Below are 57,671 nucleotides of genomic sequence, written 5' to 3'. Positions count from 1 at the left end.
TAGCGCTTTCTATAATTGAATATTAGCTCACGCGATTAAATAAAATAAGAGGCTTTCCTGCTTACTATTAGGGCATATCCTGACCTTTGGGTACTCAGCGAAAGAATTTTGCCGTCTGATTATAATGTTTTTTTAGTGTTTTATTTAAAGACTTTGTACTAGCAAACCCTGTTTCTAAAGCAATTTCTTCAATCGTTCGATCTGTTTCGCGGATCAACTGTATAGCCTGATAGCTTCTAATCAATTCTAAATAGCTAATGATTGAAACACCAACTTTACTGTTAAAGTAGCGAGAAAGGTACCCTTCTGATAAATAAAATTCATCAGCAATCATTGAAATTTTCAAGCGTTGATCAGAATTTTTGTGTATATAGTCTAATATTTTGTAGATTTTCTCATCCAACAGATGGCTTGAATTTTCTGCTTGTTCAATAGCAAATTCTTTGACATACATTCCCAAGAGTTTCAATAAACTGGCAGTAATCATGACATTGTTTATTCTATCAACTGGTTTCTTGACTAACTCAAACAGCGAGTCAAGCTCTGAAATAAACATGGCATACTGTTTCTTGGTAACACTCTCTTGAGAAATTTTTGATTGATTTATCCTAAATTTTGCTATATCTGGAAAATATTTTTCAATCCACGGTGTTGGAAAAATAATTGTAAGTACACTATCCGGATAAGAAGTTTCCTTGATATTTCGTATACCATGTATTTCAAATGGATTGACAAATACTGCTTCACCTTCATTAACTGTATAATTTTTTCCTTCGATAAAGTAACTATCAACCTTTCCTTTAGCGACATAAGTTATCTCAATCTCTTTATGCCAATGACGCAAAATTTGTGTTTCTTCGGCCTTTTGGATAATAAAGATAGCTGGAAATTCACTGTTCTCAATAAACTGCTCCAACTTATACTGCATCAACTGTAGCCTCCTCACCATTCATTTCTACAAACATAATCACTTTTCGTTTGATGTGTTGGTTTCTCTTTTTCACTAATTATAACACCCTTATTCTCTACACTTGCTAAGTAAAAAAAGGATTAGCTGGCTACCACCTAACTAATCCTCGTTTATTTTCTTATATTGTTCCTACCCATTTTCAAAGTTGGCAATCCCTAACAAAAATGAAATCCTTACTCACTTAAAAAAATATCCTGAATCACCAATAATCACTTCTCACAATCAGGATTACTGCCTTCATTTGAGTTCAACTATTTTTTTGCACGTAGCGCACTTAAAATCGAAACTGTATCAACCACTTCTTGTAACATAGCTCCTAATAGTGCGGGAATTACGCCAAAGCTTGCGATCAGCATTAGTACAATACAAATAAAAATGCCCAACATGACTGATTGACGTGCGATGTGCATCGTTTCTTTGGCAATCAGAACAGCTTCAGGAACCCGTGTCAAATCATCTTTTAAAATGACCACATCTGCACTTTCACTCGCAGCTGTTGCCCCATGTGCCCCCATCGCAATGCCAACATCTGCTGCACTTAACGCAGGTGCATCGTTCACACCGTCGCCAACCATCGTCACTGGTCTTTGCTTCTTAGGAACATCCGCTAAAATTTGCCATTTGTCTTGAGGTAAACATTGCGCATGGACTGTCATGATTCCGACTTTTTTGGCAATTGTTTGCGCCACCGTTTGGTTATCGCCAGTGAGCATCATCACCTGTTCCAAATGAAAATCTTTCAATTGATTGATAGCATTCGTTGCCTCAGGACGAATCACATCTGCAAAGTGGATCGTGCCAACAAATTTTCGATCAAAAGCAACATAAATAATGGTTTCTGCAGAGGCAATTTCTGTTACGCCCAACCATTTTGCTCTGCCCACTTGGATAAAGTGATTATCAATCATTGCTTCAATTCCTTGGCCAACAATTTCTTTTAATTCTGAAGTTGGCAGCAGTTTTTGATTTTTTGCGTAACTAACTAATGAACGGGCTAAAATATGACTTGATTCTTGTTCGGCACTAGCTGCATACACTAGTAGTTCTTCTTTTGACCATTTCCCAATTGGTCGAACTGCTGTCACTTCCAATTGTCCTTTGGTTATCGTGCCGGTTTTATCAAAAGCAATGGTTTTAGTCACTGCTAGCTTTTCAAGCGTAGTGCCATTTTTAACAACGATCCCATTTTTACTAGAACGACTCATTCCAGCAACAAGTGCGACTGGCGCTGCCAAAATCAAGGGGCAAGGCGAAGCGACAACTAAGACTTCGACAAAACGGTGTGGGTCACCTGAAAGCCACCAAGCAATTCCACCAATGAGATAAGCTACCAACGTAAATGGAACTGCGTAGCGATCTGCCATTCGGACAAACTTTGCTGGTTTTTCTTTCGATTCTTGAACCAGATTAAGAATCAATTGATATTGGCTATCTGCTGCCCGTTTTTCGACCCGCATTTCTAATGAGCGATCACCATTGATGGAACCAGACAATAACGTATCACCAATATTCTTAGTAATTGGTTGTGATTCACCTGTTAATGAAGATTCATCTATTTCCGAACTTCCTTTGGTCACCCGTCCATCCACAGGGACTGTTTCACCAGGTTTAACAACTAATCTGTCGTTGACTTCGATTTGATCGACTGGTAACTCTTCCCAGTTTCCATTGTTCCACTTATGTGCTGTTTGGGGTGTATTATCAAGCAGCGCTTGTAACTCTTTGCTTGCCTTTTGATTGGCATAATCCTCTAGGCTGTCGCCACCAGTTAACATGATCAAAATCATCAAGCTCGCCCAATATTCTTTCACTATTAGTGTTGCTACAATCGCTGTAATTGCTAAAACATCCACGCCATATTTCCCAGAACGTAACGTTTTGATCATTTCAAGAAACATCAAAAAGGCGAGAATACCACCAGTTGTTGCGATTAAAAAGAATGCTAGTTGAGACTGATGAAAAACAAACTCGCTGTTCAACGCTACTCCACCAATCAATAATGTTAAAAGAAATTTTCTAAAATGTGTCATTTTCCCAACCTTCTTTCATTTTCAAGCATAGGCGTTCTTTTCTCGTTTTTAAACTGATACGTGCTAAATGAAAACAACTATCATTCTTGTTTATTCTTCCGTTTTTTTTAAAAGTATTTTGACTAACCTATCGTCAAACTTTTTTACTAACTTTTAAAAAATACCTTTTTTCCCGTAATTGTGCTATACTTTTAGTTCGTTATTTAAGGCGGAAGGAGCAAATAAGCCATGAATGAAAGACAAATGGAACAAGCACATGTGGATGAAACCATTCAATTGATCCAGCTTGAACAAAAATTATTAAACAGTAAGCAACAAGAATTGACCCAAGAAATGAATACCTCGACAAAAGAAACAGCGAATCACCGCATCCGTGCTGGTTCTAACGAGGCATTTTACGAGTCTGCTGTTGAATACCGCCAACATGAACAAGAATTACTATTAAAATATCATACTCTCGATGCACAACAACATCGTTTGCAAACGCTAGATGTCATGCAAGGAAATCCCTATTTTGCCCGTATTGATTTTAAAGAAGAAAATGAAGCAGAAACGCTTTATTTAGGGATTGCTTCTTTACGTGATTTGACCGAAGAAACAATTGTCATCGACTGGCGTGCACCAATCGCCAATCTTTATTATGAAGGCGAAATCGGACCTGCCTACTATGAAACGGATGTCGAACGTATGACCGTTGAGTTATTACTTAAACGCCAATTCAAAATCCAAGACGGCGAGATTCTCTCAATGGTAGATACTTCTGAAGTAATCAATGATGACTTCTTACTTGAAATTTTAGATGAAGCATCAAGTACTCATATGAAAAACATCGTTTCGACGATCCAAAAGGCACAAAATGCAATCATTCGCGACACAACTAGCAAGGTAATGCTGATTGAAGGAATTGCAGGAAGCGGAAAAACCTCTGCGTTACTTCAACGAATTGCGTTTTTACTTTACCATAATCGAAAATGGTTAGATGCGGAACACGTATTGCTATTTTCACCCAACCATTTATTCTCGGACTATATTTCAACTGTCTTACCTTCTCTTGGGGAAAGCGGCGTTCCGACCAAGACATTTAGAAACTATATGCAAGAACTGTTACAAGACTATGCACTAGTTGAAGAAGACCAACAAGAACATGGATTTTTATATGGAAAGAATGACCCAATCCACGACTTAAAGAACGGCCTAACACTAGTTGATCACATCCACACCTATGTAAAAGCAATCACAAATTATGGTCCTTTATTCCGTGATATGAAAATCAATGGACGAACGATTCTTGCAAAAGATGCTATTCGAAAATGGTACCAAGAAACGAATAATTTGTTACCATTGCACCAACGTCTCTCTTTACTTCAAACAAAACTACTTAAAAAACTAGGTGGTTTGCAAAAGGACGAAACACGTCAGCAATGGGTCAAAGATTTGGCTGAGGAACAATTACAAGAATTATACGCAACTGATCCCAACCTTGAGTACACAGAACAAAAAGAGAAATCCTTACGCAAAAAACTGGCAAACCAAATCGTACGTAAAAAATTTCGCCGTGTTCATCGCGGTATTACGAACTATCAATTTGTGAATATGCCTAAACAATACCTGCACTTTTTACAAAGTGTTCCAGAAAACACACTTGTTTCTCATGGGATTTCTAATGAACAATGGACACAGCAAATTGCAGAGATTCGTCTGAATTTCCGTCAAAAACAAATGAAACAAGAAGATGCTGTTTTATTCTTCTTGCTTATGCGTCGCACATTTCCAGTAACAATCACTCAAAAAGCACGCTATGTTTTTATTGATGAAATGCAAGATTTTGCACCATCTCAGGTTGCTCTACTTCAAGCACTTTATCCAAAAGCAAACTTAACTTTCTGTGGCGATCTCAATCAAAATGTCTTTGGTAACGAGACTATTGTCGGTTCTCTCCCACAGCTCTTTGAAAGCCAAGAGGTCACACGTTTCCAATTAACAACTAGTTACCGTTCAACTAAAGAAATCACTGATTTTGCGAACCATTTCTTATCAAAAGAAGACCGTGTCGAAACAACTGCTCGAAAAGGAGATAAGCCAGTCATCATTGAAGCTTCAACCGCTGAAAAACAACTTCATTGGTTTGAAGAAACACTTGAACAAACTCAAGTCAAAGCGAAACATTGGCGGACAGCAATCATTGCTAAAACGCAAGAGGAATGTGAACAGTTATATGAGCAATTCCCTGAAAGTTTGAAACGACAAGTTCAGTTGATTCTTGATGAGGAAGACTTCATGAAACGTTCAATTATTCTATTACCTGCCTTCTTGGCAAAAGGACTTGAATTTGATCGCGTCTTCTTATGGAATATTAACGAAGAACAATTCCACACAGAACAAGACAAACTCATTTTATATACGATGTGTACACGTGCCATGCATGAATTGACACTGTTTACTTCATTCAATAAGAGTCCATTATTGAATGCGATTGAGCCGCTGACTTATAGCAATGAAGTGATATAAGTTATTTTATAAAAAAAGAGGTGTGACTAATTTGGTCACACCTCTTTTTTGGCGCTAAACGTTTTGCACCATAATCTTTTTATGCTGTACAGATTACCTATGCACATAGTATCTGCAACGAAAATTTTTGTATTTATTCAGGTATCTGCAAATCTGTTTCCGGATACTTCAAACTAACTAAAGACACGATCATACGTAATTCTTCAATGTTTTCTGGGAATTCAGGATCAAATACTTTACTATGACGTCCCACCCCACCATTGTCAATCAAACGATAAATTCGATTCCAGTCAATAAATTGTTCAATTGTTTGAAAATGACTGATTGGATATCCTCCGCTGTCCAAAATTTCGGTCAAACGAAACACGAGATAGGCACTGTCGATGATTTTCTTTTTAGATGAAGTAACAGTTGGATCTTGTTCAATCAAAATCTTTTCTGGTTGATGTTTCAAACTCCATTCTAACAGCAAAAAGAAAGCTTCCATTCGGTATGCATCGTTAAACAGCTGGAAAGATGTTTCAGCATTCTTAAACAAGAGTGGAATCAAATAATTCTTTTGATAAATGAGCATGGGTACTCGATCAATCGCACATTCCAAATAACGATTCAAATAACCTATCCCAGTATAGTTTCCTAAACGATAGCCTTCTACACCAAATCGTGCATACTTATGTGCAATAGTTGAACAATCAGCAATATTTACCGCTAATTCTTCTACTTTTTCGTAACCGCTTAATATTCTATCGAAAGGTTCCAAAATTATTTTTGCTTCCATCATTATTCCTCGCCCAAATTCCAATATACTCTGTATCATTCCAAAATAATACCTGTAACCCTATGATACCACAGGTGAAATGGAATAAAAAACAAAAATAAACTAGTAAAATCTTTCTTTTATCAAAAAAGAAGCATGGCATCACCCTGCCATACTTCTTTGATTTGAAAAGTTTAAACAGACTAGAAGAAATGCTAGTCGTCCAACTCCACATTATGGAAAATGTTTTGAACATCTTCAAGCTCATCTAATGCATCGATCATTTTTTCAAATTGTACTAAATCATCACCCGCTAAAGTGATTTCAGTTTGTGGTAACATTTGAATTTCTGCAATAGAAAACTCTGTAATGCCTTTTTCTTTCAATGCTTCTTGGATAGCGTGGAAATCAGGAACTTCACCATACACGATAATTTGTCCTTCTTCTTCGATGACATCACGAACATCGATATCTTTTTCCATTAAATATTCAAGAATTTCATCCGCATCGTCGCCAGCAAAACCAAAAATAGCTGTGTTATCAAACATATAAGAAACGGCACCAGAGACACCCATGTTTCCACCGTTCTTACCAAAGGCTGCACGAACATCTGCAGCAGTTCGGTTCACATTGTTTGTCAATGTATCAACAATCACCATTGAGCCATTTGGTCCAAATCCTTCATAGCGCAATTCAGAATATGTTTCATCTCCTGAACCTTTTGCTTTTTCAATGGCGCGGTCAATAATATGTTTAGGCACATTATAGGTTTTCGCACGATCAATAACGAAATGTAACTTTTGGTTAGCGTGTGGGTCAGGTTCACCTGATTTCGCTGCCGCATAAATTTCAATCCCGAATTTTGCATAAATTCGACTGTTGTTTGCATCTTTAGCAGTTTTCTTTGCCACAATATTAGCCCATTTACGACCCATATTTTCACTTCGCTTTCTCTTTTTCTAGTTCCGTAACGCAAAAACGTCCTGTTTCATTATACTTGTGAATCCAAGTTCTGTGAAGCTTTTTTTCATTATTCCTATTTTATCAAACAATCAACAATTTATTTTCACTTCTTCTTGATCCGAATGGGCATTCGGCCAAAATTTTGTTCAGTCAACTGACTGTTCGCTAAACAATAAATCTGATCGCTGCGAATTAATAGCTGCGCCTCCGTGGCTTCTTTTTTACCTATTCGTGAATACACATGACTAGTTTCCTGTTTTTTTTCTTTCAGAAACTGTCTTCCCACGTTAGTAAATCCCAATACGTGAAGATAGTTTTTTTCTTGCTGCGCTAAAATTTCAGACTCCGTTATGTTTAATAACACGTAGCAAGCCAATCGTTGAATTCTTGTCCAAGTATAACGCTTAGTCTTAACCAGAGATACAAAAGAATGAAAATTCGTAGCCTGCTTCGCTGCTTCTTGTAACCGAACTTCTAACCCTTCCGTCATTTGATAAATTTCCTGCAGTTGTGTTGCATTCGTCGATAATAATTTATAACGTAGATATGGCCATAGTTCATCCCAGGTTTGAGTTGGTTTCGTTAGTAAATCGTGAGCTGTTACTTCTGGGACAACGTGTTGGACTTCATCTTGCTTAGCAACAGCTTCCCGAATAGCAGTGGCACTTGCAATCGTCTCATCAGAAATTTCTTTCTCGTGATACCCAGCACTTTTCCTTTTGATTGGATGAAGGGCCATCGGTCGTTCATACTTTGCATTTTCTTTGGCATAGCTCAAGCCTAAAATATGGTTGGGCGAAGCAAAATCAAGTTGGTCATCTTGCAGTAGTGTACGAAAAACCTCTGTCATTTTTTGTGGGTAGCTGATTTTTTGATCGGCTAAATTTTGAAATGCCTGATCAATTTCACGTTGGTTGTTCCGAACAAATTTTCCAAATGACTCATAGTCAAACTGCGTCGTGTTTTCTGTTCCAAAACATAATGAATCACAGCCCAAATCTTGCAATAGTCTCACCGCACCTTTTGCAAAATAATCGGCAGATTGGACTGCCCATTCAACAGGTAATTCAATAACTAGATCCACGCCATTTTGTAATGCTTCATTTGCACGTTGCCATTTGTCAAGAATAGCTGGTTCGCCTCGTTGCAAAAAATTGCCACTCATTACAGCAATGACAACTTCCGCACCTGTCTGTTTTCTCGCCATTTCTGCATGATAGCGATGACCATTGTGAAATGGATTATATTCTACGATTAAACCACAACTTCTCATCAGATCCCTCCTTTGTCTTTTCCAAGCAAAACAAGAAAAAAGAGCAGCGACAATTTGTCACGGCTCTTTTTAAGTTCATTCTTTATAGGCTACAAAGAACCAGCGTTTCGTTTCTTCGGTTGGCGTTTCATCTGTAAAATCACCATAAGCCTCTACTTTTGAAAAACCACTATTTTCTAACATACGTAAATAGCTTTCCATTGAATACGTGCGTTCTTGATGAAGCTCGTCTTCGCGGATAAATTTTTCAGGCTGATCCAAATCCTCTACAAAAAAGGTTAAGAAATGCTCAATACTGTGTGGTTCTTTTCCTGGATAACTGTCCCATAAAAAAGCAAATTTTTCACTTTGATAGTGATAGCTATATTCTGGAAAAACCGTATCTACTTGATAAACAGAATGTACATCAAATAAAAAGCGTCCATTTTCTTCTAAAGCTTGATAGACTTCATCAAAAACTTGTTGAACTTCTTGCCCATTCTCCATGTAACATAATGAATCTGAATAACAAGTAATCGCTTCGTATTGTCCTACTTCTGAAAGATCTAACATGTTTCCCTCAACAAATTGGATCGCTGTTTCTTGCTCAAAAGCGCGCTGACTTGCCATCATCAACATATCTTCTGACAAATCAAGTCCAGTCACATTGTACCCAGCTTTTGCAAATTCCACAGCTAATGCGCCCGTACCACAAGCAAGCTCTAAAATGTTCTTTGTTTGCTCAGGTAAGTGTCTCTTTGAAAATGCTAACCATTGTTGATAGAGCGTTTCATCCATTACTTCATCATAAATAAAAGCGAATGTTTCGTAAGCCATATTAATCCAACCATTCAGAAATGTTTACAAGTGGTGCATCTGACCATAATTTTTCTAAATTATAAAATTCTCTTTCAGGTGCGTGGAAGACATGGACAATCAAATCACCAAGGTCAATCAGGATCCATTTTCCACCTTCTTTTCCTTCAATGCGTTTCACTTCGTAGTTATTTTCTTCTTCTTTGTCAATAATTTCTTCTGTAATTGCGTTCATTTGACGTTCACTGTTTGCTGAGCAAATCATAAAATAATCTGCCAATAAAGAAACTTCTCTCACGTCAAGTGCTAAAATATCTTCTGCACGCTTTGAATCTGCTGCTTTTACCGCAATTTGTAATTGTTCTTTGCTATCTATGATAATTTCCTCCTTAACATTTGATGACAAATTTATTTTTTCGCCACCCAATGATTGTATGTTTCGATTGTTTTTGGATAAATTTGTTGTTCTTGCTCAATTAAATGAGCTAGTGTGTGCTTGGTCTCAAAAGCAACTGCTTCATCTAAGTCAACTAATGCGATTTCTCGCGCATCTTCTACCCCAGGAAAATTTCTGCCTGGTTCGATATAATCAGCGACATAAATGATTTTATCCAGTAAGGTCATTTTTGCTGCCCCAGTTGTATGCACTCGAATAGCATTTAGAATCTCAGGATCTGTAATGCCCAATTCACGTTCAACAAATGAAGCACCTACAAGTCCGTGCCAAATCGCATTGCCATAATTTAGCAAATCAGGATCAAATCCATCACGTTTGATGACTAGCATAAACTCATCATCTGGACGTTCTTTTGCATAATCATGAGTCAGCGCGGCAATACTAGCTTTTTCTGGCGAACAACCATACTTTTCAGCCAATGCTATCGCCATTTTCTCTACACCTAAGACATGTTGAAAACGACGCTCACTCATTCGCATTTGGACTTTTTGCATCAATGTTTCGCGAGTATCCGCAGTATAATGACTACTATAATCCATATTGATACAAGCCTTCTTTCTGAATGTAATCAACTACTTTGTCAGGAACTAAGTAGCGAATCGAGCAACCTTGACGAACTTTTTGACGAATCTTGGTCGAACTAATGTCAATTTCAGGCACATCGACCCAGATTACCGGATACGGTGTTTCGACTCCATAACCAGCACGCTTGATACCCACAAAGTGGACAAGTTGGACTAATTCGTCGATTTTGTACCATTTCGGTAGATACTCAACCATATCTCCGCCAATGATGAAATAATAATCTGTATCTGGATTATTCTGCGTCAAGGCTTTCATTGTGTCATAAGTATAACTTTTACCACCACGACTTAATTCCACGGTTTCAATTGCCAAAAATGGATTGTCTTCGATTGCGAGCTCAAGCATATTCAAACGATGCGCTGCCGGAATCGTTTTTTTCTCATCAATATGTGGTGGTTGATAGGATGGCATTAAAAATACGCGATCCAGTCCTAAATTCTGTCCAACTTGTTCAGCCATAACTAGATGTGCCAGATGGACAGGGTTAAATGTTCCGCCCAAGATTCCAACTTGCCGTTTTTTTTCAAAAACTTGTGGCATTTCTTTTGGAAAAACTCGTGAACGAACAAATAGATTAGCCTGCGTACTCATTAACGACCACTCCTTAGATTGCTTTTACTTCTCGTGAAATGCGTTGATATTTTTCTTTACTTGATGGTTTGTATAACACCAATACACGTCCAATGATTTGAACAATCTCACATTGAACTTCTTCTTCTAAAATTCGTGCAACATCTTCAGCGATTTCATCCGTGTTTTGTAACAAAGTAACTTTGATTAGTTCACGTTTTTCTAATGCTTCATTGATTTGAACAAGCATCGCTGAGTTGATTCCGCCTTTTCCAATTTGAAAAATAGGCTGCAAGTGATGTGCTTGACTACGTAAAAAACGTTTTTGTTTTCCTCTTAATTCCATTTTTTTCCTTCTTCCTTAAATTAAAGCTTTACGCTTGATTACATCGACACCTTTAGGCGCCCATCCAGCAACAACAGCTGGCTGTGACACAGTGATCCATCCAAGTCCGGCAAAAACGATGTCCGTTTTTTCTTTCACTGAAAATTCAAAACGAACTAATTCAGGGAACTCTGCTACCTCGTCAGGACGTGGTGGCTGTAAAAGTCCACCCACATGTTTTGCGTAAAATTCATCTGCTTTTTCGAGTTTTGTTCGATGGATATTCACATCATTTGAAACATACGCAATAAATGAGCCACGTTCACCATTTACAAAATCAAAACGTGCCAATCCACCTAAAAAGAGTGTTTGACCATCATTCAATTGATAAACTTTCGGTTTGATTTCTTTTGTTGGTGCAATAATACGTAAATCTTTTTTGCCTAAATAATGCGCCATTTGATGGCGGTGAATAATTCCCGGTGTGTCAATTAGCGCTTGACCGTCATCTAGAGGAATTTCAATCTTATCTAAAGTCGTTCCGGGAAATTGTGAGGTAGTAATCACATCTTGAACACCCGCAGTATTCTTGATGATTTGATTGATCAGTGTAGATTTACCGACATTCGTCACACCAACGACATAGACATCTCTACCTTCACGATATTCTTCGATTTTAGCCAATAAATCTTCCATTTCATGTGCTTTTTTGGCACTTGTCAGTAGTACTTCGACAGGTCTGAGCCCAGCTTCATGCGCACGCTCCGTCATCCATTGGATCATTTTAGGTTTCTTCAGTGATTTTGGTAAGATATCGACTTTATTACCTACTAATAACACTGGATTATCGCCAACAAAACGATGTAATCCCGGAATCAATGAACCATTGAAATCAAAAATATCGACAACGTTAACGATCAATGCATCCTTTTGACCTAATTCATTTAACAAACGTAAAAAATCATCATCTGTTAACGAAACATCTTGGATTTCATTGTAATGTCGTAGTCTGAAGCAACGTTGACAATAAACTTCACCTGATTCCAACCCTTTTTCTAAGGCAGATTGCGGTGTATATCCTAGTTCTCCTGGTCTATCTGTTTGAATAATCGAGCCGCACCCGATACAGTGTAATTCTTCACTCATTCAATTCCACCTCGCCAGCCCATATCAGGATTATTTACTAATAAATGAGCCATGATTCTTTTTTCAAAAAAACGATTGATTTGTGTTTTCCAGCTATCCGTCTCGATAATTGGTTTGACCAAAATACTACGAATCCCTGCGCGATTTGCGCCACGGATATCCGTCATGATTTGATCACCAATCATTACGAGTTCATCATCAGCAAGGTTCAACTTTTTCTTTGCTTGATTGATTCCTACAGCAAATGGTTTCATTGCACGAGCAATATAAAGCAAATCAAACTTTTCGATAGCTCGTTCAATTCGCTTCGAGTTATTATTTGAAACAACTACAACAGGAATGTCAGCATTTTTCATCTCTAAAATCCAATTCAACAATTCTTCTGTTCCATCTGGATTATTCCAAGCAATCAATGTGTTATCCAAATCAGTTAACACGGCTTTGATACCTAAATTTTTCAACTGTGCAGGGGTAATTTGATAGATGGCTTCTACCATCCATGTTGGTTTATAGTTTGAAAACATCTTGTCTCCTCATTTGCAAAAAATGAAGGAGCACACCAGGTACTCCTCAGCCCCTAATTATACTGCATAATCTAAAAAAAAACTACCTTTACCATTCAATCCATTTCACACATTTTTGTATCCGTTCACAACTGCTTGTTTTATTTTGTATCTCACTCTTTCGAAAAAAAAACGATCACCCCATTGGCAATCGTTTTCCTTTTATAAAACTTTTTCAAGAAACTGACGTGTTCGCTCTTTCTTTGTTTCCTCGAAAAGTTCTTTTGGTGTCCCTTCTTCAATCATCCTTCCATCATCCATGAACAAAACACGATCCCCAACTTCTCGCGCGAACCCCATTTCATGGGTCACGATTACCATAGTCATACCTTCCTTTGCTAACTCCTGCATTACTGATAGAACTTCTCCCACCATTTCTGGATCTAATGCGGACGTTGGTTCATCAAACAACATTACTTTGGGTTCCATCGCAAGAGCTCTAGCAATTACGATTCTTTGCTGTTGTCCGCCTGACAATGCTTGCGGATATTCATTTGCTTTTGCTACCAAGCCGACTTTATCAAGAAGGACTAACGCTTTTTCTTCTGCCTCTGCGCGACTGATTTTTTTTACTTTCGTCGGTGCCAACAAAATATTTTCTAACACTGTTAGATTTGGAAATAAATTAAATTGTTGAAAAACCATTCCCATCTGTTCCCTCATTTGGTAAATATCTGTTTTTTTATTGGTGATTTCTTGACCATCAAATAAGATTATTCCACTGGTCGGCTCTTCTAGCAGATTCAAGCAACGTAAAAACGTACTTTTTCCAGAGCCCGACGGCCCAATCACAACCGCGACCTCTCCTTGAGAGATTTCTAATGTGATACCTTTTAAAATTTCTTTTTGTCCAAACGTTTTGGTTAAGTGATTCACTTGAATAAGTGCTTCCATTGATGCCCTTCCTTTCATCGGTATCCTTTACCTAATTTGATTTCCCAAACATGCAGCAATCTCGACATCAAAAAGGTTAGAACAAAATAAATAATTGCGGCTACATAGAGAGGTTCTAAAGGGAGATAAGAATTCGAGATAACGATTTGAGCACTATTTAATAACTCGTAGATTCCAATCGTTGAAAGTAGGGAAGAATCTTTGATCAACGTGATAAATTCATTACCCATTGGAGGTAAAATATTTCTCAAGGCTTGTGGTAAAATCACATAGCGCATCGTCTGCATTGGTCTAAGTCCCAACGAGCTAGCCGCCTCTTCTTGCCCAAAATTGACAGCCATGATACCACCACGAACGATTTCAGCGACATAAGCACCCGAATTCATTGATAAAACGATCATCCCTGGTATTAGCCGACTAAAATCAACATCTAACACACCTAGAGTAACTGTCGGTGCATGAACCACGCCTTGTAACAATCCGAAACCAATCAAAATTTGGATCAGCATTGGCGTCCCACGTAATACTTCAATATAAGCATTGGCAAACCACCGTAACGGGCGAATCTTTGAAAGTTTCAACAATGCCATAATGACACCAATTACTGTTCCAAAAACAATCGTAATAACGGAAATAATTAATGTAATTAATGCACCTGACAGGAAATAGGGATAGTATACCGATAGAAATGAAAAATTCACGTAATCAAACTCCTTTATTCTTCTGCTTTTTTAGCTAACTCTGTATTTTTTTGGATAAATTCATCCATTTTTCCTGAGCTTTGTAATTCTTGGATGACTTGATTGACTTTCTTTTGTAATTCTTCTTCCCCTTTTGGTAATGCAATTGCATAGGCTTCTTCGTCGCTCGAAACTAAATCAACATCTGCTAACATCAATTCTGGATTATTTTCAATATAGGAGTTTGCAACGGTTTCTTCTAAAACCAATCCATCAATTGATCCTTGTTTTAATTCAATAATCAGATTAGGCACTTTAGCTACAGAAACTAATTGCGCATCAGCCACTTGTTCTTTCACCACATCTTCTTGAACTGATCCTTTTTGTGCGCCCACTTTTTTCTTTGCAAAACTTTTGAGACTAGTTAATTCATTTGCGTTTTCTTTGTTAATCACCATTTTTTGAGGCGGAGCAAAATAATTATCTGAGAAATCAAATGTTTGTTGACGTTCTTCTGTTGCCGAAATACCAGAAATCGCTAAATTGACTTTTCCTTGTTGTAAGGCTGCTAATACCGCATTGAATTCCATATCCATCAACTCGACTTTGACACCCAGTTCTTTTGCGATTTCATTCGCCAAATCAATATCCACACCGACGATTTTATCCTTTCCATCAATCATCGTATGAAATTCAAACGGAGCAAAATCTGCAGAAGTTCCCACCACTAATTTTCCAGAATCTTGGATGCTTTGAATCACTTCTTTTTTTGAATCATTACTTGTTTCTTTTCCTCCTGAGCTACATGCGCCTAAAAGTACTACCATTGAAACCATCGCAAACCAAATTATTTTTTTCATCGATACTCTCCTCTAATATTTATACACTCAACATTAAGTTAATGAGTTATTATACATAATATCAGATTTTTTATTCATTTCAAGAGTAATTTTTGAAAAAACATGCGAAAATTCCATTTATTGTGAATTTTTCTTCGTTTTCGACTAAAAATATACTCCTACAACTTCATCCCAAACGATTCCAAGCCACTGAAAAGTCAGATTGAATCAAAGAAAAGCAAATTGCTTTGTCTTTTTCAATACAACAAAAAGAGGCTGGGAGAAATCCCAACCTCTTATCATCAATCGCTTAGTACTTACGGAATCTTTCATAACGCTTTTCAAGTAAAGTTGTTACATCCGTTTGCGATAATTCAGTTAATTTTTCAATCATTGATTTTTTCATCATGTATGCTACTTTAGCCCAAGGAATTGGTTCCCCATTAAAGGTTTCTGGAATCACCTTGTCCACAATCCCCAGCTCATGTAATTCAGGCGCAGTAATTTTCATCAACTCCGCCGCTTCAGCCGCTCGGCTTCCATCTTTCCATAAAATAGATGCAAAACCTTCTGGCGAAAGAATCGCATAAATCGTTTGCTCAAGCATCCAAACTTCATCAGCAACGCCTAGCGCAAGTGCCCCACCACTACCGCCTTCACCAATGATGATTGCTATAATTGGTACTTTTAAATCAGACATTTCTAAAAGATTTTTAGCGATTGCTTCTCCTTCACCACGTTCTTCTGCTCCGACCCCACAATAAGCTCCGGCAGTATTAATCAGCGTGATGACTGGTCGTTTAAATTTTTCTGCCTGTTTCATCAACCTCAAAGCTTTGCGGTACCCCTCTGGATGTGGTGAACCGAAGTTTCGTTGGATGTTTTCTTGTAGATCTCGACCCTTTTGGATGCCAATCACTGTGACTGGTTTGCCAGCTAAGCGAGCAACACCACCAACGATTGCTTCATCATCACCAAACAAACGATCACCATGAAACTCCTGAAATCCATCAAAAATTTCTTCAAAAAAATCTAAACTCGTCCAACGTTCTTTTGCTCTAGCTAGTTGAACAACCTCATGAGCCGTTTTATTCATGATCCAACCAACCTTTCTGTGTATGCAACTCAAGCAACTGATGAATGGTCTGCTTCAAGTCTGTGCGTGGAACGATCTGATCAACAAAACCATGCGCTAACAAAAATTCTGCCTTTTGAAAGTCTTCTGGTAATTCCTGTTTAATCGTTTGTTCAATTACCCGACGGCCAGCAAAACCAATCAGACTTTGTGGTTCAGCTAAAATCACGTCCCCTTCCATCGCAAAACTAGCAGTTACACCACCAGTTGTTGGATCAGTCAAAATTGTTAAATAAAAAAGTCCTGCATTGCTGTGACGTTTTACCGCGGCGGAAATTTTTGCCATTTGCATTAAAGAAAAAATACCTTCTTGCATTCTGGCACCACCAGAGGCAGTAAACAACACCACGGGTAATTTAGCTGTTAACGCTCGTTCAAATAATCTAGTTATTTTTTCGCCAACAATCGTTCCCATGCTCCCCATAATAAAGTTTGAATCCATCACGCCAATTGCCAAAGGAATGTCATTGATCGTTGCTTTACCAGTCAAAACAGCTTCATGCAAGCCAGTTTTTTCTTGCATTGTTTCAATTTTTTCTTGGTATCCAGGAAAGTTCAAAGGATCTTCTGTTGCTAATTCAGTATCCCATTCTTCAAAACTTTTTTCATCAATCGTTAACGCTAATCGCTGCCAAGCACTGATACGAAACGTGTAACCACAATTCGGACAAACGCGTTCTTCACCAATATCTTTTGTATAAATGATGTGTTTACAATTCGGACACTTTGCCCACATGTTGTCAGGAACAGTTGGTGGACTTGTAGGCTGAGCTCCTCGATTTGGGTTAATGCGAATATATTTTTTCTTCTTAAACAGAGCCATCTACTCGCCTCCAATCTCCGTTTCAGGTGTCCAATTTGGTAAAAATTCTTCTTGTAAAAATGCCGTCGTGTAATCACCAGCAATCACTGCTGGATGACTAATCAAGTCCATTTGAAATTCGGCATTTGTCACAACACCATCTGTCACGATTTCACTTAAGGCACGTTGCATTTTCATCAACGCCTCAAAGCGAGTATCGCCGTGAACAATGACTTTAGCAATCATTGAATCATAGTATGGAGGTATTTTATAGCCTGAATAAACTGCACTATCGACACGTAAACCCATTCCTCCAGCAGGAAGTAATAAGTTTTCAATGGTTCCAGGTGAAGGGGCAAAATGAAAAGCTGGATTTTCCGCATTGATTCGACATTCAATCGCATGACCTTGAAACTTGATGTCGCTTTGTTCTAACCCCAATGGTTCGCCTGCTGCGATTTCAATTTGCTTTTTCACTAAGTCAACATTCGTTACCATTTCTGTCACTGGATGTTCTACTTGAATTCGCGTATTCATTTCCATAAAGTAAAAGGCACCAGATTCATCCATCAGAAATTCAATGGTTCCAGCATTTTCGTAATCCACAGCTTTCGCTGCACGAACAGCCGCAGCGCCTAAATCTGCACGTTTTGCAGCAGAAATCACAACAGATGGGGATTCTTCAAGAACTTTTTGATTATTTCTTTGTAACGAACAATCACGCTCACCCAAATGAATGACATTCCCATAATGGTCACCCAATATCTGAACTTCAATATGTCTTGCTGGATAAATGATTTTTTCCAAATACATTTCGTCATTTCCAAACGCAGCAGCAGCTTCTTGTTGTGCTGAAGCAAAGTGTTGTGGTAGGTCTTCTTTGGTCATCACCTTCCGAATTCCTTTACCACCACCACCAGCCGCGGCCTTTAGCATAACTGGGTAACCAATCTTATCCGCAACAGACAAAGCTTCTTCTACAGTAGAAAGTACGCCTTTACTTCCCGGAATCACCGGAACTTTCGCTTCTTGCATCAAGCGACGGGCATTAATTTTATTCCCCATCGCATCAATTGTTTCACTTTTAGGCCCAATAAAAACAATATTGCACTCTTCACACATTGATGCAAAACGACTATTTTCAGATAAAAAACCAAAACCTGGATGAATCGCTTCTGCCTTAGTAACGATTGCCGCACTTAAAACCTGTTGAACGTTCAAATAGGAATCAACAGCTTTAGCTGGTCCAATGCAAATCGCTTCATCTGCTAATTGGGTATGCAGTGCGTCAGCATCTGCTTCTGAATATACAGCAACTGTTTGAATACCTAATTCACGACAGGCACGAATAATCCGCACGGCAATTTCACCGCGGTTAGCTATCAAAACTTTTGAAAACATATTTCACCTATCCAATCATAAAGGTTAATTCAGCTTCGGCAACTTTTTTGCCATCCACTTTTGCGACACCCTTCCCGATTCCTGCGGAAGATTTTACTTTGATAATTTCAACTTCCAAGTACAAAGTATCTCCTGGTGTCACTTTGCGACGGAATTTTGCTTTATCCAATCCGCCAAAATAAGCTGTCTTTCCTTTAAATTGTTCTAAAGACAATAAGGCAACTGCCCCAGCTTGTGCCATTGCTTCAACAATCAGCACACCTGGCATAACTGGTTCTTCCGGAAAATGTCCTTGAAAAAAAGGTTCATTGATTGTGACATTTTTCTTAGCGATAACTCTTTCGCCTGCAACCATTTCTTCCACTCGATCAATCAGCAACATTGGGTAACGATGTGGAATGATTTCTTTGATTTCTTGAATATTCATCTTCTACCTCTTTCTTATTTTGGCTGAATTTTAACGAGTGGTTGACCAAATTCAACAACTTCTTCATTTTCAACCAGAATTTCAACAATTTCTCCGTCAAATTCACTGGTAATCTCATTCATTAGTTTCATCGCTTCAATAATACAGATGATTTCACCTTTTGCTACTTGGTCACCAACTTTTTTGTAAGCTGGTTTATCCGGTGATGGTTGTAAATATACAACACCAACAATTGGTGATTTTACTTCGATACCCTCAATTTCTTGCTTCGTATCTGCTACGACAGACTGTTCCTTGACCGGTTCATCTGGTTTGATTTCTGGTTTAGCTGATACAGGTTGAACTGCAGGTGCTTCCATCGTTTGGGGCGCTGTTGCTGCTCCACGGCTTGTATTATTTTTATTCATATAAAGTTCAAATTGACCTTCGCGCAAATCAAATTCAGTCAAAGAAGATTGATCAAATTGCGTTACTAGTTCTTTAATTTCACTGATATTCAAACTTATTCCTCCCAGCGTTTCATACAAAGGACCGCATTGTGTCCACCGAAACCTAGTGAGTTACTCATTGCATAAGTAATTTCAGCAGGTTTACTGTCATTTTTTACGACTGTTAAATCAATTTCTGGATCTTGATTCATTACGTTGATTGTTGGTGGTACAAATTGGTGCTCTAACGCTAACAACGTTGCTAAAGCTTCGATTCCCCCAGCAGCGCCTAGTAAATGACCTGTCATTGATTTCGTACTGCTGACATAGGTTTCTCGGAAGTTTTCACCAAGTGCTAATTGAATTGCTTTTGCTTCTGCTTGATCATTTGCAGGTGTGCTTGTTCCATGCGCATTGATATAACCCACTTCTTCTGGTTGGATTCCTGCTTCGTCCATTGCCAATTTCATTGCTTTTGAAGCGCCTGATCCGTCTGGTGTTGGTGCTGTCATATGATAGGCATCACAATTTGAACCATAACCAACGATTTCACCATAGATTTTTGCACCACGTGCTTTTGCATGTTCCAAGGACTCAATCACTAAGATTCCAGCGCCTTCTCCCATAACAAAACCATTACGCTCTTCATCAAATGGAATGGAACCACGTGTTGGATCTGTAGCAGTTGATAAAGCTGTCAACGCAGCAAAACCTGCGATTCCCATTTCACAAATTGTCGCTTCTGTTCCGCCAGCTAAGATAACATCTGAATAGCCATGTTTGATGTTACGGTAAGCTTCACCAATCGAGTTCGTTCCACTAGCACAAGCTGTAACGATTGATGTACAGATTCCCTTAGCACCTACCCGCAAGGCAATATTTCCAGCAGCCATGTTAGCGATCGACATAGGAACAAACATTGGTGATACGCGCTTAGCACCTTTTTCATGCAAACGAATCACTTGATTTTCAATTGTTGGTAAACCACCAATTCCTGAGCCAACGATAACGCCGAAACGGTCTTGATCGATTTTTTCTTTTTCTAATCCACTCATTTCAATTGCTTCAAGAGCGGCATAGATTCCATAAATCGAAAACATGTCCATACGTTTGCTGTCTTTTTTAACAAAGTATTTATCATAAGGGAAATCTTTTACTTCACCAGCGAGCGTAATCCCTGTTTCAGTTGCATCAAATTTTGTAATTGGTGCAATTCCGTTCGTTCCATTTTTTAAACTATCTAAAAAGCTATCTCCATCGTTTCCGATTGGCGAAGTAACACCATAGCCTGTAATTACTACTCGATTCATCAATCATCTTCCTTTCTATTATCCGTGCATGACCAAACCGCCATCAACATTGATCACTTGACCTGTGATGTACGCATTTTCTGCTAAGAAAACTGCAGCTTTGGCAATATCTTCCACATTACCAAAGCGTTGCAATGGAATTTGTTTTGTAACTTGTTCTTTCACCTTTTCAGATAGAACATCCGTCATATCTGTTGCAATAAAGCCTGGCGCAATGGCATTACATGTGATTCCACGCGTCGCTACTTCTCGGGCAACTGATTTTGTTAAGCCAACAACTCCAGCTTTACTAGCTGCATAGTTTGCTTGTCCGACATTTCCGATTAAGCCAGAAACGCTTGCCAAATTGATGATTGCACCTTCACGTTTCTTCATCATTTGTTTTAGAACATGTTGGGTCATGTTGAATGTACCAGTCAAATTGATATCCAAACATTTTTTGAAATCTTCAGCGTCCATACGAAGTAATAATTTGTCATTCGTGATTCCAGCATTATTGACTAAAATATCAACAGAACCTAACTTCTCTTGCGCTTCCCTGATCATGTCACCTGCTTTAGTAAAATCAGAGATATCACCAGATACCCCAATACAGGTAACACCTAAAGCTGAAATTTCAGCCAATTTTTCTGAAGAAATCGCGCTGCGACCATTTAAGACAATATTGGCACCTGCTTTAGCAAACGCAATTGCGATTGCTTCCCCGATGCCTCTTGTACTTCCTGTGACAAAAACGTTTTTTCCTCTAACGTCCATAATTACCTCCCTGATAATCGTTGATAAGTTTCTTCAAATGTTTGTTGATTCTCAACACGGTAAACAGGAATCGTTTTATCGATTTTTTTCATAAAACCACTCAAGACTTTCCCTGGTCCGACTTCAATCATTTGGTCAATTCCCAATGATTTTAATTTTTCAATACTTTCATAAAAACGAACAGGCGACTTTACTTGACGCTCTAACAAGTTAGGAATTGTCTCTTTTGTCATGATCTCAGTGGTGGTATTGCTAATCACTGGAATCTTTGGTTCGTTGAATGAGATTGATTTTAATTCCTTTGCTAGTTTTTGCGCTGCTGGCGCTAGGATGCCTGTATGAAATGGGCCACTAACATTTAATGGAATCATTCGTTTGGCACCTTGTTCTTGTAACAAGGTCATCGCCGCCTCAACAGCTGCTACTTCTCCACCAATAACGATTTGTTGTGGTGTATTATAATTTGCAGGTGAAACAATGCCAAACTGACTTGCTTCTTGGCAACAAGCTTCAATCACTTCAATCGGTGTATTCATAACAGCGACCATTTTTCCGCTTCCGGTTGGCGCCGCCTCAGTCATATAAGCACCGCGTTTCGCCACTAATGCTACTGCTTCCCCAAACGATAGCGCTTCACTTGCCACCAATGCCGAATACTCTCCTAAGCTAAGCCCTAATGCTGCGTCAGGAGTGATTCCTTGTTCTTGTAATAAACGATAATAGGCAACACTTACCGTTAAAATCGCCGGCTGTGTATAAGTTGTCTGATTTAGCTGCTGATTCTCAGTAAAACATAAGTCTGCCATGTCATAACCAAGAATTTGGCTTGCTTCCTCAAATGTTTGCTTTACTACAGGTTCATGATATAAATCTTGACCCATGCCTTGATATTGAGCACCTTGCCCACTAAATAAAAATGCTGTCTTCATTATATTCTCCAATAATTTAGGATAGACGATTAAGTATCCATTTATTCAAAAAGGCCAAGACATTTCATATCGGAAATGTCCCAGCCCCCAACCTTATTACATGATTATGCAGTTTGTTTTTCAACGTAAGTAACTAAATCTTGTACAGTTTTAATGCCATCTTCTGTTTCAATTTTCACATCAAATTCATCTTCGATTTCGTTGATGATTTGGAATAAGTCCAAGCTATCAGCTTCTAAATCTTCTTGAATATCTGTTGTTAATTTAATTTCTTCTGTTTCTTTCCCTAATTCTTCTGCAATAATTTCTTGAATTTTTTCGAATACCATACGATATATTCCTCCGATATTGTTTACAATTTTATAGTTTTATTTTTATCATTTATCAGTTTATAGCTCCATGAGGATACTTCCCCATGTTAAACCTCCGCCATAACCTGTAAATACCACTTTTTGATTACTGCCTAATTGAAGCGTCCCAGCGGAAACTGCCTCGTCTAATAAAATAGGAATACTTGCAGCAGAAGTATTACCATACTTATCCATGTTTGCTAGAAACTGCTCTTGTGGAATTTTGACTTTCCGAGCGATTTTCTCAATAATTCGTTGATTTGCTTGGTGCAAAAGTAGATAATCAACTGAATTTTCTTGCGTTATTTCTTTTAGATTCTTCGCGACATCACGGACTGCAAAGTCAAAAATATCACGTCCAACCATTTGTAAGTAGTAAGAACCTTCTGACTTTTCAGAATAAAATGGACTTTGATTTTCATAATATCCTGCTGTTAATGAAGAACCTCTTGTGCCATCTGTTGCCAAATGCTCCACTAATAATTTTTGTGTCGCGCCAGCTTCTAATAACACACCACCTGCTCCATCACCGAATAATACAGCTGTCGAGCGGTCTGTCCAGTCAAGTAACTTAGACAGCGTTTCTCCACCAATCACAAGCCCTTTTTTTGAGCCGCAGCGAATCATTTTTTCAGCAATACTTAGTGCATACACAAAACCAGTACAAGCAGCACTCAAATCAAAAGCAATTGCTTTGGTTGCTCCCAATCGTCCTTGGACTTGCGCAGCCACTGAAGGCATCGCATAATCAGGAGAAATCGTAGCAACTACGATGAAATCTAGTTCTTCTGGCTGCATTTTTTGCTTTTCTAGTAATTTTTGCGCAACTAGGAAACAAAGATCTGATGTTGTTTGATTTGTTACACAACGTCTTTCTCTAATCCCAGTTCGTGAACTGATCCATTCATCGGATGTTTCCATCATCTGTGAAAGTTCATCGTTGGTCACGATTCTTTCAGGAAGTACACTTGCAGTTGCCGTAATTGTTCCAAATTGTTCCATTAGCGTTCCTCACTTATACTCTCGCAAGAAATCATGCAAGTTTTTCAGTGCATTTAACAAAGCATGTTGTTCTTGGTCGCCCATTCCGTCCAGAATATTTTTGACCATCTCTCGATGAAAATGTTGGTGTACGCGATATAATAGCTTACCCTTTTTCGTTAAGCCTAGTTTTACCACACGCCGATCATCTTCACTGCGAATACGCTCAACATACCCTTTTTTCACTAATTTGTTGATGGCAGTGGTCAAGGTCCCAACAGTGATCGATAACTCCTTTGCTACTTCTGAAGTTGTTTTTTTCTTATACATACCGATTGCCTCGATCGTATGCATCTCAGTAATTGATAGATCGTTGAATTGTGATTTTTTCAATTCAGACTCTTCGATCGTCAAAATATCATTGAACACACTTACGAGATAATCATTAACTGTTTTCAAATCTGGTTCCATGTTCCACCATCCACTAATTAGTTTGATTATCAAATCTTTTGATGTTCAAACTATATCTTAACTTTTTTCAAAAATCAACCATATTCAGTGATTTTTTTTGATTCTCAGTTTATTTTAAGAAAAAACTCATTTATAAATGTTGATAAAACAAATATTCAACAATGATAGATTAAAAATTTATTCTGAAAAAATATTTTGATTATCAAAGCTTTTTTGTTTATTTATTTTCTAAAAAACAAGTTTTCTTGTTTGTTTTTTTCAAATTTGTTATAGTCTTTTTGATTGAAAGACAAAAGGAGGAGTTATGCTTAAAGAAAAAGTCAAAAATATACCTCTTCTTCCTGGGGTTTATTTAATGAAAGATAAACACGGCTCGGTGATTTATGTTGGTAAAGCTAAACAGTTAAAAAATCGTGTAAGTAGTTACTTTCAACAAAACAAGCAACATTCAAATAAAGTACTAAGAATGATACATACAATTGTCGATTTTGATTTTGTCGTTGTAGATACCGAACTAGACGCGCTACTCTTAGAATGCGAACTAATTCAACACTATCACCCCATTTATAATCGACAAATGAACTACTTTACTAATTATAATTATCTGCAATTAACTGACAGTGGTTTTATTCTGTCGGATGATCCAACTTCTCAAAGTTTTGGTCCTTTTCGCTCTTATAAAAAAATGCCTACTATCTTACGCATTTTAGAAGAAACTTACCAAATGCCTTGGTTAAAAGAAATTAGTCTACTAGCTTTGCGAACACAGCTTCCAACAATCAGTCAATTATCCTTTCAACAAAAGAAAAAAGAAATCTACGGACTTCTACAAGGTCGAAATAAAAAAATTTTGTCTTATCTTAAACAACGACAAGAACATTTTATTGAACTTCTCAATTTTGAACGTGCAAGTAGTATCCAAAATGAGATCGAACTAATGACTTCCTTCATTCGACAAATTAGAAACCAAAACGCATTTTTGCAAACACCTTATCTTACTTTGGCTTTACCCGTTGCGGCAAATCCACAGCTAACAAAATATTATCTAGTTTGCTACGGTCAATTAGTAGCGACATCTAAACTGGCTAATGATATCCCACCTGATTTTCATTCCACCGCCGGAAGCGATACTTTAGCAAAAAAACAACAATTGACAAAGGCGGAAGTTGATCCTGTTCAAATTTTGCTCAGCTACCAGCGGAAGCTTAGTAAAGAACCACCACAAATAAATAATCAATGAGTAACTTCTAATAGCCACTCAAAAGTACAACATAAAAAGACCGAGACGAATAATCATCTCGGTCTTTTTATGTTGTGTACAAGCTTACGCTAAATTAGCCAAACTATTGGATTAAGTCGTAGATTTCCATCGCAACGATATCAATATTATCAAACTCGTATTGTTGATGTGTATCTGTTTCAGTTAATTCAAATGTAGCAGTTGCTTTATCATAAGTTACTGTACATTTTTCAACGCCTTCTTTTTCAAAGCGACGAACTTGCAACTCGTTGTCTGCTGATTCGACCATAGCCTCCAGTCGTTTAATAATTGCGACTAATTGTGAATGTGTCATAGGAGGTCCTCCTTTTCTTATTTCTGTTATATTGTAACAAAGTCATGGCTGTCTTGCATTGATTTTCGCGAAAAAAACCAGTTTTTTATGATTTTTTTTCTGGGACATTTCCATTCGGCCACCAAAGTTTAATCAACGCTTGTGTGCCATCGTTTTCAAACCCTTTACCAGCCAACTGTTCGTACAAAATAAGTGCTTGTTTAGTAGCAGGCAATTCAAGTGATTGATTTTCTGCTTCATCTAATGCAATTTTTAAATCTTTGATAAAATGTTTAACAAAAAATCCAGGAGAATAGTCTTCACGTAAAATACGTGGTGCATAATTGCTCAACGACCAGTTTGCTGCACTACCACCAGAAAGCGTTTCAATCACTTTTTTCAAATCAAGTTGATTTTTTTCTGCGTAAGCTAACATTTCGGTCATTCCTGTCATTGTCCCAGCAATCATGATTTGATTAGCCATCTTAGTATGCTGTCCCTTTCCTGCGCCACCATGTAACGTGAAAGTTGAGCCAAACTCTCTAAAAATCGGCAAAACTTTTTCATAAATATCTTCTCGTCCACCAACCATAATTGTTAATGTAGCATTTTTTGCCCCCAAATCACCACCTGATACAGGAGCATCTAATGCAGCTGCTCCTTTTTCAGAAGCTGTCTGAGCAATTTTCTCTGCCAAAGTTGGTGTACTAGTTGTTAAATCAACCACAATTTTTCCTGAAACATCTGCTGAAAAAATGCCATTTTGTCCATAATAAATTTCTTCAACATCCGTTGGATAACCGACCATTGTAAAAATCACTTGACTTTGTTCAGCCACTAATTGTGGTGTATCTGCCCAAACAGCTCCCTTAGCAACTAAAGAATCTGCTTTTGCTTTTGTCCGATTATAAACGACCACTTCATATCCTGCTCGTAATAAGTGTTCAACAATAGAACTACCCATTACACCTGTTCCAATAAATCCGAGTTTCATGTTCTAACCTCCTAAAAAAAACCTTGACTCTAGTATACGCTAGAATCAAGGTTTGTTAAGAATAAATTGCTTTATTTATCGTTTAAATGAATTTAATTTAATTTTGATTCGCTCGATGGAAGCTTCTTCTTCTTTTCGACGCGTTTCTTCTTCATGATAAACAATCATATCTTGGTAAAATTCAATCATTGCTTCACCAAAATGCGTAGACGAAATTTCATAAAGTTTTGCGGCTAGAACTGCTTCATCACCAGGAATATCATCTACTATATATTGAATAAGTGCTTGTGCAAAATCTTCGTCTGTTTCAAAAGTCTTCCCTAAGGATGCATGATCGAACAGGCGATTCAAATAAGCGTTACCTTCAACCACACACGGTGTACCAGCCGCCATAGCTTCTGTATACGTGAGCCCTTGTGTTTCAGAAGTGGACGCGCTGACAAAATAATCTGCTGCTTTATAATAAAGAGCAACTGCATTGTTATCAACTTCACCGGTAAACTGAACAACTTCTTGTAAGTCCAATTCTTCTATTAAATCCTGTAATTCTTCCATATAAGGCCCTTTTCCCACAATCACTAAGCGTGCGTTTGGATAAGACGCAATGACTTCTGGAAAGCCTTGAATAATTGCTTGAATATTTTTCTCATAAGAGAGCCGACTAAGCGAAAGCACCATCAATTGGTCATCAGTTAATCCTAATGACGACCGTAATGTACTGATTTCCTGAGTGGTAATATCTGCTCGCTTAAATTTTTCGATATCAATCCCCGTTGGAATCACTCGTAAAGGCGCAACTACACCATACCCGCGCAGTGTGTCAATCACTCGTTCACTTGGACAGACAACGCCTGTCGTATGGTTAGCAAAAATACGCGAAAAATATTTGACGTGTGACTGTCTGATCACTTTACCATTTGCAATATAATGAAGATAATCTTCATACATTGTATGGTACGTATGAATAACTGGAATTTTCAATTTTCTGGCTACCATTTTCCCCAAAATTCCCGCTCCAAACTCAGTATGCGTATGGATCAAATCCAGCTCCAACTCCTTGGCAACTAAATAAGCATACCACATGCCTCTTACAACGATTCGTCGATCTTTGAAAGAAACAAACGGGACACTTGGCATCCTAATAACATCTTTTTCTAATTTATCCGCATTCGGATCTGTTGTAGTGAAAATATAGACTTCATGACCATTTTTTTCAAGCTCATCTTTTAATGTCTTGATTGATGTAGAAACTCCGCTAACTTGCGGAAAATAGGTATCGGTAAAAAAGCCAACTTTCATGTTTTTTTGCCTCCAAACTACCTTTTCATTGATTTACTTTTTCTTACCTCTAAAGGTGTTTCTTGTTCCTCCAACACCGTTTCATAAACTTCTTGAAGTTCTTGGCCAATTCGTTCGATGCTTCGTTCCTCAGCTGTTTTATAGCCGGCGTGCACCAAACTTGGGATCTCTTTTTCAGTTATTTGTCTGATTTTCTCAATAAATTCTTGATTCGTTCGTCCCATGTAACAGTTTTTACCATCTTGTAACCAGCCTTCATAAACTGGAATATCTCTAACTAAGACATTTTGTCGGCTTGCTAACGCCTCTAAAACAACGATTCCTTCAGTTTCTTCATAGGAAGGAAAGAAAAACAAGTCCGCACCCGAATAAGCCCCTTCAATAACATCTCCACGAATATAACCAGGAAATATGACATTTTTTGGATGATCTTCTTTGACGATTTTTCGAATATTTTTAGGTATCGAGTACATCGGCACATGACCAAACCAAATAAATGTGTACTCAGGCATTTTTCTAGCAATTTCAACGAAGTCAATGATTCCCTTTCGTTCAAAAAACAAACCAACACAAATCACTACTTTTTGATTTGGAGATAAATCAAAATATTCTCTAAATTTTTGTTCTTTCGTAAGATCCGGTTGGTATTTATCTAAATCAATCCCATTGGAAATCGCACGAATGGGCACTTCGATTCCGTAGCTTTCCAGTAACCTTTTAGAATATGGCGTAGGTGTAATCAAATAGTCTGCCTTTTGATACAAACTCACTAGATATTTTTTGACGACAGGAGATAATTGGTTAGAGCCAATGAACGAATTGCGAAAGTCTTCTTCTGTCGAATGTGCATGATAAACAACCTTTTTGCCATCTCTTCGCGCTTTGTTAACCATATTATGACTATTGATACCATAAGTATTGATGTGCAAAATGTCATAGTCATCATTGGTATCTAAGGTATAGGGAATCCCTACATCTGACAAAGCACGCTTTTGATGATCAAGCGCACGTCCAATCCCAGATTTTGCAAGTATTTTTTCACTTTCAAAATATAATAATACTTTCACCTTACGTCCCCCTTCTCCTATATAGTATAACATAGCCATGAAACTGTCACTCAAACTTAAGCCCTATTTTTCAACAACTTTAAAAGTAAGCGATTCAATTGAAAGAACTAATCCGATTTTGAGGAAACAAAAAAAGTGTTAGAAATCTCACTAAGTTAGCGAAAATTCTAACACTCAATAATCAAGCTTATTTTACGTATTCATTTACAAGTTCAACGACTTCTTCCATTGTATCGCAGTCTTTCAACGCGCGATCAGCAAGTTCAGCCATTTTCGTTGTATCTAAACGTTTCATCAAGCTACGTGTTTTAAGGATAGATGTTGCACTCATTGAGAACTCATCTAAGCCCATACCAACTAATAGAGGCACAGCTGTTTGATCCCCAGCCATTTCTCCACACATTCCAGCCCACTTGCCTTCAGCATGCGCTGCGTCAATTACGTTTTTAATTAAACGTAAGATTGATGGATTGTAAGGTTGATATAGATATGAAACACGTTCGTTCATGCGGTCAGCAGCCATAGTATATTGAATCAAGTCGTTTGTACCTACTGAGAAGAAGTCAACTTCCTTAGCAAACTTGTCAGCAATGACAGCTGCGGCAGGAATTTCAATCATAATTCCGACTTGGATCGTATCAGATACTTCCACGCCTTCACTGATTAATTTTTGTTTTTCATCTTCAAAGATTCCTTTTGCTGCACGGAATTCTTTCAAAGTAGCTACCATTGGGAACATGATACGCAAGTTACCATGAACAGAGGCGCGTAACAATGCACGCATTTGTGTGCGGAACATGTCATCACCTTGTTCAGACAAGCTGATACGTAGTGCACGATAACCCAAGAATGGGTTCATTTCGTGTGGTAATTGTAAGTAAGGTAATTCTTTGTCCCCACCGATGTCCATTGTACGAACAACAACAGGTTTACCTTCCATACCTTCTAAAACAGCTTTATAAGCTTCATATTGGTCATCTTCTGTAGGGAAGTCTGGAGAATCCATGTATAAGAATTCTGTACGATAAAGACCAACAGCTTCTCCGCCGTTGTTATGAACACCAACTAAATCTTTTGGCGTTCCGATATTTGCAGCCAATTCAAAATGCTTGCCATCAGCCGTAACTGTTTCAGCATTTTTTAATTTTTCCCATTCTGCTTTTTGTGCAGCGTAAGATTCACCTGCTTTAATAAATTCAGCCTTTTGTTCGTCCGTTGGTTCGATGATAACGTCACCTTCGATACCATTAACAGCCAACATTTGACCTTCTTTTACTTTAGCAGTGATTTCTTTTGTTCCAACGATTGCTGGAATTTCTAAAGAACGAGCCATAATTGCAGAGTGAGAAGTACGTCCGCCAATATCAGTCACAAAAGCTTTAACGAATGTACGATCTAATTGAGCTGTGTCACTTGGTGTCAAATCATGGGCAACAACGACAACTTCTTCGTTGATCATTGAAGGATTTGGCAAGTTCACGCCTAATAGATGCGCTAAAATACGTTTTGCAACGTCACGAATGTCAGCAGCACGTTCTTGCATATAAGCGTTGTCATCCATAGCTTCAAACATGCCAATATACATATCAGTTACTTCTTTAAGAGCTGATTCAGCATTCACACTGTTATCTTTAATATTTTGCTTGATTTGACCAATCATCTCTGGGTCTGATAGAACCATCAAATGAGCATCAAATACTTGCGCTTCTGCTTCACCTAAGCTTTGCGCTGCTTTTTCACGAATTTGTTGCAATTCTTCAGTAGATTTTGATAATGCAGCATCTAAACGAGTTTCTTCAGCAGCTGTATCTTCTACTGTTGTCTTACTGAATGATAAATCCGGTTGAACTAGCAGGTAAGCTTTTGCAACGGCTACACCGTCACTAGCGGCAATCCCTTTTAGCATTTCAACCATTATTCAGATAAGCCTTCTTTCTTCATTGTTTCTACGATAGCTGCCATAGCGTCTGCTTCGTCAGCACCTTCAGCTGTAATTGTAACGTCAGAACCTTGACCTACACCTAAAGACATAACGCCCATGATAGATTTCAAGTTTACTGATTTACCTTTATACTCTAAGTTTACATCAGAGTTAAATTTGCTTGCTGTTTGTACTAATAATGTAGCTGGACGTGCGTGGATCCCAGTTTCTGCTACTACGTGAAATTCTTTCTTTTCCATATTGATCGGTCTCCTTTAAGTGAGTGTTGTTTTTTATGTGAGGGTTTTCTTTTTTAGCAATCCAGAAGATTTCTAATAAAGCTTTACCCTTTCATTTGTAAAGATTACCATTTTTTCTCGACAGATACAACAGTTTTCATTCAAATTCAGTGAAAAGTATTTTATTTAAACTTCTTTTCTTTTCGTTATTGGATTTACTCTTTCGCATTCTTTCATTGATTGCGTTTCCAACAATTACCCATTATTTTATCTTCTTTTTTGGACAAATCATACGAATTTTTTTCTCCCTACTTTCTTAATAAAAAGAACAAAAATTTGTTATGTAGTTTCAAACATTCTTTCTACTAGATGTGCCTTTATTGCGCTATTTTAAATGCAGAATTGATTCGAGTTAAAATAGTTGATTCTCTTCTTTTTTTTAGTATAATAAATTCAAAGGTCAGAAATGGTCAATAGACTTTTTTCACCTTCTCGCCTAACTAATAAACGGAAGAAAGATAAGGGTTTTCTTTTTACCTCTTGAAATATGCGTTGTAAAATAAAGATGCAACCCATTTTGTGAAAGGACGTGAACAACACATGCTTTGTCAAAATTGTGGCAAAAATGAAGCAACAATTCATTTATACGCAACAGTTAACGGACATCGAGCGCAATTAGATTATTGCCAGAGCTGTTATCAAAAAATCAAAAATCAAAAAAATGGAGGTCTGACAAATATGGCCCAAAACGATCCATTTGGATTTGGTAGTCTTGACGATCTATTCCGTTCAATGTCTAATCAAATGCAACAACAAGGAAATGGTTATGAACAAACACCACCTACTCAATTCGGTGGCGGAAATAATTTCAACGGTGGACAACCACCCCAAGGAAATGCTGAAGGCTTACTTGGAGAGTACGGCATTAATATTACCGAGCAAGCTCGCCAAGGTGACATCGATCCAGTCATCGGTCGGGATGAAGAAATTAAACGCGTGGTTGAGATCCTCAACCGCCGAACAAAAAATAATCCTGTTTTAATTGGTGAACCCGGTGTTGGTAAAACAGCAGTTGTTGAGGGGTTAGCACAAAAAATCGTTGATGGCGATGTTCCTCAAAAACTGATGGACAAAGAAGTCATTCGTCTGGATGTTGTTTCTTTAGTTCAAGGAACTGGAATTCGCGGTCAATTTGAAGAACGTATGCAAAAATTGATTGAAGAGATCACACAAGCAGAAAATGTCATCTTATTCATTGATGAAGTTCATGAGATCGTTGGTGCAGGTGCTGCTGGCGATGGAAACATGGACGCCGGAAACATTTTAAAACCTGCTTTGGCTCGTGGGGAGCTTCAAATGGTTGGTGCTACGACTTTGAATGAATATCGAATTATTGAAAAAGATGCTGCACTCGAACGTCGGATGCAACCTGTCCGCGTCGATGAACCAACTGTTGATGAAACAATCAGTATTTTAAAAGGTCTACAAAAACGTTATGAAGATTATCATCATGTAAAATATACTGATGAAGCAATCAAAGCTGCTGCTGTTTTATCTAATCGTTACGTGCAAGACCGCTTTTTACCTGATAAAGCAATTGATTTATTAGATGAAACTGGTTCAAAGAAAAACTTAACCATTCAAATCGTTGATCCAAAAACGATTGATAAAAAATTACAAGAAGCTGAAACACAAAAAACACAGGCTTCCAACGAAGAAGACTTTGAAAAAGCGGCTTATTACCGTGACCAAATCAATAAACTGCAAAAAATGAAAGAAAAACAAATTACTGATGAAGAAACACCAGTCATCACAGAAAAAGATATGGAACAAATTGTTGAACAACGCACAGGCATTCCCGTTGGCGAATTAAAAGAAAAAGAGCAAACACAGCTTAAAAATCTTGCAACGGATTTGAAAGCACACGTCATCGGTCAAGACAACGCTGTTGAACGCGTTGCAAAAGCCATTCGCCGTAACCGTGTCGGCTTAAGTAAAAAAGACCGTCCTATTGGTTCATTCTTATTTGTTGGACCTACTGGTGTTGGGAAAACAGAACTTGCTAAACAGTTAGCTTTCGAGTTGTTTGGTTCTGAGGATTCAATGATTCGTTTCGACATGTCTGAATACATGGAAAAACACAGCGTATCAAAATTGATTGGTTCCCCTCCTGGCTATGTTGGTTATGAAGAAGCTGGACAATTAACTGAAAAAGTCCGCCGTAATCCATACAGTCTAATCTTGCTTGATGAAGTTGAAAAGGCACATCCAGATGTCTTACACATGTTCTTGCAAATTTTGGATGATGGTCGCTTGACAGATGCACAAGGTCGGACGGTCAGCTTCAAAGATACGATTATCATTATGACAAGTAACGCTGGCACAGGTAAAGTGGAAGCCAATGTTGGTTTCGGTGCAGCGAGAGAAGGCGTTACTCGTTCCGTCTTGAATCAATTAAACAATTATTTCACACCAGAATTCTTGAACCGTTTTGACGGCATCATTGAATTCAGTGCTTTATCAAAAGAAGATTTGATGTCAATCGTTACTTTAATGTTGAACGATGTAAATGATATGTTAGCAGTACAACAACTTCATATTGAAGTACCAGAAAATGTCAAAGAAAAATTAGTTGATTTAGGATATGATCCATCCATGGGTGCACGTCCACTTCGTCGAACAATCCAAGAACAAATTGAAGACGGAATCGCGGAATTTTATCTAGATCATCCAACAATTCATGACTTGAAAGCAAAACTAGATAAAGAAAACCGAATCGTTATTACATCAAAACCTGAACGTTTGGCAAAAGAATCAAGCTCTGAAACTGCCGAATAGTTAGTAACTAAAAATTTTTGCAGTGTTCACTCGAAAGAGAAGTCGTGCTTTCTTCAATTTGTTTTACAAATTTCTTAGAAAGTTCGGCTTTTCTTCTTTGTTTATTTTCAAATATCAATGCAAATTACTTTTCATTTTATGAGAAAAAAATTATAATTAGGTAAATAATTCTGTTACTTATGTACTTATGCGTAAAGAAGAGAGGTGAGCGCCATGAAATTAGTAAACGTGACGAATAGCCATTCACGCCTTGTATTAAATCAATTAGAAAATACTGACGCACATATGGTCAAAGTTTATAGCATGGGAAATACCACAGTTGTCTATACTGAAGCACCTGAACACAATGAAATTTTGCTAGTGAATCATAAGCGAAATATCCGCCAAAATGAAATTCAAGAAGTACAAAAATACTTCTTGAATAAACTCCATGACGCAGACTATCGCAAAGAAGACATCACAGTTATCGAACTTGAAGGTATGGTTGAAATTTCTATTCCAAAACAACCATTGGGACAAGAATTAGCATATAATTAAAAAAAACCTGATTTACTTGAATTGTTCATCAATTCATGTTGATCAGGCTTTTTTTCTCTGTTTTTCTTAATATTGAGATAATCATGTTTTTTCTATATTACAATTCATGCATACATATAATACGTATAGTAGTAGCTGGTTAATTCTTTTCTCACTGATTTTCTTTTGCAACACTCGGCTTGTCTCTTAACTTTTTTGTTTCTTTGTAGCTTTGTTCCTTTTGACTTTTCATATCCTTTTTATTGCTAACTTCTGGTTTTCGAGTCACTCTGCTAACTATTTTTTTGATTTCGCTACTAATTGCCTGATTTTGATCCCAATCTTCAATATCCAATAGTCGGCACAGTCTTAACATCTCCGTTTTTTTCCTCAATTTTCGTTCTCGTTTTTGCCACTCTGTCTCCATTATTTTCCACCTCGCTTTCCTTTTTTAAGTTTATATACGCAAAAACGAAAAAAATTTTTTTCTTTTTAAATTTTTTTGAGAAATCGTGTAAAAAAACAGTCCTCCTATTTGCTAGTAAAAAAGCAAGAAATATTTTTTACTATTGTGCGAGTTCCAACTTATTTTATAGCAATTAATTCTATCTCTCCAGTTTGTTCGATTGAACCAAAATAAAAAAGGCTGGAATTTAAATTCATCCCAACCTTGTGTAGCAAAGTTTTACTGTCATTAGTCTGAATTTCTTTGTATTTCTGAAACCAACTTGACACTTAATAACCATTGTTTATTTTTTGGTAACTGCTAGCCAGATTTCACTAGTCAGATTCTCTTGATCTTTTGTCCAATTAGTAAAAGAAATTTCTGGTGCCTCTACCAATTGATACTCTGATGAAGGTAACCACTCAGAGAAAATCCGTGCCATTGTTTCTTGTAGTACTTCGGGAAACTTTCCACGGTTAGGAAAAATAGCCCATGTATGTTCTGGAACAGTTATCTGTTCCAAATCACTAAACACATTTTCTTTACTAGTTAAAAAACCAATCATATGGGTCAAGCTTCCTGTTTCTACTAATCTTCCCTCATCAAAATGATAAGAAGCATTTACTACTTGGTGGGGATATAAGTCACCTAACTGATACATTTCTTCCCGCTGTTTTTCGGTGATTGATTGTGCCAATTCAACAATTCTTTGGTTTTTTCCCTCAAACTTGATTGGTACACGCTTAGACACACCTACCAGTTGAAATGCCGCCTTTTTTTCAATTTTGAATTCCATAGAAATTCCTCCTCTTATTTCAATATAAAATGAAAGTTTAGGAAAAGATTTTTGGATTCTTATTTTTCTAATCTCTGAAGGCAAGTAACCACTCCATTCTCGAAAAGCTCTTGAAAAGCCTTCGACTGTCTGATACCCATAACGAAATGCGACTTCAGTAACTTTTTCTCCTGAAATCAAATCTTGATTTGCTAATGCCAGTCTTCGATTTTTGACATATTCCGCTAAAGTCATACCAGCAACAAATGAAAAAGTTCGTTTTAAATGATAGTCAGAAATTCCCATTTGTTGAGCAATTTCAGTCAACGAAAGTTCGCCTGTTAAGTTTTCTTCGATATAATCAATTAGTTTGTTTAAGTCTTGAATCATCTTTTCCTCCTAACTTCATTAACAGGTTAACCTTTTGTCAGTGACTATACTTGATTTTAGCTAGACATTTTTAGTCGATTTTTCATGAATGTAGTAACACAGTTTGGTCCCTTTGAATATCAATTTTATTTCTTATTTTTGATATGTTGCTTGATTTTTTTAATTGCCCACTCATAGTGACTAGAAGTCGAAGAGATACAATAACTACCCAATGTCGAATTTCCTGTCCAGCTTAACTGGTTTTTTACAAATAATTCTTCATTTGTAAAAGAATTAATTACCCTCATCACTTCATGATGACTTTGCTTCAACAGGTCTTTTGCTTGCTCCAAAGAAGTTACTTGGTGCTTTTCAACAAACGCCTCATTCATTTCGCCATACGTTCGCCAGTTATAAGGTGATGGTAGAAATGAAACTTCTTTGCCAACTTGATTTTCTTTCACCCAATGTAAGAGTAATTGATGCCATTCATATAAATGAATAAAAACGTCTCGGATATTTTTATCTCGACGCCAATGTTTTTCTTTTTTCTTGGACAAAAATGCTTCATCAAACGTAAATGGCGTCTTCTGTTCCTCTTCGGTCAACGTATTTACCAACTCCATCAATGCAACAAATTGTTCCTCTGCAAGGAACATCAGATCCGTCTTCTTTTTCGGCCTTGCCATTATTAATCACTCCTTGAAGTCTATTCTTGATAAAATCATAACAAAAAAATGTGCTATTTGTCGCTTGTCAACTAATAAATCCAACCTCTAAAGAATAGAAAAAGAGGAGGAGATTTTATTTTATCTCCTCCTCTAATACTGTTTTTTATTTCTTACACTTTTTAGACAAAAATTCTTATTGATTCATCCCAATAAAAATACCTAAAACAAAAGGAACTAACCATGCAATCCAGACAAATAAACTAAATCGATGAAATGTCTGCTTAGCTTTGTCGTCTTTTTTGATCAAAATAATTGTTGCCCAAATTGCATGGAAAGCCATTAATAGTAACGCAACTAATCCTGTTACGCTATGCAAATTAAAGGTAAAACCATGACCAGAAATTTTACTCATAATCGTTGTTCCAGCAGTATCAAAGACAAAACCACACCAGAAAACCAGTGCGTGCCAGTTCAACAATAAACCTGTTTTTCTTTCGGCAAATACTCCAATCGTATAAAACGTTAAAGCTAAAACCATACAACTAATTGCTGCAATTAATAAAGTTGACATCTACACTTCTCCTTCTTCCTACATTTCATTAAGCATTTCTTTTTTTATTGCTAATAACACCATCAACAATGCCACTGCAACTCCAATATGCGATAAACCTGCAATCCCAGAAATCATTGCATCCATACTCGTAGAAATCGCTCGTTGCTGAACTTGGATCATCCCCCTAACAACCATCATTACAATCATCAAAGGAAAAGAAATGTTATATAATAGATAGAACTTTTTATACAGTTTATTTTCTTCTAGATGTGTCAGTTTAAAAAGAACTGCCATCAATAAAAATAGTCCTGTTCCCAAAGCAAATAAATGAGTATGGACAACCGCCAAAACCGTTTGCCCCATAAAATCATTTAACTTAGTAATTTCTCGATAAAAAACACCACTACTCATTGCTAGAACAAAATAAACAATCGCTGTATTCATCACTTTTTTCATATTTTCTGCTCACTTTCTATTTGTATTAAAGTAGTTATACCCAAAAACGATACCTGCCAAAAACAACGCAATTCCCAGACCACTATAAAAAATAGCAATAAATTGCTCAGGTAATAGCTGAAACTTTCGGATACCAAGACCTCCAAGAATCATGATTGCCATGATACTAAATGATTTGCCATCAAAAAAATTTAAAAAGAACTGCATTTCTTCGTTCAGTTCACTGATTCTTTGGGTATGTTTTTTCACCAAAGGTCCAAATATCATGAACCAAAAGATCAAAAAAACCAAAATGGATAGAACTATATTCAATATTCCAAGATAACTTCGATATGCATCTATTCCAATTTTTGCGACATTAAAACCTGCAAATAGCCAAACTAAACTTGCAACTAATAATAATTGTAATTTTTTTACCATAAGTACCCCTTATGAACAATGTTCATTTTGCTTTAAATTTTTTACTAATAGATTGAGTTACGGACGAGTTGTAATAAGTTTTCGTGTTGTTTTTCGCTAATCATCGTATAAAGAAATAACTCAAATATATAATCAACATATCCCTCCATCGATAATTGATGATTAAACACATTGTCTCGAACCTGTGGATCTTTTTGTAACGCCTTGAGCATGCCTTGCTTGATATGGTTCCAATAAGTTTCCATCAATTCTGAACCCATTGCTTGATCTTCCGCAGGCATAACTAATGCATGTGCTGTAAAAAAATTAGGATACAGTTTTTTTCCTTCTTCGATACTTTTTAACAAAGCTACCAAACAGTCAAGAAAGTTATCAAAGTCGAAAGATGTTTCAGACAAATGAAAGATTTCTGTCCAAATACTTCCAATTGTTGCAGACAGCAAATGACTTTTTGAAGGAAAATAATTATAAACAGCGCCAACAGAGATGCCGCTTTTTTTTGCTAAAGAACGAATATTGACCGCCTGAATTCCTTGCTCTTTCACAATTTCTTTGCAATAGCTAACCAGTGCTTCTTTTGAGCTAACAGCATTATTCATTACCCTTCCCCCTTAACATGAACAACGTTCATATCGATGATACTAGAATTTCTTTTAGCCGTCAATTACAAAAGGTCAATTATAAGAAATACATGCTTTTCATCTACTCATTTTTATGTTCTTAGAAAAAGATTGCGTGTTGCCATTTCAATTCCACGAAAAAAGTCTCTCAAAATTGGTCTTTTTTATAAAAATTTTCTAGCTAAACATTTCTTTTGAACCATTCAGTTAGTACTTTTTCACTCACTTATATTAGCGGTGCCCCCGCTTTTTGATTTCCACTGCACCAATCGTTACGATTGTTGCTATCAACAGAGTGATCCCACCAATGACAATAAAAGAAGTATAGTCAACATAACTATGATCCAAAAACATTTCAACACTAAACATACTAAAGAAAATCAAATAGACCAAGACGAACAGTAGCCAACTTGGCAAACGGAGTTTCGAAACAAGCAACATCCCTCCATAGAGCAATAGAAACGTATATGTTGTTTGCATGTTACTAAATAAAAAGCGATGATTAATCAGGTTGAACAAAACTTCGCCTACTGCGACTAGTGTAATCACTACGATCATTCTATAAATTGGTGACTTCTTAACAAATTGATCTATTTTCCGAAACATATTTCAGCACCTCATACATTTTTATTCTATGTATCCAATCAAAATACAGTTCTTTTATGTTTTGATTATTTATTTCATTATAGCACAGGGATATTTCGGTTAGTTCAAACAAAAAAGCCCTTCTCCATCAAGTTTTGACAAAGAAGGACTTTTTATAAATATAGCATTTTTATTTTTTACAGCTGATTTACAAGCAATTTTTTTATAGTAAACTTTTTAATTCAACATCAGGATACTTGTCACTGAACCAACGCATCGCAAATTGATTTTCAAACAGGAATAACGGTTGATCAAAACGATCACGTGCTAAAATATTTCGACTGGAGCTCATCTTTTCATCCAAATCTTCAGGGTTGATCCAACGAGCAATTTTGTTCCCCATAGGTGTCATGATAACTTCTGAATTGTATTCATTCATCATTCGGTATTGGAAAACCTCAAATTGAAGTTGCCCTACAGCCCCAATAATATACTCTTCAGTCAAATAAGTTTTGTACAACTGGATTGCACCTTCTTGAACCAATTGTTGGATTCCTTTGTGGAAAGATTTTTGTTTCATCACGTTTTTCGCTGTGACTTTCATAAACAATTCTGGTGTAAATGAAGGTAGCTCTTCATAAGCAACTTTCAATTTTCCTTCATATAAAGTATCACCAATTTGGTAATTTCCGGTATCGTAGACTCCAATGATATCTCCCGCTACTGCATTTTCGACGTTTTCACGTGCATCTGCCATAAACTGGGTCACATTGCTTAGTTTCAATTTTTTACTTGTACGTTCTAAAGACACGTCCATCCCACGTTCAAATGTTCCTGAACAAATTCGTACAAAAGCAATTCTGTCACGATGTGCAGGATTCATATTTGCTTGAATTTTAAAGACAAACCCTGAAAACTCTTCTTCATAAGGACTAATAACTTGCTCGTCTCGAGTTTTATGGCCATGTGGTGATGGTGCCAAGTCTACAAATGTTTCCAAAAATGTCTGCACACCAAAGTTCGTTAACGCTGAACCAAAGAAGACAGGCGTTTGATCACCACGTGCAATTTTTTCCGCATTGAAAGCATCGCCAGCTTCTTTAACTAACTCCACTTCTTCTAATACTTGTGAATAGATTGAATTTTGAGTCAATGGATGATTGTTTGGTAATAAGCCATCTTCATCTAGTTCAACTAAACGCTCATCGTTATAGTTTTCAGGACGGTAAAATTCTACACGATTATGGTAGATATCATATAAACCTTCCAATCCCTTTCCCATCCCAATTGGCCAGTTCATTGGGTAAGACTCGATATCTAATAATTCTTCTAGTTCTTCAAGTAATTCAAGTGGTTCGCGACCATCACGATCGAGTTTGTTGATAAAAGTAAAAATCGGAATACCACGTTTTTTGACAACTTTAAATAATTTTTTTGTTTGTGCTTCAATCCCCTTCGCACTATCAATTACCATCACTGCACTATCGACAGCCATCAATGTTCGATACGTATCTTCAGAGAAGTCTTCGTGTCCTGGTGTATCCAAAATATTGACACGTTTTCCTTTGTAATCCAGTTGCATTACTGAACTGGTAACTGAGATCCCACGTTGTTTTTCGATTTCCATCCAGTCAGATTTAGCAAAGTTCCCTGTTTTTTTCCCTTTGACCGTACCGGCTTGGCGAATTGCACCGCCAAATAAAAGTAATTGTTCAGTAATCGTTGTTTTCCCAGCATCCGGATGGGAAATAATCGCAAATGTTCGGCGATTATCAACTTGTTGTTTTAATTCCTTGTTCATAGATTAACTCCGTTTCTTCATCATTTATTTACTGTTTCTGCGAATACCTAATAGTCTCGTCTTACAACTAGATTAGTATATCATGTATTTCTTCAATGAAACAGTCAGTGAGTGGATAAATTCAAAAAGAAGCCGTGACTTTCATCACAGCTTCTCTTCTTTTTATCTTCTGAGCTCGTCATCTTCGAACTCTTTTCTAAAATAACGACGTTCCTCTTCTGGCTCTACTTCGACTTCTTCTGGATCATGGAATTGCACACGAATTTTTAAAATTCTGGATCCTTCCATTTCCTCTGAAATCAACGTTACGTTATCAACATCAAATGAAAGCTTTTCGCCTTCATCAGGGATCAATCCTAATGCTGTAATCAAGTAACCAGCCATCGTGTCGACATCGCTCATATGAAGATCTGTATCAAATGCTTCATTGAATTCATCGATCAGCATCCGCCCTTGAATGATATATTCATGTTCTCCTACTTTTTCATAAAGGCTTTCGACTTCATCTGATTCATCATCGATTTCACCGACGATTTCTTCTAGCAAGTCTTCTAAAGTTGCTAAACCTACTACACCACCATACTCATCAAGTAAAATGGCCATTTGGTTTTGTGTTTTCTTCAATTCATATAACAAATCATCAATAAAAATCGTTTCAGGAACAAACAATGGTTCTTGCATGATTTTACGAATTTCTAAGTTAGCAAAGCCAAATTTATGAGCAGCTTTTAATAAGTTTTTCGTATGAAGAATCCCGATTACTTTATCCTTATCTTCATTATAGACAGGTATTCGAGAATAGTTTTCGGATAAAACTTCATTGATATTATCTTCAACGGAATCATTGATGTCGATCATAAAAGCATCCGTTCGAGGTACCATCACTTCTCGCGCAACTTTCGTATCTAAAGAAAAAACACCTTGTAGCATTTCTAGTTCTTCATTATCCAAGACACCTTCTGTTTCCAACATATAACGCATTTCGTCTCGAGTCATCTTTGAGTCTTCGTCGTCAAATGTCATCGGAGTGATTCGGGCTAACAAACTAGTTGAGGCAGACAACAACCACACAAAAGGTTTTGCTACCACACCAATTGCTCGGATAAAACCAGAAGTTAATTGTGCAACTTCTTCAGATTTATTCAAAGCGATTCGTTTTGGATAAAGTTCCCCAAAAACAATCGATACATAAGTTAAAATTGCCAAAACAATCACACTAGCAAGATTTTTTGCTGCCGCACTTCCACCTAGTACTGGCGCAAGTTTCTCAGACAACGTATTGGCCAAAGAAGCACCAGATAAAATGTTGACCAATGTGATCCCAACTTGGATCGTAGATAAAAAGTTGGTAGGGTCTTGCAATATTTTCAAAAGTTTTTGTGATTTTGTATCTCCTTCTTCAGCTTTTTGTTCAACCCGGTTTTTATTGATAGATACAACCGCAATCTCTGAAGCAGCTAAAAAAGCATTGATCAATGTCAAAACGATCAATAATAAAATCTGCGCTAACAGCGACTGACTCTCAGGGTCAGCATTCATAATCGCATTCTCTCCTTGTTAAGTTAAATTTTTTTAGTTTACGATAGAAAAAAACGTGGCTAGGTAGCCACGTTAAAATGGTATCACAAAGCAATTTTCTTTGCAATAAAAACAGCGGTGCAGGTCTTAAGGTGTCGTTGCGATTTTCTTCGTACTTTCGTTTCGCTGATCTTCCTTAACGATTTTGATAACATAAGAAATAATTGTTTTACAAATCGCATAAAAAGGTACACCTAAGAAGATTCCTAGTAGTCCAGCAATATTTCCAGCAACTAATAAGACGATAATAATTGTCAATGGATGGATCTTCAATGATTTTCCAATCACATTTGGATAAATGATATTTCCATCTAGTTGTTGAACGACGAGCACAACAATACAGCAAAGCAATGCTTTAAATGGTTCATTGAAAACCGTCACTAAGAAGGCCGGAGCTAACCCTAAATAAGGGCCCAAGTAAGGAATCAAATTGGTCAAACCTGCAATCACTCCGAATAAAAAGGCATAATCAATACCCAGAATAAAATATCCTAGGAAGGTAAACGTACCAACAAATAAACATTCAATTGCTTGACCACTAATATAGTTAGCTAATGTCTGGTTCAATTGACCTAGTAACTCGACGATTTGACTTCTTCTTTTTTCTGGGAAAAAGCGTTCAATATTGGGTACCAGTTTTTCGCCGTCTTTTAGCATATAGAACAAAATAAATGGTGCCGTCACAATCACAATCGTTGCAGAAGCGATTGTCCCGACAATCGAGCCCAAACTAGAAGAGATCCCGCTTAAAAATTGTTGAATGATTCGACCATAAGAAATATCTAACTGGTCTAAATATTTGCTGATATTCACTTCTTTAAAGATTGGTAACTCTGCCATTTCTCTTAACCAACTTTCAACTTGTTTGATGAAGTCGGGCATGTTTGAAGCCAATGAAGAAATTTGTTGTACCAGATTTGGGATCACACTCAGTAAAATCCAAATAATTGCCGTCAGTAGCATCAGCAATACAAGAACAACTGCCCAAGTTCGTTTGATTTTTGTTCGCATCAGCAGCTTAACAATAGGATTCAAAATATAATACAAGAATCCAGCAATTAAAACTGGCGCAAATAAGGTTGAAAAAAATGTCCCAATGGGTTCAAATATAAAATTGATTTTTGAAGAAACCAAAATCAATGTAGCCAAGATCAATAATTCAAAAGACCAAAACATCAATTTGGAATTTCGCAGTTTTTCAAACAATCGATTTCCTCCTTTTCTCTTTTTTATAGTATAGCGCATCTGGTTTGAAAATTCTTCTCTAACTTTTCTTTTTTCTGGAATGATTATCACGACTTTTCATTTAAGAAGCTTTCCAGTATACTAAAAAATAATGAGAGGTGATTGTAGAATGAAAATCGTACAAACAAGAGATACGTTAAGTGGGATTTATTTAGATGCTATTCGCATTCGACATCAGGTATTTGTCGTTGAGCAAGGCGTTCCGCTTGAACGAGAAATTGATAAAGATGAAGCTAGATGTATTCATTTTGTCCTTTATTCTGAAAAAAAAGAACCATGTGGGACAGTTCGTTTACTGCCATTAGACAATGGCAAAATGAAATTGCAACGAATGGCGATCCTTCAAAATTTCCGCCAACAAGGTTTAGGAAATCACTTAGTGAAGGAAGCTGAAGAATTCACCAAAAATCAAGGCTACAACACTATTCTTTTAGGTGCTCAAGAAACTGCTGTGAACTTTTATTCCAAGCTAGGCTATGAAATTTATGGCGAACCGTTTGAAGATGCGGGAATGCCTCATCTACATATGCGAAAGAAAATGTCACAGCAATAAAAAAACAGCGGGCTCAAGAAATTTTTTCTCTAGTCCGCTGTTCTTTTTTTGTTTTACTTTCGCGACAATTGCTTATAACGATCATACCAAATATCAATATAGCCTTCAGAAAAAGGTCCTTGTTCATTATTGATCCAGTCAACTAAAATCTTCACATTCTCTTTTAAAATGAAGTCGATGTCATTAGGATAATGCATGATTTTACTGTGCATTTCATATTCATCAACATCTAACAAACGTTTTTCTCCATCAGGAAATACCTTGATATCCAAATCATAGTCGATATACTTCAAGGCTTCATCGTCTAATAAAAAAGGTGAAGCTAGATTACAATAATAGGAAACCCCCTTTTCACGAATCATTGCTATTACATTAAACCAGTATTTTTTGTGGAAATACACAATCGCTGGTTCTCGCGTTACCCAACGGCGACCGTCAGACTCGGTAACTAAAGTGTGATCGTTCACGCCGATCATTGAGTGTTCGCTTGTTTTTAATACCATGGTATCACGCCACGTTCGATGCAATTTGCCGTCGTGTTTGTAACTTTGGATCGTGACAAACTCTCCTTCTTTTGGAACTCCCATAGCAACCCTTCCTTAAGCAGCATCTCGTGCTTTGTGTTTGGGTGTTCATTACACCGACATCGTAATTATTATATCAATAAACTTTCTCTTTGCCTAGGAAGGATTACTATTGTTTCTATTTTTCTCAAGTTGGTCTACCAATTTCATTTGAACTTTCGGAAAAACAAATTGAGCAAACTTTGCTTCCTCGATCCACAAAGTGGCTTCGGATTCTGGTAACAGTTGAGTAGTCCCGTTTGTTGCTCGCCCATAAAACAAAAGAACATGCCATTTTAAATGACTGAACACGTGAACCACCTCACCCAAATGACGCTTTTGCCAAATAACTGTTTCTTGGTGAGCAAATGGTAAAGCTACCTGTTCATCTGCAACTAGCAACTCATCAAATAAATTAGGCTGATTGTCAGTGACAGATACCCACTTCTGCAGAAGTTCCTGATACTGTTCAAGCGTGACTTCAACTAACGGAAACGTCCACATATCTGCCAATAACTTTTGGCTTGTCCGTTTTTCTAAATAAAAGCTGCCTGCTTGATTTTGGATAGCTGCTGCCACATAATATACGTCTTTAGGTTTTGCTTTTTTGGTTTTAACAGGAAAATCTGTTTGAATTCCGCGCTTATTTGCTAAGCAAAAAGATTGGATGGGACAACTCTCACATTTTGGAGAAGTTGGTGTACAAATAGCTGAACCTAAATCCATGAATGCCTGATTGAATTCTCCCGGATGTTCTTCATCAATAATGCTTCGAACTGCTTCATCAAAAACTTTTCTACTAGACGCCTTCGCAATATCTTCTTCAATACAAAACAAACGACTCACAACCCGCATCACATTTCCATCAATTGCGGGCTCAGGCAAATCGAAGGCAATACTAGCAATAGCTCCCGTTGTATAAGGACCAATTCCTTTTAATGAGCTGATCTCAGCAACTGTTTGAGGCATTTTCCCACCAAATTCATTCATGATTTGTTTCGCTGCTGCTTGGATATTTCGAGCACGGGAGTAATAGCCTAGTCCTTCCCAAGCTTTCAGTAATTTTTCTTCTGGTGCATTAGCTAGCGCTTCGATTGTTGGAAACCACTCCATAAACCGATAAAAATAGTCGATAACTGTATCGACGCGCGTTTGCTGTAGCATAATCTCTGAGATCCAGATACGGTAAGGGTCGCGATTATAGCGCCAAGGTAAATTTCTTTTTTCTCTTTCATACCACTCAACAAATTTTTTCTGAAATTCTTTTGTCTGTTCTGTTGACCAGTTTTTCCACTCTTTATTCACTGATTTCTGCTTCCTTTTCTGAAATAAATCGTTGAATCAAATCCAGATTAAATCCTTTTTGATAAAGACTCTGTTTGACTTTCATTCTACGTTTTGTTAAATCAAAACGTGCATTCTTTCGCCATAATTTTTCGCCTTGGTTTACCAACAATTCATACTCTGCTTCCTCATCCACTTCTTGTGGTAATTGGGCAATTGCCTGCTGGATAACTTCCGAGTTGAAGCCTTTGGTCATTAAATTTTGTTGGATTTTTCGTAAGAGTTCTTTCTGGCTTTTTCCATGATTTTTTTTGTATGCTTTTTGTGCTGCGATACTAGCAACTTCCACTTGGTCTTCAAAAAGATATTGGCTCAATGCTTGCTCGATGATTTCTGGTTTTAGCCCTTTTTGTTGTAGTTGCTGGTTCAACTTTCTGGGGCCTTTGTCACTCAGACGCATCTGCGTTCGGACGTAGCTTTCCCCATAAACAAGATCATTGATCAAATCTAATTCTTTCAATCGTGCAACGATTTTATTTCGATCTTCTTGAACGATTTCTTTTTCTTTTAAATAGGTACGAATTTCTTTTTCTGAACGTAATTGGTAACTCAAATAATTCAATGCTTGCTGAAAACCAAAGTCTTCTCCACTACTTTTTTTGATTTCTTTGATTAGTTCTTCATCTAACTCTCGTCCTTTTAGTAAACGATAACGAATTAAAACATCTTCTGACACGCGCAGTGGCTCGCCAGCAGATAAATCGACTTGGTAAAAAGGGCCCTTGCCTTTACTGATCCTCGTCACTGTTATCATGAAACTCCTCCTCGAACATATATTCTCTATCATATCATAGAAACTCCCCGCCGACAGCGATTTTGTGATAGAATAGACCCACATCAAACGAAAAAAGGAGATACCTATGGCAGAAACAATTGTCAAAACCGGACAAACAGTTCCTTTAAAAATTAAACGACTTGGTATCAATGGTGAAGGCATTGGCTACTTCAAACGATTGATTATTTTTGTTCCCTATGCTTTACCAAAAGAAGAAGTCCTTGTGAAAATCACCAAGGCGACACCTCGCTACGCAGAAGCAGAACTTGTGAAAGTAAAAAAACCAAGTAGCCAACGCGTTGTCGCTCCTTGTCCTGTTTATTACGAGTGCGGTGGTTGTCAATTACAACATTTAGCCTACCATGCACAACTCGATTTCAAAAAAGATTTGCTCTTACAAGCACTTGAAAAATTCAAACCTACTGGCTTCCGTCATTTTTCTCTATTACCAACGATTGGCATGGAAGATCCTTGGCGCTATCGTAATAAAGCCCAATTTCAGTTAAGAAAAAACAAAAAAACCAACCAAATCGAAGCTGGTTTATATCAAGCGAATTCACACAATTTAGTTCCACTGACTGATTGCTTGGTTCAAGAACCTCGAACACAAAAAGTGATGAATACAGTCGTTCGCTTGTTAAATAAATATGATCTACCTATTTATGATGAACGAACAAATAGCGGTATTTTTCGGACAATCATGGTTCGTGTTGGGATTCAAACGGGAGAACTGCAAGTCGTTTTTATTACTCGAAGTCAAAAATTCCCACAAAAAAATGCACTGATTCGTGAAATCAACGAACGGTTACCTGAAGTAGTTTCCATTATGCAAAATGTTCAACCCCAAAAAACTTCTTTGGTAATGGGTGACGAAACGATTCATCTTTGGGGAAAAGAAGCAATCGAAGAACGAATCAACGAAGTCACTTTTGATTTATCACCACGCGCCTTTTTCCAACTGAATCCAGAACAAACAAAAATTCTTTATCAAGAAGGAATCAAAGCATTAGCCATTGAAAAAGATGAAACAGTTGTAGATGCGTATTGTGGTGTTGGAACAATTGGGTTGAGTGTTGCAAAATATGCCAAAGAAGTTCGCGGAATGGATATTGTTCCTCAAGCAATTAATGATGCGAAAAAAAATGCAACACGTTTAGGCTACGATAATACTCGTTATGAAGTCGGAACGGCAGAAGAACTTTTGCCTAAGTGGCTCGAAGAAGGATTCCAACCAGATGGAATCATCGTTGATCCACCTCGAACTGGTTTGGACGCTAAATTAACTCAAGCTTTATTGAAACATCCAGCCAAAAAACTGGTTTATATTTCTTGTAACGTTTCGACCTTGGCTCGCGACTTAGTTGAATTAACCAAATGTTACCAAGTCGACTATTTGCAATCGGTCGACATGTTTCCACAAACTGCTCGCTGTGAAGTCGTTGTCAAATTAACTAAAAAATAAATAGATAAAAAGAATAGCTCATTTACGATCTATTAATAAAAATCGCCCTACTAAAAATCGACTGACGACTTTTAGTAGGGCGATTCATTTTTATTTAATAATTTCCATTATAATTGTATTGATTTGTATCTTCCGGTGTATATTGTTCATAATTTTCTTGGTTATTATTTTGATCATAGTTGTTTTCAGTACCATACCCATTGTCTTGATTGTAGTCTTGATTATAATTCCCATTACCATCTGAGTAGGTTGATGAATAATCATCTGAATAACTGTTGGAATAGTCATTACCATCGGTGACAGTGCTACCTGAAGTTAGACCCGTTCCATCTTCTGAATCATCATAAAACATTTGATACGCATTATCATTTTCCAAATTAGGCAATGTGCTACTTGTTTTCAAATCTAATTGTTTTTTCAATTTGTTTTGAACTTTCAATAACTCATTTTGACCAAGAATTTGATAATAAATTTCATTAATTGTTGTGCTTTCCCCTTGTAGTTGTCCTTGATCGATTTTATTGAATGCTGCAGTGTAATTCGTTGCAACATCTAACATATCGTCCCATTCCAAGTCTGTCTTCACATTGTTTTCAACTGCTTTTAAAATCTTTTGATAATTGCTCACACCATCTAGACTTAGAACTTTGTTGACGATTTTCGTGACAACTTCACGTTGACGACGTTGACGACCAATATCCCCTTCTGGATCCTCATGACGCATTCTGGCATAAGCTAATCCTGTTTCACCATCTAGCTTTTGTTTGCCGACAGGTACGTGGACACCATCAAGCGTAAAGTCAATTTTATTATTGACTTCAATCCCACCGACCGCATCAATCAAATCTTTCATTCCATCCAAGTTGATTGTCACATAATGATCGAGTGGTATATCCAACAATTGTTCAATTGAGTCCATTGCCATTTCAACCCCGCCAAATGCGTAGGCGTGATTTAATTTGTCAACTGTTCCATAGCCAACGATGTTCGTATAAATATCACGATCCAAGCTGACAATTGTTGAAGTTTTCTTTTCTGGATTAACTGTTACAACCATCATGGTGTCTGAACGACCTTGCTCTGTCCGTCCCAAACCACCAGTGTCTAGTCCGAGTAATAAAACGGAAAATGGTTCTCGATCGTCAATACTGACTTTGTCCGATCGTTTAGTTGAAACTCGATTTAAATTCTTTGAAATTTTGTTGACTGTTTGATTTGCTTCACCCATAAATTTGATTCCATATGCCGAAAGTCCGACAATCAAAAGAACAAAAACTCCGAGAAAAGCTAAAACTACTTTTTGCCACCGCTTCATAGTACACCTCTGTTTCACATTTTCTAAAATATTTTCTCATACAACAATTTATTCAGCAATTCCCCACTTTAATCATAATAAAACTTTAAAAAACAGTGCAGAAATTATGTAAATTTTCAAAATTCTTCATTATCATACCATAGCACTACTTTAGAGAAAAGACAGAATTGTGCATAAATGAGTGATAAATTGGCATAAAATGAAAAATTTATGCTTTTTTTTGAATAAAGATTGTGGCGCCAAGTAATCAGTTCCAACTAAAGGCGCGTTATCACACAAAACAAGCTGGAACACCACACTGTCCCAGCTTTCTGATTCAAACTCATTTATTTTGTTTGTTTTTTCGTAACTTGTTTAACAACCAGACAATTACTGCCATCAGTCCCAAAATTATCCCAATCCCTAGCCAAATCAACCATGGAAACAGCTTTTCAGGTTCTTCGATCGAAACATCTTTTCTATTATAAGAGTCAGATGTCTTCTTAGTCACCTTAAATAACGTTTCCTCACTCCACTGAAAATCTTCTTTACTAACCGTTGTCTTTAAACGGTATGTTCCCTCCTCGAACTTTTGCCCCTCTAAAAAGATCAAGTAAGCCATCCCACTATTAGGAGCAAATCCAATCGCTTGATTTCCACTTAATTGAGGAGATTCTTCTTTTTCTTTAAATAACTCATACTGAATATCAGCTGTTGATAAATACGTTGCCTTCGTATTTTGTAACCCTACTTTTACAGCATTTCTGCCATTAACTTGAGTTGGGGAAACTTCCTTCATTTCCAGAACGGGTTCCATTTTTTCTCGTTCATTTTGTAGCAAAACAGCTATTTCTCGAGAAAAGACATTTTGAATGTTACCTTCTGCTTTTTCCCGTGGCTTTTCTTGAAGATAAATTCCGCCAGCAAGCACACCTTCAAATGGTTTATTTGGCATCTTGACAGTTAACTCAAGAATTTTTTGCTCCTGTCCTTTTAAAGGAAATTCCTTTTGTGACAATTGGACCACTTGTTCAATATCAGCTGGTAACGCTTGTATTGTATCCTGATTTTTTCCAGAATACTCAACAACACCTAGTTGATTCGTTCTTGCGCGATTAAAAGAAGGAACAATCGTGACTGGCGACTCTTTTAAATTCGTCACAACTATTTTTAACTGTACTTCTTGTTCAGGTGCTAGTTGTAAATCAAAATAGGCATCATTTTGGGAAGGTATTTCTTGATTCGGTTGAATTTGCGCATCAAAACTTTGGAGTGATTCTCCCTGAACTGGCACCACAAATTCCAAACTCAATCCTACTATTCCCAATATTCCAATCAACCATTTCACAATTATCCCTCCTCTTTTCATCTACTCAACTTTTTATGGTTCTGGTGTTGAAGAAAATATCCAATTCAAGGTTGTCGTATACTCTGCTGCAACTTTATTCGTATTAGCTGGTACTGCTAAAGAAAACTGATCGATTGCCAAGGAAGTATCTCCAGAATTCTCTCCAGCCGTTGCACTTAACACCGTAAATTCTTGGTTAAATACCTGAATAGCTAATTCATCATTTTCATAAGTGCTCGTTGGGCTTAAAGATAAGTTATTTGCAACTGAACCAAACGATAAACTTAACACTGCATCTGTTAATTCCACTTCGTCACTCGTTTGAAATTGTTCGACTTGTGCTACTTTCACTAACCAAGTTCCAGTAAGATCTCCTCGGTTATCTCGAACGTCAACCGCTCCAGTTGTCGCTGGTGCTGTCTGTTCACCCGTTGTCGTTGCAATCCAATTTTCTGCCGTCACGGTTTGAATTGGATGTTCACCAAAATTTAACTCAGTTGGAATCTCACTCGTATAATCAAATTCCAATACCCCCGGAAGATAATTCACTTCTCCTTGTGTCTGTGAGTCTGCCAAAACAATTTGACTAGAGAGTAAGCACAGCCCTAACATCGCTAAGCTTGTAAATATTTCCTTTTTCATAACAATTCCTCCTCCTTTAGCAATCTAACTAGGTGTATCTGACAACACCCACTCTAAAACGGTTTGGTAAGTTCCCGTCGATTTCACAGTTTCTTTCGGAACAAATAATTGAAATTCACTAAGATTTAACAAAACATCACCTGGTTGCGTCGTTCCATTTAACTGGATAAGGGTTTGTTGGACACCAACATTTAATCCAACAATCTGATTGGCGGTGCTACTAACTGAACCTGCAGGAAAAGTTGAAATCAGATCAGCATTTTTAATTTGTAGTTGTGCCAAAAGTTCATTCGTACCCTGGTTCCATGAAGTTAACTGCTCCACTTTTAACTGCCAAAATTTTTCTACCAATCGCGTATCACTGATTTGAACAACACCTGTCGTTACTTGTTGATTTTCTTTAGCAATCAGTAACTCATCCATTTGCGTTTGAATAACATGTTCCCCAAAATCTAAGTCACTTGGAAGCAATACTGTTTCCATATCCAACGATCCTGCCGAAAAATAAATGGTCGTCTGCGCAACAGACTCCCCTAATTGGATCAGCACTTCATCTGTCTGAATAAACATTCCTGAAAAATTTGCAACATAATCACTTGTGATCGCAGGCGAAGAAATCAGAAAAGGAAATGACGCTTGCGTATTTCCTAAAATTGAGCCAGCTACCAAGGCACGACTATCAGTGGAAGTTGGTGAATTCAGATTATTGATTAATTGATTCAACGCCGTTGTAAAGGGTGTCAATAACACACCTAAAACTGTTCCAATTAGAGGAATGGCTGTGACAACGGTTAATAGATTTTGGACACGATTTTTTAACGTTGTAGCTAAAATAGGCAATAAACCTTGACTAATCGCTACTTCAAATTGCGTATTCGTTCTTGGGTTAATCGCAAGAGACAAGTTTTGACTACCAAAATTTTCCGAGGTTAATTCCGTTAATGCTTGATTCACAGCTGTTTTATTTGCTGCGGAGACCAGTGGCGAATTAACAATTAAAGAGATAACTGAACTGATTGTCGGCATCAACGCTTGTAAAGGGGATTGACTCAAAGGGACAGTCACCGTCGTCTGTACAATTGCAGGTCCATTAACTTGAACATAACCAACCATTTCCGTCGGAATTTCAAGTATTCCATACTTTTCACCCGTTGTAATCGCCCCGACGCCTACGCCATTTTCTCCCGTGAGCACAAAAGTAACTGGCGTATTTTCCACATGTAAAAATGGTTCTTCGGCAGTGGTTTGGCTGTTATTTGAAAGTGTCGTTGTCCCAAATAATTCTAGAGAAAGTGCCTGGACCACATGGGTCTGGCTTAAAATAATCCAGACCGAACAGAAAGTTATTCCAAATATTTGCCAAACTTTTTTTCTTTGAAAAGAACGCATCTAACCCCCTCCCTCACATCCTAATGAACTTAATCAGTGAACCTTTTGACTATTGAAACTTCTTCCTAAGCTACGGATATACCGATCAATTTGCTGGAAATCGCTTCCTGTCACTGAGCCTTTAGCTAAAATCAAACTATCATCACTCAGTAGCGTTTCCAATTGTTCTGATAATTCTTTTAACGTAGCAAACCAGTGAAATTTCGGATCATTTTTTTGCTCCAGAGCAAAGATTTCTTTGAACTGCTCACCATAGCCAAAGATGTAATCAGCATCGGCATCTTCCATATCTTTTTTGATAGCAAGATGAATAGATTTCGCTGCCTCTCCTAAATCAGCAATTTGCCCTAAAATCAGAAAACTTTTTCCTAAATAATAAGGACGTACATCATTAAAGTAACCAATTGCGTTTCTCATAGCCGGTAATGAAGCGTTGTGGGTATCATCAATAAACGTAAATGTTTTTTCTGGTGCAATCGTTATTGATGATTTTTCTAAAATTTTGTGTAGTGGTCTAAACGTCTCAAATTTTCTAAGATAGGGTTCGACCGTCCCTTCCACCTCATGAACCACCAGTAACGTTGCTAATGCATTGGAAATCATCCCAGCAGAAGAAACAGTTAGTTTGACAGCCCTCTCTTCGCCTAAAAAAGAAATTATTAACTCACAGTATTCTCTCTTTTGTTGCCACTGTTTGACATAGACATCTGCTAGTGAATCTTGTAATGAATAAGTGTAGATTTCCGCATCTCTTTTTCTGGCAGCATCAACTAACATAGTGAACTCTTCTCGTCCCATATCTTTGTTGATAATCGCCGTTCCACCTTTTTTTAAACCTTCAAAAATCTTGGCTTTGTGAATTGCCACGCCTTTTGTATCCTTCAATGAACTAAGATGTGCTTCACCAATTGAGGTTACCAATGCAATATCTGGTTCGATCAACTTTGACATAGAACCAGTATCATAGGAATTCAACGCATTTACTGAAACTTCTAAATTAAAGATCTCTGGATCAGTTAATAACTTACTCATATACAGCGGGATTGCAAAACGTACATTGTGATTTCCTCGGTTCTCTAACACTTTCTTTTCTTTAAATAAATGAGAAATCATCATTCGCGTCGATGTTTTTCCCGCAGAACCAGTAATAGCAATCACAGGTTTAGTAAAATCTGCTCGAAGCTTAGCTGATAAGTTTAAGAGAAATTCCCAGCTATTCGGAACGATAAACTGTGGAACCTGAACTGAATCATCTGTGATTGGACGTTCTGTTACAATCAAACCAAATTCATCTTCTCTTCCAGCAATTTGTTCATTACCATCTAGCCATTTAACTGGTTTTCGATTAATATAGTTTCTTCTTTCTGGCGTGATACAAACAAAAATCGTTGAAGAATAATCAAGGTGTTTCTTTAAGTGTCCTGAAAAATATTCTAAATCTGTTATTTCTTGATCCAAATTTTCATACTCTCTGAAATAATTCCCTTCGATTTCCGTTAGCAATGTTCGAATGGTCGTCATTTTTTCACCCCACCTTCTTCGTTTACCGATTACCAACGACCACGTCTTGGACGTGCTTGGTTCACGTATCTGGTTGCTGTTTTTTTGATTCTTTCAGGCGAATCATTCTGGTCATTTTCCCAAGGATACAAGCCATTTTCATCTTTCTCATACCCAGTTAGATCTGCTGGAGGCTGCTGACCTTTCCGCTCTTTTTCCCGGCGTACCTTAAAAATGAAATAAGATAAACCAATCAAAGATAACGCAATGAAACGAATCGTTCCAACCATTAGAATCCCTCCTCTTTATTGGTATGCATCTGATAATTGATCAAACCTGACAGAAAATGCTCCGCATCGTCAATCCGCATACGAAAACGGTCATGTCGGGCAAAGAAGCCGTAACAAACAATCGCAGGCTGTTTAAAAAATTGCGCAAATTCCGGGAACATCACACCTATTGTTATTTCATGTAACACTCTCTTTTCCATCACATGATTGATTCTTGTTTTTGCTTGAAAAAAATCTTTATCTAATGGAAAGATTTCTTTTCTAAATGGACTCACTTCTAATTTAGCCATCATTTTTGATGCCGCAACTAATAATTCCAGCATCGTTGGATAAGCAGTATCACGTTTATCAATGAAATTGATGTTTTCCAGAGCATTTTTTAACCCAAATTGGTAATATTCCTTTTCCTGTTGATACTTCAGTAATTCATTTGTCGCATAACTTAACCAATGATCGTGATATTTTTGATAATTATTGGCAACGAACTGTGTCATTAGACCTTCGCAGATTGTCAAAATTTCTTGCTGTTTCAAAATTTCATAAGCACGCAATAATGCAAATAAAATTTCACCGTCATAGTAAACGATTCGGAACTGCTCTTTCACTTGTAACTGACCATCCAATACGTGAATGGTTTTCTTTTCCGCTGTCAAAAATTTATCTTCAACTACTCGGATCAGCTCTTGTAAGAATGAATGAAAGAACTCGTCTTGCGTCAACTCGACATACTTGGCAACAGCCAGTATTGCCGTTGCTTGTGCACCTAGCTTGTACTCCACATCTTTCGCTAGTTGCTCTTTGACCAAGAGATAATCATCGAGTTCAGCTGTTAAGTGTTCCAGCCCCCAAAGTAATCCGTCTTTTACTGATGCCAGCATCTTTTGATCAGAAAAGTATTCTGCTGCTTCTGCTAACGCATATAAGGAAGAAAAATGTCGAACTGAATTGTAGCCTTTAATTGGTTGGGCATAGCAGGGATAATAGCCATAAATAAATTTTCCAGTAGAACTTAACTGATTTTCTAAATAACTACTCCCTTTATCAATAACTAAATCTGTCATTTGTGCTAAATTTTCTCGAGAGATTTCTCGTATTCGATTTCCATTTCCATAGTCCTTAATCGGTAAAAGTTGCCCTTCTTCAAGGTAATATGACTTCGTTTCAAACAAATAAAAATCTGAGCGTTGTAAGTAACTTAAATCTTGTTCATTTCTCCCGTATTTTCGTTTGACATAGCCACGATAATTTTGTTCATCGATTTGTAAATCTGGAAGATTTTTCCCCACTTTATGCGCTTTACTTGGTTTCAAAATTGCATTAGCCACAAGTTCTTCCATTAAGAAGCTTCGTTTTCGTAAACCATCGATCCTGACATTAAAATCAACGTAGTTATTTCGGCGAACTTTTTTTAAACCTGCTAGGAACTGAGCAAAATCGATTTTCGTTTCTTTTGTCAAAATATCAATTCTTAAATAAGGAGCTTGATTGAATTGATTGATTTTATATGCGGATAAAAAGTTGTTCCAGATCGTCTTGAAATTGTTGCCGTAAAATTCAATGACTCGTCCGCGTTCACTAAAATCACCGGTACTAACAATCAACAGTTTATTAGTCACGTTTGTTTCAACTTGATCAATGATTTCTTTGATTGAAGCCAAACTATTTTCGGTCGTCTGAACAAACATATCCTCACCTCATGAAAGATTGATGAAGAGAATTCTCCCTTCATCAATCTATTTTATTTTGCTACTTAGCTTTATTTATTCTTTTTTCCTTTGCGAAGTTTCCAAATCCCTAGCCCAGAAATAAACGCTGTTAATGCTCCTAGTAATGAGGTTGAAGCACTTGTTTGATCAGATGTTTTCGGATAAGTTTTTGGACTTGACTTCGGTGTCGTGCCAATTCCAGCCCCGCCTTTACCACTTGGTGGATAACGGTCATTACCTAGTTGAAGTGGTAATTTTGGCGTTGGTCCTGTTTGTTTAACTGGAGTAGGATCATCATCCGCGTCTGCGTCGGAATCAGCATCCGCATCAGCGTCGGAATCGGCATCGGCGTCGGCGTCGGAATCAGCATCTGCGTCAGCATCTGCATCGGCATCGGCATCCGCATCGGCGTCGGCATCGGCATCTGCATCCGCGTCGGCATCCGCATCGGCGTCGGCATCCGCATCCGCATCGGCATCCGCATCGGCGTCGGCATCAGCGTCGGCATCGGCATC

The 57,671-nt window shown here is 37.4% G+C and carries 60 protein-coding genes; 6 read left to right on the top strand and 54 right to left on the bottom strand.

Annotation, left to right across the window (positions count from 1 at the left end; genetic code table 11):
• Positions 1-94 precede the first annotated feature (94 nt).
• Positions 95-928, bottom strand: a complete 834-nt coding sequence (locus tag JZO71_RS08925; RefSeq protein ID WP_206899155.1) for an AraC family transcriptional regulator — start codon at positions 926-928, stop codon at positions 95-97.
• A gap of 293 nt (positions 929-1,221) precedes the next feature.
• Positions 1,222-3,000 carry a heavy metal translocating P-type ATPase gene (locus JZO71_RS08920; RefSeq protein ID WP_206899154.1) on the bottom strand — a complete coding sequence of 593 codons (1,779 nt, stop codon included), beginning with the start codon at positions 2,998-3,000 and terminating at the stop codon, positions 1,222-1,224.
• 228 nt (positions 3,001-3,228) lie between these two features.
• On the opposite strand from JZO71_RS08920, the gene helD reads away from it, so the two are divergent.
• Positions 3,229-5,508, top strand: a complete 2,280-nt coding sequence (gene helD, locus JZO71_RS08915) for an RNA polymerase recycling motor HelD (RefSeq protein WP_206899153.1) — start codon at positions 3,229-3,231, stop codon at positions 5,506-5,508.
• A gap of 133 nt (positions 5,509-5,641) precedes the next feature.
• Here the strand turns inward: helD and JZO71_RS08910 are convergent, their stop codons facing one another.
• The 24 genes from JZO71_RS08910 to fabT form a co-directional block, all read right to left on the bottom strand.
• Complete coding sequence (locus JZO71_RS08910) at positions 5,642-6,286, bottom strand: hypothetical protein (RefSeq protein ID WP_206899152.1); 645 nt, start codon at positions 6,284-6,286, stop codon at positions 5,642-5,644.
• A gap of 194 nt (positions 6,287-6,480) precedes the next feature.
• Complete coding sequence (locus JZO71_RS08905) at positions 6,481-7,200, bottom strand: YebC/PmpR family DNA-binding transcriptional regulator (RefSeq protein ID WP_206899151.1); 720 nt, start codon at positions 7,198-7,200, stop codon at positions 6,481-6,483.
• Between the two features lie 131 nt (positions 7,201-7,331).
• A complete protein-coding gene (locus tag JZO71_RS08900; RefSeq protein ID WP_206899150.1) occupies positions 7,332-8,501 on the bottom strand; it encodes a nucleotidyltransferase in 1,170 nt (389 codons plus the stop codon).
• Between the two features lie 75 nt (positions 8,502-8,576).
• Positions 8,577-9,317, bottom strand: coding sequence for a class I SAM-dependent DNA methyltransferase (locus JZO71_RS08895; RefSeq protein WP_206899149.1), 741 nt, complete (start codon positions 9,315-9,317; stop codon positions 8,577-8,579).
• A 1-nt stretch (position 9,318) separates the two neighbouring features.
• Positions 9,319-9,702, bottom strand: a complete 384-nt coding sequence (gene rsfS, locus JZO71_RS08890) for a ribosome silencing factor (RefSeq protein WP_242589912.1) — start codon at positions 9,700-9,702, stop codon at positions 9,319-9,321.
• 2 nt (positions 9,703-9,704) lie between these two features.
• Positions 9,705-10,292, bottom strand: a complete 588-nt coding sequence (gene yqeK, locus JZO71_RS08885; RefSeq protein ID WP_206899148.1) for a bis(5'-nucleosyl)-tetraphosphatase (symmetrical) YqeK — start codon at positions 10,290-10,292, stop codon at positions 9,705-9,707.
• Complete coding sequence (locus JZO71_RS08880) at positions 10,282-10,929, bottom strand: nicotinate-nucleotide adenylyltransferase (protein ID WP_206899147.1); 648 nt, start codon at positions 10,927-10,929, stop codon at positions 10,282-10,284. The genes yqeK and JZO71_RS08880 overlap by 11 nt, the downstream gene beginning before the upstream one ends.
• Before the next feature lie 13 nt (positions 10,930-10,942).
• Positions 10,943-11,254, bottom strand: a complete 312-nt coding sequence (gene yhbY / locus JZO71_RS08875; RefSeq protein WP_067480904.1) for a ribosome assembly RNA-binding protein YhbY — start codon at positions 11,252-11,254, stop codon at positions 10,943-10,945.
• Between the two features lie 15 nt (positions 11,255-11,269).
• On the bottom strand, positions 11,270-12,379 hold the full coding sequence (gene yqeH, locus JZO71_RS08870; protein ID WP_206899146.1) for a ribosome biogenesis GTPase YqeH: 1,110 nt from the start codon (positions 12,377-12,379) through the stop codon (positions 11,270-11,272).
• On the bottom strand, positions 12,376-12,903 hold the full coding sequence (locus tag JZO71_RS08865) for a YqeG family HAD IIIA-type phosphatase (protein ID WP_206899145.1): 528 nt from the start codon (positions 12,901-12,903) through the stop codon (positions 12,376-12,378). Before JZO71_RS08865 ends, yqeH begins: the two co-directional genes overlap by 4 nt.
• Before the next feature lie 201 nt (positions 12,904-13,104).
• Entirely contained in the window at positions 13,105-13,836 is a 732-nt protein-coding gene (locus JZO71_RS08860; protein ID WP_206899144.1) for an amino acid ABC transporter ATP-binding protein, read from the bottom strand.
• A 14-nt stretch (positions 13,837-13,850) separates the two neighbouring features.
• Complete coding sequence (locus JZO71_RS08855; RefSeq protein WP_206899143.1) at positions 13,851-14,537, bottom strand: ABC transporter permease subunit; 687 nt, start codon at positions 14,535-14,537, stop codon at positions 13,851-13,853.
• A gap of 14 nt (positions 14,538-14,551) precedes the next feature.
• Positions 14,552-15,376, bottom strand: a complete 825-nt coding sequence (locus JZO71_RS08850) for a transporter substrate-binding domain-containing protein (protein ID WP_206899142.1) — start codon at positions 15,374-15,376, stop codon at positions 14,552-14,554.
• A 289-nt stretch (positions 15,377-15,665) separates the two neighbouring features.
• The gene (locus JZO71_RS08845; protein ID WP_206899141.1) at positions 15,666-16,451 is read right to left on the bottom strand and encodes an acetyl-CoA carboxylase carboxyl transferase subunit alpha; all 786 of its coding nucleotides are present in this window, start codon (positions 16,449-16,451) and stop codon (positions 15,666-15,668) included.
• Positions 16,444-17,313: an acetyl-CoA carboxylase, carboxyltransferase subunit beta gene (gene accD / locus JZO71_RS08840; RefSeq protein ID WP_206899140.1), complete on the bottom strand. Its 870-nt coding sequence runs from the start codon at positions 17,311-17,313 to the stop codon at positions 16,444-16,446. Before accD ends, JZO71_RS08845 begins: the two co-directional genes overlap by 8 nt.
• Positions 17,314-18,693, bottom strand: a complete 1,380-nt coding sequence (locus JZO71_RS08835) for an acetyl-CoA carboxylase biotin carboxylase subunit (RefSeq protein ID WP_206899139.1) — start codon at positions 18,691-18,693, stop codon at positions 17,314-17,316.
• A 7-nt stretch (positions 18,694-18,700) separates the two neighbouring features.
• On the bottom strand, positions 18,701-19,120 hold the full coding sequence (fabZ, locus tag JZO71_RS08830) for a 3-hydroxyacyl-ACP dehydratase FabZ (RefSeq protein ID WP_206899138.1): 420 nt from the start codon (positions 19,118-19,120) through the stop codon (positions 18,701-18,703).
• Positions 19,121-19,134: 14 nt separating this feature from the next.
• A complete protein-coding gene (gene accB, locus JZO71_RS08825) occupies positions 19,135-19,620 on the bottom strand; it encodes an acetyl-CoA carboxylase biotin carboxyl carrier protein (RefSeq protein WP_206899137.1) in 486 nt (161 codons plus the stop codon).
• A 2-nt stretch (positions 19,621-19,622) separates the two neighbouring features.
• Positions 19,623-20,858 (bottom strand): beta-ketoacyl-ACP synthase II, encoded by a 1,236-nt coding sequence (gene fabF / locus JZO71_RS08820; protein WP_206899136.1) that lies wholly within the window; start codon positions 20,856-20,858, stop codon positions 19,623-19,625.
• A gap of 18 nt (positions 20,859-20,876) precedes the next feature.
• Entirely contained in the window at positions 20,877-21,614 is a 738-nt protein-coding gene (gene fabG, locus JZO71_RS08815; RefSeq protein WP_206899135.1) for a 3-oxoacyl-[acyl-carrier-protein] reductase, read from the bottom strand.
• A gap of 2 nt (positions 21,615-21,616) precedes the next feature.
• On the bottom strand, positions 21,617-22,543 hold the full coding sequence (gene fabD / locus JZO71_RS08810) for an ACP S-malonyltransferase (protein WP_206899134.1): 927 nt from the start codon (positions 22,541-22,543) through the stop codon (positions 21,617-21,619).
• 104 nt (positions 22,544-22,647) lie between these two features.
• Complete coding sequence (locus JZO71_RS08805; protein ID WP_002287614.1) at positions 22,648-22,872, bottom strand: acyl carrier protein; 225 nt, start codon at positions 22,870-22,872, stop codon at positions 22,648-22,650.
• 60 nt (positions 22,873-22,932) lie between these two features.
• Entirely contained in the window at positions 22,933-23,895 is a 963-nt protein-coding gene (locus tag JZO71_RS08800; protein ID WP_206899133.1) for a beta-ketoacyl-ACP synthase III, read from the bottom strand.
• Positions 23,896-23,904: 9 nt separating this feature from the next.
• The gene (gene fabT, locus JZO71_RS08795) at positions 23,905-24,345 is read right to left on the bottom strand and encodes a fatty acid biosynthesis transcriptional regulator FabT (RefSeq protein ID WP_067480856.1); all 441 of its coding nucleotides are present in this window, start codon (positions 24,343-24,345) and stop codon (positions 23,905-23,907) included.
• A gap of 304 nt (positions 24,346-24,649) precedes the next feature.
• Between fabT and JZO71_RS08790 the strand changes: the two genes are divergently transcribed.
• Positions 24,650-25,585: a GIY-YIG nuclease family protein gene (locus tag JZO71_RS08790; RefSeq protein WP_206899132.1), complete on the top strand. Its 936-nt coding sequence runs from the start codon at positions 24,650-24,652 to the stop codon at positions 25,583-25,585.
• Between the two features lie 103 nt (positions 25,586-25,688).
• Here the strand turns inward: JZO71_RS08790 and JZO71_RS08785 are convergent, their stop codons facing one another.
• The 6 genes from JZO71_RS08785 to JZO71_RS08760 form a co-directional block, all read right to left on the bottom strand.
• Complete coding sequence (locus tag JZO71_RS08785) at positions 25,689-25,919, bottom strand: YkuJ family protein (protein WP_206899131.1); 231 nt, start codon at positions 25,917-25,919, stop codon at positions 25,689-25,691.
• An 85-nt stretch (positions 25,920-26,004) separates the two neighbouring features.
• A complete protein-coding gene (locus JZO71_RS08780) occupies positions 26,005-26,892 on the bottom strand; it encodes an NAD(P)-dependent oxidoreductase (RefSeq protein ID WP_206899130.1) in 888 nt (295 codons plus the stop codon).
• Positions 26,893-26,967: 75 nt separating this feature from the next.
• The gene (locus tag JZO71_RS08775; RefSeq protein ID WP_206899129.1) at positions 26,968-28,191 is read right to left on the bottom strand and encodes a glycosyltransferase family 4 protein; all 1,224 of its coding nucleotides are present in this window, start codon (positions 28,189-28,191) and stop codon (positions 26,968-26,970) included.
• A 17-nt stretch (positions 28,192-28,208) separates the two neighbouring features.
• Positions 28,209-29,258 (bottom strand): LTA glycolipid anchor biosynthesis glycosyltransferase, IagA/BgsA family, encoded by a 1,050-nt coding sequence (locus tag JZO71_RS08770; RefSeq protein ID WP_206899128.1) that lies wholly within the window; start codon positions 29,256-29,258, stop codon positions 28,209-28,211.
• 187 nt (positions 29,259-29,445) lie between these two features.
• Complete coding sequence (gene ptsP, locus JZO71_RS08765) at positions 29,446-31,173, bottom strand: phosphoenolpyruvate--protein phosphotransferase (protein ID WP_206899127.1); 1,728 nt, start codon at positions 31,171-31,173, stop codon at positions 29,446-29,448.
• Entirely contained in the window at positions 31,173-31,439 is a 267-nt protein-coding gene (locus tag JZO71_RS08760) for a phosphocarrier protein HPr (RefSeq protein ID WP_002287602.1), read from the bottom strand. Before JZO71_RS08760 ends, ptsP begins: the two co-directional genes overlap by 1 nt.
• Before the next feature lie 579 nt (positions 31,440-32,018).
• Here JZO71_RS08760 and JZO71_RS08755 point away from each other — a divergent pair.
• Both JZO71_RS08755 and JZO71_RS08750 read left to right on the top strand, forming a co-directional pair.
• Positions 32,019-34,256: an ATP-dependent Clp protease ATP-binding subunit gene (locus JZO71_RS08755; protein ID WP_206899126.1), complete on the top strand. Its 2,238-nt coding sequence runs from the start codon at positions 32,019-32,021 to the stop codon at positions 34,254-34,256.
• A gap of 213 nt (positions 34,257-34,469) precedes the next feature.
• On the top strand, positions 34,470-34,793 hold the full coding sequence (locus tag JZO71_RS08750) for a DUF1827 family protein (RefSeq protein ID WP_206899125.1): 324 nt from the start codon (positions 34,470-34,472) through the stop codon (positions 34,791-34,793).
• A gap of 151 nt (positions 34,794-34,944) precedes the next feature.
• Here JZO71_RS08750 and JZO71_RS08745 read toward each other — a convergent pair whose 3' ends face one another.
• From JZO71_RS08745 to JZO71_RS08695, 11 genes are all read right to left on the bottom strand, one after another.
• The gene (locus JZO71_RS08745) at positions 34,945-35,199 is read right to left on the bottom strand and encodes a flagellar motor switch protein (RefSeq protein ID WP_206899124.1); all 255 of its coding nucleotides are present in this window, start codon (positions 35,197-35,199) and stop codon (positions 34,945-34,947) included.
• Between the two features lie 322 nt (positions 35,200-35,521).
• Positions 35,522-36,382, bottom strand: coding sequence for an AraC family transcriptional regulator (locus JZO71_RS08740; RefSeq protein WP_206899123.1), 861 nt, complete (start codon positions 36,380-36,382; stop codon positions 35,522-35,524).
• Positions 36,383-36,507: 125 nt separating this feature from the next.
• Positions 36,508-37,050 carry a ClbS/DfsB family four-helix bundle protein gene (locus tag JZO71_RS08735; protein WP_206899122.1) on the bottom strand — a complete coding sequence of 181 codons (543 nt, stop codon included), beginning with the start codon at positions 37,048-37,050 and terminating at the stop codon, positions 36,508-36,510.
• A 175-nt stretch (positions 37,051-37,225) separates the two neighbouring features.
• Positions 37,226-37,603 (bottom strand): HsmA family protein, encoded by a 378-nt coding sequence (locus tag JZO71_RS08730; RefSeq protein ID WP_206899119.1) that lies wholly within the window; start codon positions 37,601-37,603, stop codon positions 37,226-37,228.
• A gap of 18 nt (positions 37,604-37,621) precedes the next feature.
• A complete protein-coding gene (locus tag JZO71_RS08725; RefSeq protein WP_206899117.1) occupies positions 37,622-38,041 on the bottom strand; it encodes a DUF2871 domain-containing protein in 420 nt (139 codons plus the stop codon).
• A 9-nt stretch (positions 38,042-38,050) separates the two neighbouring features.
• A complete protein-coding gene (locus JZO71_RS08720; protein ID WP_206899115.1) occupies positions 38,051-38,461 on the bottom strand; it encodes a hypothetical protein in 411 nt (136 codons plus the stop codon).
• Positions 38,462-38,505: 44 nt separating this feature from the next.
• Positions 38,506-39,060, bottom strand: a complete 555-nt coding sequence (locus JZO71_RS08715) for a TetR/AcrR family transcriptional regulator (protein WP_206899113.1) — start codon at positions 39,058-39,060, stop codon at positions 38,506-38,508.
• A 252-nt stretch (positions 39,061-39,312) separates the two neighbouring features.
• Entirely contained in the window at positions 39,313-39,687 is a 375-nt protein-coding gene (locus JZO71_RS08710) for a hypothetical protein (RefSeq protein WP_206899110.1), read from the bottom strand.
• 202 nt (positions 39,688-39,889) lie between these two features.
• The gene (locus JZO71_RS08705; protein WP_206899108.1) at positions 39,890-41,467 is read right to left on the bottom strand and encodes a peptide chain release factor 3; all 1,578 of its coding nucleotides are present in this window, start codon (positions 41,465-41,467) and stop codon (positions 39,890-39,892) included.
• Positions 41,468-41,629: 162 nt separating this feature from the next.
• On the bottom strand, positions 41,630-43,006 hold the full coding sequence (locus JZO71_RS08700) for a hemolysin family protein (RefSeq protein WP_206899106.1): 1,377 nt from the start codon (positions 43,004-43,006) through the stop codon (positions 41,630-41,632).
• A 126-nt stretch (positions 43,007-43,132) separates the two neighbouring features.
• On the bottom strand, positions 43,133-44,251 hold the full coding sequence (locus JZO71_RS08695; protein ID WP_242590538.1) for an AI-2E family transporter: 1,119 nt from the start codon (positions 44,249-44,251) through the stop codon (positions 43,133-43,135).
• A 148-nt stretch (positions 44,252-44,399) separates the two neighbouring features.
• Here JZO71_RS08695 and JZO71_RS08690 point away from each other — a divergent pair, with 148 nt between their 5' ends.
• The gene (locus tag JZO71_RS08690) at positions 44,400-44,843 is read left to right on the top strand and encodes a GNAT family N-acetyltransferase (protein ID WP_206899104.1); all 444 of its coding nucleotides are present in this window, start codon (positions 44,400-44,402) and stop codon (positions 44,841-44,843) included.
• 53 nt (positions 44,844-44,896) lie between these two features.
• Here JZO71_RS08690 and ntdP read toward each other — a convergent pair whose 3' ends face one another.
• From ntdP to recX, 3 genes are all read right to left on the bottom strand, one after another.
• Complete coding sequence (gene ntdP / locus JZO71_RS08685) at positions 44,897-45,430, bottom strand: nucleoside tri-diphosphate phosphatase (protein WP_206899103.1); 534 nt, start codon at positions 45,428-45,430, stop codon at positions 44,897-44,899.
• 93 nt (positions 45,431-45,523) lie between these two features.
• Positions 45,524-46,711, bottom strand: coding sequence for an A/G-specific adenine glycosylase (mutY, locus tag JZO71_RS08680; protein WP_206899101.1), 1,188 nt, complete (start codon positions 46,709-46,711; stop codon positions 45,524-45,526).
• Positions 46,704-47,504 carry a recombination regulator RecX gene (gene recX / locus JZO71_RS08675; protein WP_206899100.1) on the bottom strand — a complete coding sequence of 267 codons (801 nt, stop codon included), beginning with the start codon at positions 47,502-47,504 and terminating at the stop codon, positions 46,704-46,706. The genes mutY and recX overlap by 8 nt, the downstream gene beginning before the upstream one ends.
• Before the next feature lie 106 nt (positions 47,505-47,610).
• Between recX and rlmD the strand changes: the two genes are divergently transcribed.
• Complete coding sequence (gene rlmD, locus JZO71_RS08670; RefSeq protein ID WP_206899099.1) at positions 47,611-48,987, top strand: 23S rRNA (uracil(1939)-C(5))-methyltransferase RlmD; 1,377 nt, start codon at positions 47,611-47,613, stop codon at positions 48,985-48,987.
• Between the two features lie 94 nt (positions 48,988-49,081).
• Here rlmD and JZO71_RS08665 read toward each other — a convergent pair whose 3' ends face one another.
• The 8 genes from JZO71_RS08665 to JZO71_RS08630 all read right to left on the bottom strand — a co-directional run.
• Positions 49,082-50,302, bottom strand: coding sequence for an LCP family glycopolymer transferase (locus JZO71_RS08665; RefSeq protein WP_206899098.1), 1,221 nt, complete (start codon positions 50,300-50,302; stop codon positions 49,082-49,084).
• Positions 50,303-50,624: 322 nt separating this feature from the next.
• Complete coding sequence (locus tag JZO71_RS08660) at positions 50,625-51,629, bottom strand: WxLIP family cell surface protein (protein ID WP_347401341.1); 1,005 nt, start codon at positions 51,627-51,629, stop codon at positions 50,625-50,627.
• A 33-nt stretch (positions 51,630-51,662) separates the two neighbouring features.
• Positions 51,663-52,271: a WxL domain-containing protein gene (locus JZO71_RS08655; RefSeq protein ID WP_206899095.1), complete on the bottom strand. Its 609-nt coding sequence runs from the start codon at positions 52,269-52,271 to the stop codon at positions 51,663-51,665.
• A gap of 24 nt (positions 52,272-52,295) precedes the next feature.
• Positions 52,296-53,660: an adhesive domain-containing protein gene (locus JZO71_RS08650; protein WP_206899094.1), complete on the bottom strand. Its 1,365-nt coding sequence runs from the start codon at positions 53,658-53,660 to the stop codon at positions 52,296-52,298.
• A 33-nt stretch (positions 53,661-53,693) separates the two neighbouring features.
• Complete coding sequence (locus tag JZO71_RS08645) at positions 53,694-55,181, bottom strand: Mur ligase family protein (protein ID WP_206899093.1); 1,488 nt, start codon at positions 55,179-55,181, stop codon at positions 53,694-53,696.
• Between the two features lie 29 nt (positions 55,182-55,210).
• A complete protein-coding gene (locus JZO71_RS08640) occupies positions 55,211-55,450 on the bottom strand; it encodes a hypothetical protein (protein ID WP_206899092.1) in 240 nt (79 codons plus the stop codon).
• Positions 55,450-57,135: a hypothetical protein gene (locus JZO71_RS08635; protein ID WP_206899091.1), complete on the bottom strand. Its 1,686-nt coding sequence runs from the start codon at positions 57,133-57,135 to the stop codon at positions 55,450-55,452. Before JZO71_RS08635 ends, JZO71_RS08640 begins: the two co-directional genes overlap by 1 nt.
• Positions 57,136-57,206: 71 nt before the next feature.
• Positions 57,207-57,671, bottom strand: a 465-nt coding sequence (locus JZO71_RS08630; protein WP_206899089.1) for an LPXTG cell wall anchor domain-containing protein, incomplete at its 5' end; no start/stop codon positions are given.

Origin of the sequence: Candidatus Enterococcus courvalinii, from assembly GCF_017315945.1 — a bacterium.
Lineage (GTDB): Bacteria > Bacillota > Bacilli > Lactobacillales > Enterococcaceae > Enterococcus_B > Enterococcus_B courvalinii.
Note: the sequence above shows the minus strand (reverse complement) of the source record. Positions and strands in the feature narration are given on the sequence as shown.

Excerpts from the sequence above, each read along its gene's own strand:
- JZO71_RS08800 (WP_206899133.1), bottom strand. The coding sequence starts at position 23,895 with ATGGAACAATTTGGAACAATTACGGCAACTGCAAGTGTACTTCCTGAA.
- JZO71_RS08710 (WP_206899110.1), bottom strand. The coding sequence starts at position 39,687 with ATGTTTCGGAAAATAGATCAATTTGTTAAGAAGTCACCAATTTATAGA.
- helD (WP_206899153.1), top strand. The coding sequence starts at position 3,229 with ATGAATGAAAGACAAATGGAACAAGCACATGTGGATGAAACCATTCAA.
- JZO71_RS08910 (WP_206899152.1), bottom strand. The coding sequence starts at position 6,286 with ATGGAAGCAAAAATAATTTTGGAACCTTTCGATAGAATATTAAGCGGT.
- JZO71_RS08780 (WP_206899130.1), bottom strand. The coding sequence starts at position 26,892 with ATGAAACTCGGATTTATTGGAACAGGTGTAATGGGTAGTTCTATTGTT.
- JZO71_RS08805 (WP_002287614.1), bottom strand. The coding sequence starts at position 22,872 with ATGGTATTCGAAAAAATTCAAGAAATTATTGCAGAAGAATTAGGGAAA.
- JZO71_RS08640 (WP_206899092.1), bottom strand. The coding sequence starts at position 55,450 with ATGGTTGGAACGATTCGTTTCATTGCGTTATCTTTGATTGGTTTATCT.
- JZO71_RS08905 (WP_206899151.1), bottom strand. The coding sequence starts at position 7,200 with ATGGGTCGTAAATGGGCTAATATTGTGGCAAAGAAAACTGCTAAAGAT.
- JZO71_RS08740 (WP_206899123.1), bottom strand. The coding sequence starts at position 36,382 with ATGATTCAAGACTTAAACAAACTAATTGATTATATCGAAGAAAACTTA.
- yhbY (WP_067480904.1), bottom strand. The coding sequence starts at position 11,254 with ATGGAATTAAGAGGAAAACAAAAACGTTTTTTACGTAGTCAAGCACAT.
- JZO71_RS08690 (WP_206899104.1), top strand. The coding sequence starts at position 44,400 with ATGAAAATCGTACAAACAAGAGATACGTTAAGTGGGATTTATTTAGAT.
- JZO71_RS08655 (WP_206899095.1), bottom strand. The coding sequence starts at position 52,271 with ATGAAAAAGGAAATATTTACAAGCTTAGCGATGTTAGGGCTGTGCTTA.
- JZO71_RS08925 (WP_206899155.1), bottom strand. The coding sequence starts at position 928 with ATGCAGTATAAGTTGGAGCAGTTTATTGAGAACAGTGAATTTCCAGCT.
- JZO71_RS08850 (WP_206899142.1), bottom strand. The coding sequence starts at position 15,376 with ATGAAAAAAATAATTTGGTTTGCGATGGTTTCAATGGTAGTACTTTTA.
- ptsP (WP_206899127.1), bottom strand. The coding sequence starts at position 31,173 with ATGGTTGAAATGCTAAAAGGGATTGCCGCTAGTGACGGTGTAGCCGTT.
- yqeK (WP_206899148.1), bottom strand. The coding sequence starts at position 10,292 with ATGGATTATAGTAGTCATTATACTGCGGATACTCGCGAAACATTGATG.
- JZO71_RS08775 (WP_206899129.1), bottom strand. The coding sequence starts at position 28,191 with ATGAAAGTTGGCTTTTTTACCGATACCTATTTTCCGCAAGTTAGCGGA.
- JZO71_RS08865 (WP_206899145.1), bottom strand. The coding sequence starts at position 12,903 with ATGTTTTCAAACTATAAACCAACATGGATGGTAGAAGCCATCTATCAA.
- JZO71_RS08750 (WP_206899125.1), top strand. The coding sequence starts at position 34,470 with ATGAAATTAGTAAACGTGACGAATAGCCATTCACGCCTTGTATTAAAT.
- yqeH (WP_206899146.1), bottom strand. The coding sequence starts at position 12,379 with ATGAGTGAAGAATTACACTGTATCGGGTGCGGCTCGATTATTCAAACA.
- fabD (WP_206899134.1), bottom strand. The coding sequence starts at position 22,543 with ATGAAGACAGCATTTTTATTTAGTGGGCAAGGTGCTCAATATCAAGGC.
- JZO71_RS08730 (WP_206899119.1), bottom strand. The coding sequence starts at position 37,603 with ATGTCAACTTTATTAATTGCAGCAATTAGTTGTATGGTTTTAGCTTTA.
- JZO71_RS08745 (WP_206899124.1), bottom strand. The coding sequence starts at position 35,199 with ATGGAGACAGAGTGGCAAAAACGAGAACGAAAATTGAGGAAAAAAACG.
- JZO71_RS08705 (WP_206899108.1), bottom strand. The coding sequence starts at position 41,467 with ATGAACAAGGAATTAAAACAACAAGTTGATAATCGCCGAACATTTGCG.
- JZO71_RS08720 (WP_206899115.1), bottom strand. The coding sequence starts at position 38,461 with ATGGTAAAAAAATTACAATTATTATTAGTTGCAAGTTTAGTTTGGCTA.
- rlmD (WP_206899099.1), top strand. The coding sequence starts at position 47,611 with ATGGCAGAAACAATTGTCAAAACCGGACAAACAGTTCCTTTAAAAATT.
- JZO71_RS08760 (WP_002287602.1), bottom strand. The coding sequence starts at position 31,439 with ATGGAAAAGAAAGAATTTCACGTAGTAGCAGAAACTGGGATCCACGCA.
- fabZ (WP_206899138.1), bottom strand. The coding sequence starts at position 19,120 with ATGAATATTCAAGAAATCAAAGAAATCATTCCACATCGTTACCCAATG.
- JZO71_RS08785 (WP_206899131.1), bottom strand. The coding sequence starts at position 25,919 with ATGACACATTCACAATTAGTCGCAATTATTAAACGACTGGAGGCTATG.
- fabF (WP_206899136.1), bottom strand. The coding sequence starts at position 20,858 with ATGAATCGAGTAGTAATTACAGGCTATGGTGTTACTTCGCCAATCGGA.
- JZO71_RS08755 (WP_206899126.1), top strand. The coding sequence starts at position 32,019 with ATGCTTTGTCAAAATTGTGGCAAAAATGAAGCAACAATTCATTTATAC.
- JZO71_RS08790 (WP_206899132.1), top strand. The coding sequence starts at position 24,650 with ATGCTTAAAGAAAAAGTCAAAAATATACCTCTTCTTCCTGGGGTTTAT.
- JZO71_RS08715 (WP_206899113.1), bottom strand. The coding sequence starts at position 39,060 with ATGAATAATGCTGTTAGCTCAAAAGAAGCACTGGTTAGCTATTGCAAA.
- JZO71_RS08645 (WP_206899093.1), bottom strand. The coding sequence starts at position 55,181 with ATGACGACCATTCGAACATTGCTAACGGAAATCGAAGGGAATTATTTC.
- JZO71_RS08725 (WP_206899117.1), bottom strand. The coding sequence starts at position 38,041 with ATGAAAAAAGTGATGAATACAGCGATTGTTTATTTTGTTCTAGCAATG.
- JZO71_RS08880 (WP_206899147.1), bottom strand. The coding sequence starts at position 10,929 with ATGAGTACGCAGGCTAATCTATTTGTTCGTTCACGAGTTTTTCCAAAA.
- JZO71_RS08920 (WP_206899154.1), bottom strand. The coding sequence starts at position 3,000 with ATGACACATTTTAGAAAATTTCTTTTAACATTATTGATTGGTGGAGTA.
- JZO71_RS08845 (WP_206899141.1), bottom strand. The coding sequence starts at position 16,451 with ATGAATAAAACGGCTCATGAGGTTGTTCAACTAGCTAGAGCAAAAGAA.
- JZO71_RS08665 (WP_206899098.1), bottom strand. The coding sequence starts at position 50,302 with ATGAAGCGGTGGCAAAAAGTAGTTTTAGCTTTTCTCGGAGTTTTTGTT.
- JZO71_RS08895 (WP_206899149.1), bottom strand. The coding sequence starts at position 9,317 with ATGGCTTACGAAACATTCGCTTTTATTTATGATGAAGTAATGGATGAA.
- JZO71_RS08860 (WP_206899144.1), bottom strand. The coding sequence starts at position 13,836 with ATGGAAGCACTTATTCAAGTGAATCACTTAACCAAAACGTTTGGACAA.
- JZO71_RS08835 (WP_206899139.1), bottom strand. The coding sequence starts at position 18,693 with ATGTTTTCAAAAGTTTTGATAGCTAACCGCGGTGAAATTGCCGTGCGG.
- recX (WP_206899100.1), bottom strand. The coding sequence starts at position 47,504 with ATGATAACAGTGACGAGGATCAGTAAAGGCAAGGGCCCTTTTTACCAA.
- JZO71_RS08650 (WP_206899094.1), bottom strand. The coding sequence starts at position 53,660 with ATGCGTTCTTTTCAAAGAAAAAAAGTTTGGCAAATATTTGGAATAACT.
- JZO71_RS08900 (WP_206899150.1), bottom strand. The coding sequence starts at position 8,501 with ATGAGAAGTTGTGGTTTAATCGTAGAATATAATCCATTTCACAATGGT.
- JZO71_RS08735 (WP_206899122.1), bottom strand. The coding sequence starts at position 37,050 with ATGGCAAGGCCGAAAAAGAAGACGGATCTGATGTTCCTTGCAGAGGAA.
- JZO71_RS08635 (WP_206899091.1), bottom strand. The coding sequence starts at position 57,135 with ATGTTTGTTCAGACGACCGAAAATAGTTTGGCTTCAATCAAAGAAATC.
- fabT (WP_067480856.1), bottom strand. The coding sequence starts at position 24,345 with ATGGAACCAGATTTGAAAACAGTTAATGATTATCTCGTAAGTGTGTTC.
- ntdP (WP_206899103.1), bottom strand. The coding sequence starts at position 45,430 with ATGGGAGTTCCAAAAGAAGGAGAGTTTGTCACGATCCAAAGTTACAAA.
- JZO71_RS08700 (WP_206899106.1), bottom strand. The coding sequence starts at position 43,006 with ATGAATGCTGACCCTGAGAGTCAGTCGCTGTTAGCGCAGATTTTATTA.
- fabG (WP_206899135.1), bottom strand. The coding sequence starts at position 21,614 with ATGGACGTTAGAGGAAAAAACGTTTTTGTCACAGGAAGTACAAGAGGC.
- accD (WP_206899140.1), bottom strand. The coding sequence starts at position 17,313 with ATGGCTCTGTTTAAGAAGAAAAAATATATTCGCATTAACCCAAATCGA.